Source organism: Pseudomonas sp. YY-1, from assembly GCF_002843095.1.
GTDB lineage: Bacteria > Pseudomonadota > Gammaproteobacteria > Pseudomonadales > Pseudomonadaceae > Aquipseudomonas > Aquipseudomonas sediminis_A.
Map to the genome: position 1 here is coordinate 1 of NZ_PJLX01000017.1, position 57,671 is coordinate 57,671.

The window sequence follows — 57,671 nt, forward strand, 5'->3', positions numbered from 1 at the left end:
AACGGTTCGATCCCGTTTAGCTCCACCAATCACACACAAGGCCAGCCTAGCGCTGGCCTTGTCGTTCGAAGGTTTCGTCCCCTTCGTCTAGTGGCCTAGGACACCGCCCTTTCACGGCGGTAACAGGGGTTCGAGTCCCCTAGGGGACGCCATTTTTCTTGCCGCATTTGCGGAACCCAGGGGCCACCTCTTCAGAGGTGGCCCCTTTTTGTTTTCGTCTCCTTAAATCCGGTGCTCGACCTGCGCTTCCGCAGGGCGGACCAATGGTCGTGCTGGTGGCTTGCAAATTAATATGATGATCGTAATATTGCATTCGTCATATAAAGGATAAGGCCATGATTGAGCGCAAGCGTGAAACCCGTCAACGCATCATCGCCGCAGCTGGCCGTGAACTCGCCGAGCGTGGGCCAGGCGACCCGGCTGTGGCCGAAGTGATGGCGGCAGCCGGGCTGACGGTGGGCGGTTTCTATGCGCATTTCGCCAGCAAGGACGCATTGATGCTCGAAGCCTTTCGCCAGCTGCTCGCTGTCAGGCGCGGGCGCGTTGTAGAGATCGATCAGCGCCTGAAGGGCCGGGAGCGTCGGGTGTTGCTGGCGGCGTTCTATCTGTCGCGCCGACATCGCGACGATGCTGACGAGCGCTGCCCGCTGCCAAGTTCGCTGGCGGAAATATCGCGTTTGCCAGAGGGCTTTCGTCAGGCCCTGGCCGAGCGCACCGAGTTGATGGTGGCGCATATGAGCGCCGCGCCGGAGGAGGCGGATGTAGCGCTGGCCGACCTGGCGCTGATGATCGGTGGTCTGGCACTGGCGCGGGCCTTGGGGCCAGGCGAGTTGTCCGACCGGGTGTTGCGTGCTGCCAAGGCAGCAGTTGTCTGAAATCGAGCGAAAAGGAGAGGGTGATGAACCAGATGACCTGGGTACGAGGTGTCAACGCAACGCTGGGCAGAGTCGCCCCGCAACTGATCGCCAGCCGTTTGCGTGAGCGCTTCATGACGCCACGCACGCAACCGCCGCGAGACTGGGAGTTGCCGCTGCTGGCCAGTGCCGAGCGCATCACCCTGCGCTTTGGCTTGTCGGCGCTGCGCTGGGGGAGTGGGCCGACCGTGCTGCTGATGCATGGCTGGGAAGGGCGGCCAACCCAGTTTGCGTTGTTGATCCGCGGTCTGGTCGACGCAGGCTATGGCGTCATCGCACTGGATGCGCCCGCCCATGGTCGATCGCCGGGGCGTGAGGCCAATGTGGTGTTGTTCGCACGTGCGTTGCTCGAGGCGGCCAGTGAGCTGCCGTCGCTACGCGCCGTGATCGGCCACTCGATGGGCGGCGCCAGCGCGCTGCTGGCCACGCAAATGGGCTTGCGCAGCGAGACCCTGGTGACCATCGCTGCGCCGAGTCGGATTCTCGGTCTGTTGCGTGGCTTTGCCCGGTTCATGGGGTTGCCTGCCGAAGCGCGTGCGCATTTCGTGCGGCAGGTGGAAAAGACTGCCGGTATCCCGGCTGCGCATCTCGATGTGCAGCGTTATCAGCTGGAACTGCCGGGCCTGATCGTGCATGCCGAGGACGATCCGGTGGTGCCGGTGGGCGAAGCCGATCTGATCCACAAGGCCTGGTTCGACAGTCAGCTGCTGCGTCTACCTGCGGGTGGGCATCAGCGCCTGTTGAGTGATCCGTTGCTTATGCAGGCCGTGCTCAAGCTGCTGGAGCAAGTGCCTCAGGCGTCGTTGAAGGCGTTGGCTTCGTAACTGACCACGCGGTTACGACCGCTTGCCTTGGCGCGATACAGGGCACGGTCTGCCAGTTCCAGCCATTGCTCACCGCAGCCGGGGTCACTCGGTACTCCGACGTGCAGGCCGATGCTCAGGCTCAGCGCTATCGACTGCTGTTGGTAGAGGCAGGGGTTCTGCGCGAGGTCTTCGCGCAATTGCTCGGCCAGGTCGAGTGCGCCGGTCAGATCCGTGTTGTCGAGCAGGGCGGCGAACTCTTCGCCGCCGAAGCGTGCCAGCAGATCGCTGCTGCGCAGGCGTTGCTGAATGCGCTGGGCCGCATGACGCAGGCAGGCATCGCCTGCCAGGTGGCCGTAGCGATCATTGACCTGCTTGAAGTGATCCAGATCCAGCATCAGGACTGCCAGTGACTGTCGGCTGCGCACGGCGCGGGCGCAGGCGCGCGCCAGTTCTTCGCTGAGAGTCTGGCGGTTGAACAGGCCGGTAAGCCCGTCGCGTCGGTTCAGTTCGGCCAGGCGCAGGTTGGCGTTGGACAACTGCTGCAGGGTGTCCTGCAAGGTCGCGGTGCGTTCCTGTACACGCTGCTCCAGGCTGTCGCTGATCTGCGTCTGTAGTTCCAGGTGTTTGGCCTGCTCGCTGCGCAGGCGGCGCTCCTGGTCGATCAACTTGGCTTGGGCCTGGCGTTCGGCTTGCTGCACCTGGCGGATGCGCGAGGCCAGGGCGATGGAGAACACCGTCATCTCGATCAGGCCGCCAATCTGCTGGGCATGTAGGGTCAGCAGCGAGTAGGGCAGCAGTCCGGTGCCGGTGAGGATGCTGGCAAGGCTGGCGGCGATCAGCACGAACCAGCCCAGGGCGAACAGGCGCGCGGCTGCGTAACCGCCGCGCCAGCGCAGCAGGGTAATGACGAAGGCGGCCAGTGCGCAGGCGGTCACCAGCACGAAGCTGCCGATCAGGGCGGGTGCATACGGGCCAAACAGCGCCATGCCCAGCACCAACCAGGCGCAGGCCTTGAGCGTATTGGCGACCCAGCGATAAGGTCTGGCGGCCTTGTCCAGATCCAGCACGCCGTAGGTGAATTGAATGCCGAACAATGTCGCCAGGGCGGAGCTGAGCGGGAAGCTCAGTTGATGCCAGGCCAGCGCGTTGGGCCACAACCATTGCAGGGCGAAGCCGAGCTGGATGAGCTGGTAGAGACTGAAGCTGGCGACGAACAGGCTGTACCAGAGGTAGTTGCGGTCGTGGGTGATGCAGAAAATGCTCAGGCTGTAGATCAGCATTGCCATCAGGGCGCCGAAGAACAGGCCCTGCAGCAACAGGCTACGCTGTTCCTGATGGTCGAAGGCATCGCGGGTCATCAGACTGGCGCTGAGGTTGGCCGAGCCGTCGGTTTGCATGCGCAGCCAAATGCGCTGGCGTTCGCCAGACGCTACGTGCAGAGGCAGTACCAGTTGGCGGTGCTCGACCCAGCGCCAGTCGAAGGGGCGCTGGTCGCCTGCGCGGTAGATGCGTTTGCCATCCAGGCCGTAGGCGTCCAGTTGATCCAGCAGTGGATTGCCGATCAGCAGCACCCAGCCCAGCGAGCGGCTGTGCGGGTTGTGTAAGTCCAGGCGTAGCCAGTAGGTGCTGCCGCTGTAGCCGAAGCTGGCATCGCGCCGCTCCACTGCTTGCCAGGCGGAGTCGGGCAGTGCACGCACATCGGTGATGTCGGCACGGCCATCCGGGTCTTCCCAGAGCGCCATGTAAGGCCCGGGCAATGTCTGCGTCTGACCAATCGGCAGCGGCAGGCTTTGCGCCCAGGTCAGTGCTGGCAGCAGCAGAAGCATCAATAGGCGCAGGGTGGCAGTCAATTGCTCGTTCTCGGGCTCTCGTGCGAGTGCGCTGCATTATGGCGCGCGATGATGGCACGATGAAAGCTCGGCGCTGCACGGAGAGGCCGTGCGGCGTATCATGCGGCACCTGATCGACTGGCCGCCGAGGAAGCAGGCAGCCGCATTCTGGAATCGGATCACCCGGCTTGCCGCATGCAGGCTGCATACCTGGAGGTAGAGTCATGAACTGGGAGTTGCCCGACCCCTTCGTCATCGATATCGAAGTGAGCGCAGACGACATCGACGGCCTCGGTCATGCCAACAACGCGGTGTACGTCAGTTGGCTGGAGCGTTGCGCCTGGCGGCACTCGCAGTTCCTTGGGCTGGACCTGGTTGAATACCGCCGCTTGGATCGCGCCATGGCTGTGGTGCGTCATGAGATTGACTACCTCGCCAGCGCCTACGAAGGGCAGCATCTGCAGATGGCGACCTGGATCGTCGAATCCGATCAGCGCCTGAAGATGGATCGACGTTTCCAGCTGGTGCGTCCAGAGGATGGCGTTACCTTGCTGCGCGCCAAGACCACCTTCGTCTGCATCGAACTGTCCAGTGGGCGCCCCAAGCGCATGCCGGCGGAGTTCGTCGAGGGCTATGGCAAGGCGCTGACGCCGCCTTATCCGCTTGAACTGTAAGACCGCTCAGTCGATCACTGGTGCGAGAAATACCTGTTCCGGTTCGACCATGACGGCGAACTGGCGGGTTTCACCGGGCAGCAGCAGTACCGATTGCGCGACATCCGGCCCGCGACCGGCGCAGTAGCCATCTGGCGACATGGCCACGGCGCCGCTCAGCTCGCCGCTGGGCAGGTCCAGGCTGGTGTGGTCGCCGGGGCCGAGTTTCGCCACCACCTGCTGATTGACGTAGAGCTCCACATCGCAGGCATTCGGCGCGTTGTTGTCACGGCTGAAGATCAGGCGCGTGGGCGCATCGGCAACCGGGTCTGCCGGCATGGGGACGATGCCGCTGGGCATCGCTTCATCAGCCTGTGCGGCCCAGCAGCAGATGCCCAGAGCGATCAGTGCGAGATAACGCATGGCGAGCCTCTCTGTTGGGTGGAATGTCAGTGTGGCCTATCTGATGCCGTAGATACGACACCTGTGGCCCTGCTGAGTGCGGTTTGAGCATCGTCTTTCGCCTTGTCTGAGCGTCGCTCGACGGCTTTTCATGCAGCCCCTAAACTGTGCGCCCCATTTTTCCGGACAACCACATGCAAATCGCCCTGGCGCCCATGGAGGGGCTGGTCGACGAGATTCTGCGCGACGTGCTGACCCGCATCGGCGGCATCGACTGGTGTGTCACCGAGTTCATTCGCGTCAGCGAACGGCTGTTGCCGGCTGCCACCTATCACAAGCTGGCGCCCGAGTTGTTCAATGGCTCGCGCACTCAGGCCGGCACACCTATGCGCGTGCAGTTTCTGGGGTCCGATCCGCAGTGCCTGGCGGACAACGCCGCCTTCGCCTGCACGCTCGGCGCGCCGGTGATCGACCTCAATTTCGGTTGCCCGGCCAAGACGGTGAACAAGTCGCGTGGCGGCGCGGTGCTGCTCAAGGAGCCGGAACTGTTGCATGCCATCGTCCGCGAAGTGCGGCGCACGGTGCCGGCCGAGATTCCGGTCACGGCGAAGATGCGCCTGGGCTTCGAAGGCAAGGAGGGCGCGTTGGACTGTGCGCGGGCGCTGGCCGAAGGCGGAGCGAGCCAGATCGTCGTGCATGCGCGCACCAAGGTCGAGGGCTACAAGCCGCCGGCGCACTGGGAGTGGGTGGCGCGTGTGCAGGAGGTGGTCGGCGTGCCGGTGTTCGCCAATGGCGAGGTGTGGACGCTGGACGACTGGCGCCGCTGCCGCGAAATCAGCGGCGTGGATGACATCATGCTGGGGCGAGGCCTGGTTTCTCGACCAGGGCTGGCGCGGCAGATCGCTGCCGTCAGGGCCGGCGAGGAGCCTGAAGAGATGAGCTGGGCCGAACTGCAGCCACTGCTGCTCGACTTCTGGCAACAGGCGCGCCGCAAGCTGGCGCCGCGTTATGCGCCAGGGCGCCTGAAGCAATGGCTGGCGATGCTCACGCGCACCTATCCAGAGGCTGTTGCGCTGTTCGCTGACGTTCGCCGCGAGCAGGATTGCGAGCGTATCGACCGGCTGCTTATGTCGACCGATTGAAGTCTATTAGTCTGGATGCAATTCACGGGAAGTGGGCGCCAGGCTGCGAATTTGAACTCTGGTTCGCTTGGCGTCCCCAGAGGTTGATTGAACAAACACCGTAGGAGCGAGCTCTGCTCGCGAACGCATTTTCGCGAGCAGAGCTCGCTCCTACAGCACTTCCCACGGTATGCCTTGAAATTCCTCTGACAGGCCTCAGATAAGTGACTGCGGGATGCCGAAGTCGGGTTCCGCGATATGACACTTGCTGAAATCTTCAGGAGATTACTCATGAGCAACGTACTGTCCCTGGCCCCTCTGTTCCGCCAGTCCGTCGGTTTCGACCGTTTCAATGATCTTTTCGAATCTGCCCTGCGCAGCAATGACGCTGGCAGCTCTTACCCGCCCTACAACGTCGAGAAGCATGGCGAGGACCACTACCGCATCGTGGTCGCGGCTGCCGGCTTCGAGGATGACGACCTGGAGTTGCAGGTCGAGCGGGGCGTGCTGACCGTGGTTGGCAACAAGCGTGATCGCAGCGCCGAGAGCGTCAGCTACCTGCATCAGGGTATCGCTCAGCGTGCCTTCAAACTGTCCTTCCGCCTGGCTGACCATATCGAGGTCAAGGGCGCCAACCTGGTCAATGGTCTGCTTCATGTTGAGCTGGAGCGTATCGTGCCGGAAGAAGCCAAGGCCAAGCGCATTCCTATCGGCCGCCAGCGTCCGGCGCTGGAAAACTGAGCTGCTAGCTGATCAAGAAGGCGCCCCATGGGGCGCCTTCTTCGTTTCAAGCGACAGGTAGGGTGTGCCGTGCGCCCCGAGGGCGCTACCAGGTTACGGCTGCTACCTTCCCAGCAGTTCGCAGAAGACTTCCTGCGGTAGCGGCTTGCTGAACAGATAACCCTGGTAGAGGTGGCAGCCTTGCGCTTGCAGGAAGTCGAGCTGGTCCTGCTGTTCGACGCCTTCGGCGATCAGTGCCAGGCCCAGGCTGCGGGCCATGGCGACGATGGCGCGGATGATCTCGGCATCGTTGGGATCGTGGGTGGCGTCACGCACGAAGGACTGATCGATCTTCAGCATGTCCACCGGCAGGCGCTTGAGATAGGTCAGCGAGCTGTAACCCGTGCCGAAGTCGTCCATGGCGAAGCTGACGCCGTGCTTTTTCAGGCGCAACATCTTGCCGACCGTGTCATCGATATTCTGAATGACGATGCCTTCGGTGATCTCCAGCTTGAGCATGGCGTTGGGCAGCTGGCTGTCGCGCAGGCAGTTGGCTACGCGCTCGACGAAGTCGTGCTGGCGGAACTGGCGGGGGCTGATGTTGACGCACAGGCTGAAACGCTCGCTGTCGACCAGGCCGTCAGCCAGCAGTTGGGCGCAGAAATGGCAGGCCTCGGCCAACACCCAGCCACCGACTTCGACGATCAATCCGCTTTCTTCCAGTACCTGGATGAAGTGTGCCGGCGATTGCGGCCCCAATTGCGGATGCTGCCAGCGCAGCAGGGCTTCGGCGCCGACTACCTTACCGTCACGGGCGTCGACCTGGGGTTGGAAGTGCAGTTCGAATTCGCCGCGAGCCAGCGCCAGGCGCAGATCATTCTCCAGGCGCAGGCGAGCACTGGCAGCATCCTCCATAGTGGTACGAAACAGCTGGATGGCGTTACGCCCGGAGTCCTTGGCGCGATAGAGGGCGATATCGGCGCGTTTTAGCAGATCCGCCGGGGTATTGCCGTGATCGGGAATCAGGGCGACGCCGATGCTCGGGGTCACCTGTAGGCGGTGGCCGTCCAGCAGCATCGGTTCGGCCAGTAGCTGGCGCAGCTTGTCGGCGACCTGGCGAACGTGGCGGGTGACCTCCGAGCGCTTGCCCTCCAGACCGGAGAGCAGCACCACGAATTCGTCGCCGCCGAGGCGGGCCACGGTGTCCTCCAGACGCACGCTGGCTTCCAGACGCGCGGTGATCAGACGCAGTACCGAGTCGCCGACGGGATGGCCGAGCGAGTCGTTGATGTGCTTGAAGTGGTCGAGGTCGAGAAACAGCAGGGCGCCGCGCAGTTCATGGCGCTTGAGCAGGGCGATCTGCTGAGTGAGGCGATCCATCAGCAGGGCGCGGTTGGGCAGATTGGTCAGCGCATCGTGATAGGCCAGGTGCTGGACCTGCGCCTGGGCCTGCTTCAGTTCACTGATGTCGCGCGCGGTGAGCAGCAGGCAGGGTACACCATTGAGCTCGATGGGTTGCACGGACACGTCGACCAGGCGTAATTCGCCGTCGCGGTGGCGGCCATGCATTTCCATATGCAGCACCTGGCCGTGCTGGGTCAGGTGCTCGATCATGCGCACGCGCTCTTCGGGGTAGGCCCAGATGTCCAGCTCGAAGGCCGTGCGACCGACTACTTCATCCGGCAGATAGCCGGTGATGCGGGTGAAGCCTTCGTTGACCTCGATATAGCGCCCGCTGTCACGTTCGGTGATGGTGATGGCGTCCGGGCTGGAGTGGAAGGCCTTGGCAAACTTCTCTTCCGAGGCTTGCAGGCGCTGCTCGCGCAGCAGCCGCTCGCTGATGTCGACCAAGGTACCGACCATGCGTTGTGGTTGACCGGCATCGTCGAGCTGCAGCTTGGCGGTGCTTTCGAGAAAACGCAGGCCGCCATTGTCCAGCTGTATGCGATAAGTGACCTGATAGTGACTGCGGCGCTCCTCGACCAGGCGCTGGTAACTCTGGCGCAGGCTGTGTCGATCTTCCATCGGCACCTGGCGGAAGAAGTCGAGGAAGGCGCCTTCGAACGGTCGTGACTCCAGGCCCTGCAGTTGCGATGCTCGGGCGCTGGCGAACAGTCGACTGCTGGGAATGTGCCAGTCCCAGGTGCCCAGGTCGGCCGAGTCCAGCGCCAGGCGCAAGCGTTGCTTGCTTTCGCTGAGCGCCTGCTCCTGCGCGCGTTGCTCGGTGATGTTGCGCACGGTGAGGACCAGGCAAGTGGTGCCGTTCAGCTCGATTTCGCCGCCGAACAGCAAGTTGCTGGTGACGCTACCGTCGCGGCTGAACAGCCGTACCTCCAGGTTGTTCAGGCGCCCGGCTTGTACCGCGTCGAGCATACGTTGACGGTCGCTGGGGTCCGCCCATATGCCTAGCTCCAGTGAGGTGTGGCCTACGGCTTCGGCGCTGCGCCAACCAAATTGCTGCTCGAAACTCGGGTTGACCTCGATGAAGCGGCCGCTGGCCCGGTCGGTGATGGCCACCGCATCGGGGGTGTGCATGAAGGCCTTGGCGAACTTTTCCTCGCTGGCGCGCAGTGCATTTTCTGCGCGCTTGCGTTCGCTGGTATCGAGGAAGGTGCAGAGCATCAGGCGTTCGCCCTGCAACTCGATGTACTGGCTCGATAGAACACCGTCGAGAATCGCACTGCTGCGTGTGCGCAGCTGGACTTCCTGGATCACCGGTTCCCGGCTTTGCGGGGCCTGCTGGCGCAGCTGATCGCGCTGGCTGGCGTGGACCCAGAGGTTCAGGTCGTGGGTGTGGCGGCCGAGAATTTCGCTGGCCGTCCAGCCGAAGGCTTGGGTGAAGTGCTGGTTGATCTCGATGATCGCGCTGTCGTCGTAGCGCACCAGCATCATGATGTCGGGACTCAGACGGAACAGGCTGGCGAAGCGCTCCTCGGACGCACGCAGGGCCTCGGCGCGCTCTTGCTGGGCGCTGATGTCGCGGATCACTCCGAACATGCGCGGGCGGCCGTCGGCCTCGTACTGCAGGCTGCCGGTAATCTCCAGCCAGTGCAGGCTGCCGTCCGGCCAGCGGATACGATGGCGCAAGGCATTGGCGATCTGCTCGCCTTTGAGGATGGCGTTGAATTTCGCCAAGACCTCGGCGCGCTCCTCTTCAGGGATCAGTTCGATGTAATGCAGCTCGCGCGTTACCGGGCGATTGGGGTCGAGGCCGAACAGGGCCTGGGCGCCGCGCGACCAGTTGACCTGGCCACTGCGAATGTCCCAATACCAGGTGCCGAGATGGGCGCCGTTCAGCGCGGCAAGCAAACGCGGCGCGTCTTGCCAGGTTTGCTCGAATTCGGCGGGATCCATCGCCGGTATATGTGGCAGGGGCGGGGTCTGGTCAGTCGATCTGGCCATGGCCGTACCTTCCTCTGGAGTGCGCGATGCGCGGGGCGGGCGTTAAAGGCATGTAGATATGTTTTTGTCGTTATGTCGCCACGTTAGTCTCAGTTCGGATGCCTATGCAAGATCATCGCGCTGGCTGTCGAGCAGATCCATGAATGCCCGTGCGGCATTCGACAGGGTGCGCTCGGTATGCAGGATGTAGCCTAACTGGCGGGTCAACTGGATGCCCGGTATCGGCAGGCGCGCGACCTGCTCGTCGAGCATGGTGCGCGGCAGCACGCTCCAGGCCAGGCCAATGGAGACCATCATCTTGATGGTCTCCAGGTAATTGGTGCTCATGGCGATATTGGGCGTCAGGCCCTGAGCCTCGAACAGGCGCTGCACGATGTGATGAGTGAAAGTGTTGCCGCCGGGGAAAACGGCAGGGTGCTGTGCAACGTCGGCCAGGTTGATCGCCTGGCTGCGCGCCAAGGGGTGTTCCGGCGCGGCGACGAAGTCCAGTGGGTCGTCCCACACCGGTACGGCGCGGATCGGCTCGCGGGTTTCCGGAGCGAGGGTGATCACTGCCAGTTCGGCGCGACCATGCAGCACTTCTTCATAGGCCACTTCCGAATCCAGGAACTGGATGTCCAGCGCCACCTGCGGGTGGGCGCGAGTGAAGGCGCGTAGCAGGGCGGGCAGGCGATGCAAGCCGATGTGGTGGCTGGTGGCCAGGGTAAGACGGCCGCTGACTTCACCGGACAGGTTGGTTAGCGCGCGACGGGTATCGTCCAGCACGTTGAGAATCTGGTAGGCGCGCGGCAGCAGAGCGCGGCCGGCCTGGGTCAGGCCAATCTCGCGGCCGAGGCGGTCGAACAGGCGTACGCCCAACTGTTGTTCCAGGCCGGCGATGCGTTTGCTCACGGCGGGTTGTGTCAGGTGCAGGCGCTCGCCTGCTTCGGAAAAACTGCCCGTCTCGGCGATGGCGATGAAGGCGTTGAGGTTGGCCAGATCCATGGAGCGCTCCGGGTAAATAATGATGCCCTGAGCATACATTCCTCTACGGAATCCTTTGAATAAAAAATATGAATTTGAGTTATTTCGTGCCTGGCCATAGCATTCTCCCCATAAGCCGAAGGGCCATTTTCGCCCAGGCATAGAAAGGTGCACTTCTGACGCCGGGCGGTGATAACGCAGGCAGTTTCCGGATGTGCTCAAAAGGCGCTGATGAGGTAAGGCTGATGACTGGCAAGACGCTCTACGACAAGCTTTGGGAAATGCACGAAGTGAAACGTCGCGATGACGGTTCCTCGTTGATCTACATCGATCGTCACATCCTCCATGAAGTGACCTCGCCGCAGGCCTTTGAAGGTCTGCGCCTGGCCGGGCGCAAGCCGTGGCGCATCGACGCCAACATCGCCACGCCGGATCACAACGTGCCGACCACCAAGGCCGAGCGTCAGGGTGGCCTCGAAGCCATCGCCGACGAGGTCTCGCGTATCCAGGTACAGACCCTGGACGAGAACTGCGATGACTTCGGCATCCTCGAATTCAAGATGAACGACGTGCGTCAGGGCATCGTCCACGTGGTCGGCCCGGAGCAGGGCGCTACCTTGCCGGGCATGACCGTGGTCTGCGGCGACTCGCACACCTCGACCCATGGCGCCTTCGGTGCACTGGCCCACGGCATCGGTACCTCGGAAGTCGAGCACGTGCTCGCGACCCAGTGCCTGGTGGCCAAGAAGATGAAGAATATGCAGGTGCGCGTTGAAGGCAAATTGCCGTTCGGCGTCACTGCCAAGGACATCGTGCTGGCCGTGATCGGCAAGATCGGCACCGCTGGCGGTAACGGCCATGCGCTGGAATTCGCCGGTAGCGCGATCCGTGATCTGTCGCTGGAAGGGCGCATGACCATCTGCAACATGTCCATCGAAGCCGGTGCTCGTGTCGGCCTGGTGGCGGTGGACGAGAAGACCATTGCCTACGTCAAGGATCGTCCGTTCGCGCCCAAGGGCAGCGACTGGGACAAGGCCGTGGCGCAGTGGCAGAACCTGGTGTCCGACGCCGATGCGGTGTTCGACACCGTGGTCGAGCTGAAAGCCGAAGACATCAAGCCGCAGGTCAGCTGGGGTACTTCGCCGGAAATGGTGCTGGCCGTCGACCAGAACGTGCCGGACCCGGCCGTCGAAGCCGACCCGGTGAAGAAGGATTCGATCACCCGTGCGCTGAAGTACATGGGCCTGGCTGCCAATCAGCCGATCACCGATATCCAGCTGGACCGCGTATTCATCGGCTCCTGCACCAACTCGCGCATCGAAGACCTGCGCGCCGCTGCAGAGGTAGCCAAGGGCCGCAAGGTCGCCGCCACCGTCAAACAGGCGCTGGTGGTGCCGGGCTCCGGTCTGGTCAAGGCGCAAGCCGAGGCGGAAGGCCTGGACAAGATCTTCATCGAAGCCGGTTTCGAATGGCGCGAGCCGGGCTGCTCCATGTGCCTGGCGATGAACCCGGACAAACTGGGCAGCGGCGAGCATTGTGCCTCCACCTCCAACCGTAACTTCGAAGGCCGTCAGGGCGCTGGTGGTCGTACCCACCTGGTCAGCCCGGCCATGGCTGCCGCTGCCGCAGTGACCGGCCGCTTTATCGACGTTCGTGAATTGATCCAGGCCTGAGGAGACCGCACATGAAAGCTTTCACCCAACACACCGGCCTGGTCTGCCCGCTCGATCGCGCCAACGTCGACACCGACCAGATCATTCCCAAGCAGTTCCTGAAGTCGATCAAGCGCACCGGCTTCGGCCCCAACCTGTTCGACGAGTGGCGTTACCTGGATGTCGGTCAGCCGAATCAGGACAACTCCAAGCGCCCGGTCAACAAGGATTTCGTGCTCAACTTCCCGCGTTACCAGGGCGCCAGTGTGCTGCTGGCTCGCGAGAACTTCGGCTGCGGCTCTTCGCGTGAGCACGCACCCTGGGCGCTGGACGAGTACGGTTTCCGCACCGTGATCGCGCCGAGCTTCGCTGACATCTTCTTCAACAACAGCTTCAAGAACGGTCTGCTGCCGATCATCCTCAAGGATGAAGAGGTCGATGCGCTGTTCGAGCAGGCCGAGGCCACCGAAGGGTATCAACTGACCGTCGACCTCGAAGCGCAGACCGTGACCCGTCCCGATGGCGTGCAGTACAGCTTCGAAGTCGACGCCTTCCGCAAGCACTGCCTGCTCAATGGCCTGGACGACATCGGTCTGACTCTGCAGGATCAGGAAGCGATCAAGGCGTTCGAGGTCGGTTATCAGCAGAGCAGCCCCTGGCTGTTCGGCGCGATCAAGTAAGGCGTTCGATAGGGTGCGCTGTGCGCGCCTGATTTAAGACTATTTAAGTGGTGCGCACGGCGCACCCGACGGTTCGAAGAGGATGCGATGAGCAAGCAGATTCTGGTTCTCCCAGGTGATGGTATTGGCCCGGAAATCATGGCCGAGGCGGTCAAGGTGCTGAACCTGGCCAACGACAAGTACGCCCTGGGTTTCGAGCTGAGTTTCGATGATCTGGGTGGCGCTGCTATCGACCGTTATGGCGTGCCGCTGGCCGACGAGACCCTGGCGCGCGCCAAGGCCGCCGATGCCGTGCTGCTCGGCGCCGTTGGCGGGCCGAAGTGGGACACCATCGACCCGGCCATCCGCCCGGAGCGCGGCCTGCTGAAGATCCGTTCGCAACTGGGCCTGTTCGGCAACCTGCGTCCGGCCATCCTTTATCCGCAACTGGCCGAGGCTTCCAGCCTCAAGCCGGAAGTGGTCGCTGGTCTGGATATCCTCATCGTGCGTGAGCTGACCGGCGGCATCTACTTCGGTCAGCCGCGCGAGAGCAAGGTGCTGGAAAACGGCGAGCGCATGGCCTACGACACGCTGCCGTACAGCGAGAGCGAAATCCGTCGTATCGCCAAGGTCGGTTTCGACATGGCGCGCGTACGCGGCAAGAAACTGTGCTCGGTGGACAAGGCCAACGTCCTGGCGTCCAGCCAGCTGTGGCGCGCCGTGGTCGAGGAAGTGGCCAAGGACTACCCGGACGTCGAACTGAGCCACATGTACGTCGACAACGCCGCGATGCAACTGGTGCGTGCGCCCAAGCAATTCGACGTGATGGTCACCGACAACATGTTTGGTGACATTTTGTCTGACGAAGCTTCGATGCTGACCGGTTCCATTGGCATGCTGCCGTCGGCATCCTTGGACGCCAACAACAAGGGCATGTACGAGCCGTGCCATGGCTCCGCGCCGGACATCGCCGGCAAGGGCATCGCCAACCCGCTGGCCACCATTCTCTCGGTGTCCATGATGCTGCGTTACAGCTTCGGCCAGGTCGCAGCTGCCGATGCCATCGAGAAAGCAGTGAGCCTGGTGCTGGATCAGGGCCTGCGCACCGGTGATATCTGGTCCGAGGGCAAGACCAAGGTCGGTACCGCTGCGATGGGTGATGCAGTAGTCGAAGCGCTGCGTAGTCTGTAATCTTCCCAGCCCCGCCGGGGTGGTTCCGGCGGGCTGTTTATATAGGTGTAGTCGTTATGAAACGTGTAGGTCTGATCGGTTGGCGTGGCATGGTCGGTTCCGTGCTCATGCAGCGCATGCTGGAAGAGCGGGACTTCGACCTGATCGAGCCGGTGTTCTTCACCACTTCCAATGTCGGTGGCCAAGGCCCTGCCATTGGCAAGGACATCGCCGCGCTGAAAGATGCCTACAGCATTGACGACCTCAAGGGCCTGGACGTGATCCTGACCTGCCAGGGCGGCGACTACACCAGTGAAGTCTTCCCCAAGCTGCGTGAAGCCGGCTGGCAGGGCTACTGGATCGATGCAGCCTCCAGTCTGCGCATGGATGATGAGTCGGTGATCGTGCTCGATCCGGTCAACCGCAAGGTGATCGACCAGGCGCTGGACGCCGGCACCAAGAACTACATCGGCGGCAACTGCACCGTCAGCCTGATGCTGATGGCGCTCGGCGGTCTGTACGAGGCTGGTCTGGTGGAGTGGATGAGTGCCATGACCTACCAGGCCGCCTCCGGTGCTGGCGCGCAGAACATGCGCGAGCTGATCAAGCAGATGGGCGCGATCAATGGCGCTGTCGCCGATGATCTGGCTGATCCGGCCAGCGCCATTCTCGACATCGACCGCAAGGTCGCCGAGGCCATGCGTGGCGAAGGCTTCCCGGTCGACAACTTCGGCGTGCCGCTGGCTGGCAGCCTGATCCCCTACATCGACAAGGAACTGCCGAACGGGCAGAGCCGTGAAGAGTGGAAGGCTCAGGCCGAGACCAACAAGATTCTCGGTCGCTTCAAGAACCCGATCCCGGTAGATGGCATTTGCGTGCGCATCGGCGCCATGCGCTGCCACAGCCAGGCGCTGACCATCAAGCTGAACAAGGATGTGCCGATGGCTGACATCGAAGGCCTGATCAGCCAGCACAATCCCTGGGTCAAGCTGGTGCCGAACCACCGCGAAGATTCCATCCGTGACCTCGGCCCGACTGCCGTGACCGGCACCCTCAGCGTTCCGGTCGGACGTCTGCGTAAACTCAACATGGGTTCGCAGTTCCTGGGCGCGTTCACTGTGGGTGACCAGTTGCTGTGGGGCGCTGCTGAGCCGCTGCGTCGCATGCTGCGGATCCTCCTGGAGCGCTAAGCGCCCGGCGGGAAATCCGGAGTCAAACAAAGCCCTTCTGTTTCGGCAGAGGGGCTTTGTCTTTTCAGGGCTGAGCAAGTCGATTGCCTGGGCGATGGGGCGCAGTTACAGTGCCGCTCCCTCTGCGTCTTAGGTCAGCTCATGAGTCAGTCCATCAATATCGCCGTGATCGGCGCCACCAGCAACGTCGGCGAAGCGCTGGTCGAATTGCTCGAAGAGCGTGAGTTCCCGGTGAAGGACCTGCATCTGCTGGCCAGCAGTGAATCGGCTGGGCAGAGTCTGTCTTTCCGTGGTCGGCAGGTGCGGGTCAGATCGCTCGATGCCTTCGATTTCACTCAGGTGCAACTGGCGTTCTTTGCCGCGGGGCCTGAAGTGACGCGCACCCATCGTGAGCGCGTGGTTGCCGCCGGTTGCTCGATCGTAGACCTGAGCGCCGCTTTGCCGCTTGCGCAAGCGCCATGCGTATTACCTGAACTTGGCGCCGCGGGCCTGCCAACATTGACCCGGCCTTGGTGCGTCAGTGCAGCGACGCCTTCTGCGGTTGCCTGCGCGCTGGTGCTGGCGGCGCTGAAGCCTGTACTGCAACCGCAGCAGCTGCAGGTGACTGCGATGCTGTCGATCTCCACCCTGGGGCGTAGCGGTGTGCAGGAGTTGGCGCGGCAGACCGCTGAGCTGCTCAACGCTCGCCCGCTGGAGCCCAAGACGGTGGATCGACAGATCGCGTTCAACCTGCTGGCCCAGGTTGGCGAAGTGGATGACCAGGGGCATGCTCAACTGGAGAAGCGTCTGGCCGCCGAGATTCAGCAATTGTTGAGTCTGCCTGGGCTTCCGGTGGCCGCGACCTGCGCCTTGGTGCCAGTGTTCTTTGGCGATAGTCTTGCGCTGGGCGTGTATGCTGATTCGGATATCGATATCAATGCCGTGCAGCAGTCGCTAGAGGTGGCGCAAGGCATCGAGTTGGTTGAAGCAGGCGACTACCCGACGGCAGTGGGCGATGCGGTGGGGCAGGATCAGGTCTATGTGGGGCGCGTCCGTCGTGGCGTGGACGATCCACGGCAACTCAATTTGTGGATTGCGTCTGATAATGTAAGAAAAGGCGCCGCCCTAAATGCTGTGCAGATAGCTGAGTTATTGATAAAACACTATCTGTAAAAGATACTTACCTAGAAATTTGAAGAATCTTTCTAGCTTGGCAATACTGGCTGAGTTGATTGCTGAATGGGGAGCCGCTCGTAGAGCGGAGGCAGGCAGCAGTTCTCAAGACCCTCTCGCATGCCGAGAAAAAAGATAAAACAAGGGATAACGCTATGGTTCGGGTTCGCAAACTGGTGCTGGCAATCGCAGCCGCTTCCGCGCTGTCTTCCGGTATGGCGCATGCGCTGGGGTTGGGTGAAGTTACCCTGCAATCCTCGCTGAATCAGCCGTTGGTAGCGGAAATCGAACTGTTGGAGGTGCGCGATCTTGCCTCCAATGAGGTGATTCCGAATCTCGCGTCCCCTGAAGAGTTCGTCAAGGCTGGTGTCGACCGCCAGTACTTCCTGACTGATCTCAAATTCACTCCCGTATTGAAGCCCAACGGCAAGAGCGTGATTCGCGTCACCTCGAGCAAGGTGGTGCGTGAGCCCTACCTCAACTTCCTGGTGGAAGTGCTTTGGCCGAATGGTCGGTTGCTGCGTGAGTACACGCTGCTGCTCGATCCGCCGCTTTACTCTCCGCAAACTACCGTAGCTGCTGCGCCGCAACTGCCCATCGCCGCGCCTGCACCGCGCCCGTCCGCGGCTCCTGCTCCTGCACCACGCAGCGCTGCACCCGCTCCGGCCCCGCGTCCCGCTGCGCCGGCGCCGGCGTCGCGCGCCATTGCCGGTAACGAATACAGAACCACTGCCAACGATACGCTCTGGGAAATCGCCCAGAGCGTCGGTGGTGGCTCTTCGGTCAACCAGACCATGCTGGCCATCCAGGATCTGAACCCTGATGCCTTCATCGGCGGCAACATCAACCGCATGAAGAGCGGCCAGGTGCTGCGCCTGCCGGACGAACAGCAGATTCGCAGTCGCAGCAATGCCGAAGCGGTCGCCCAGGTCGCCGAGCAGAATGCCGCCTGGCGTGAGGGTCGCGCTGTAGCCTCGCGTCAACTGGATGCCACTCGCCGTACCACTGCTGGCGCCGCACCTGCGACTGCAGAGGCGAGCGACAGCCTGAAGCTGGTTGCTGCGGAAGCAGGTCAGTCCACTCGCGGTAGCGATACGGGTTCGGCTGGTAGCAAGGCATTGGCCGACAAACTGGCAGTGACCCAGGAAAGTCTTGATTCGACCCGCCGTGAGAACGCCGAACTGCAGAGCCGTGTAGGTGATCTGCAAAGTCAGTTGGACAAGCTGCAGCGTTTGATGGAGTTGAAGGACAGTCAACTGGCCAAGTTGCAGGCTGAACTGTCGGCAGAGCCCGCAGCGCCTGCCCCTGATGCAGTGCAAGAGCCGCCTGCGGAAACTCCGGCAGCGGCGCCTGAAGCCGCGCCGCCTGCTGCGGAAGCGGCAACGCCGCCGACTACGCCGCCTGAGGAGGCGGCGCCTGACTACAACTATTCCGAGGAACCGGCTGCGCCTGTCGAGGACAGCGCAGCCGCAACCGAACAGCCGGCCACTGAGCCGGCTGCTGCCGTTGAGCCGGCCGCCCCGGCCAAACCTGTCGAAGCAGCCAAGCCTGAAGCGCCTGCACCGGCTCCAGCCCCAGCCCCAGCCCCGCAGAGCTTCATTGATGACCTGATGGCCAACCCGATGACGCTGGGCCTGGCGGGTGGTGGTGCGCTTCTGCTCCTGTTGGTTGGCCTCATGGCGCTGTCGCGCCGCAACGCTCAGAAAGAGTCCGAGCTGCAAGATGAACTGGCTGACGAACTGTCCCAGGATCAGGCGTTCGCCTCCGATCTGGACATGCCTGAAGACAGCTTCGCAGGTCTCGACGACGAGCCTGTCCAAGCAGCCCAAGCCGCTGGCGAGGAACGCGTGACGGCGCAGACCGGCGACGCACTGGGTGAAGCAGATATCTACATTGCATACGGGCGCTTCAACCAGGCGGCCGAGCTGCTGCAAAACGCGATCAACGACGAGCCGCATCGTGCTGATCTGCGTCTGAAACTGATGGAGGTCTACGCCGAGCTGGGTGACCGCGAAGGCTTTGCCCGTCAGGATAACGAGCTGCGCGAGATTGGCGGTGTTAATGCAGAAGCCGAGCAGCTGAAGTCCAAGTATCCGGCGATCGCTGCCTTTGCAGGAGCTGGTGCGGTGGCTGCGGCTGCCTCCGCCGATGACGACATGGGCGAATTCAGCCTGGATGACCTCAGCCTGGATGAGCCGGCTGCAGAGGCGCCTACCGCCACTGGTGGCGATCTGGATGATGCTTTCGACCTGAGCCTCGACGACCTGGAAGCTGATCTGGAGAGTGATGTTCAGTCCGCCCAGGCTGAGCAAGCGCCGTTGTCGCTGGACGATGATCTGGACTTCGGTCTGGTCGATGAGCCCGTCGCACCGGCTGCTTCTGCTGATGACGATCTGAGCTTCGATCTGGCCCTGGATGATGACAAGGTCGAACTGTCCCAGCCGGCCGACGATCTGTCCGCCTTCAGTCTGGACCTGGATGAGCCGGCTCCGGCTGCCAGCGACGAAGCTGACGATTTCCTGCTGAGCCTCGATGACGACGCGCCGCTGAGCCAGCCGGCCGATGACCTGTCCGATCTGAGTCTCGATCTGGCTGACGATAAGTCATCTGGTGAGCTTGATCTGCCGGCTGACTTCGATCTCTCGCTCGAAGACGAAACGCCGGCTCAGCCGACTGTTGCTCCCGATAGCTTCGCCGCGCAGCTGGACGAGGTAACCGCCGAGCTGGATCAGCTGTCGACTGATTTCGAGGAGCCACAAGCAGCTCCGCTGGCACCGGCCAGTAGCCTGTCCAGCGATCTGGATGGCGATGATGACTTCGACTTCCTGTCCGGGACCGATGAGACCGCGACCAAGCTGGATCTGGCTCGGGCTTACATCGATATGGGCGACACCGAAGGTGCGCGCGACATTCTTGATGAAGTAATTGCCGAAGGCAGTGATGCTCAGCAGCAAGAAGCTCGCGAGATGATTGCCAAGATGGTTTGATTGATACATGTCTGACGCAGTACCTGTAGCGGCCGCCGAAATGGCGGCCGCTGGCTTTTTCAGAATCGCCCTGGGCCTCGAATACAAGGGCGCGCGCTATCGTGGTTTTCAACGCCAGGGGCCCAAGGTTCCGACGATCCAGGAACACCTGGAAACGGCCTTGTCCAAGGTCGCTGGTGGTGCCCCAGTCAGCATTCTGTGCGCAGGGCGTACCGATGCCTCTGTGCATTCCAGTGGCCAGGTGGTGCACTTCGACACCACTGTCGAGCGCTCGCTGCATGCCTGGATCATGGGCGCCAACATGAACCTGCCCAATGACATCAGCGTGACCTGGGCGAAGGTGATGCCGGCACACTTTCATGCGCGCTTCTCGGCCATGGCGCGGCGCTACCGGTACGTGATCTACAACGATCCGATCCGCCCGGCGCACATGGCCGAGGAAGTTACCTGGAACCATCGGCCGCTGGATGTCGTACGCATGCGTGAGGCCGCTCGGGCGCTGGTCGGGACGCATGATTTCAGCGCCTTCCGGGCGATGCGTTGTCAGGCCAAATCACCAATCAAGACAGTGCATCACCTGCAACTGATCGAGCATGGCCGCTTCATCGTGCTGGATATCCGCGCCAATGCTTTTCTGCACCATATGGTGCGAAACATTGCTGGTGTGTTGATGACCATTGGTGCTGGCGAACGACCTCCAGAGTGGGCGCGCGAGGTACTCGAGCGCGGCGATCGACATAGCGGGGGAGTGACAGCGCATCCCTACGGCTTATATCTGATACAGGTCGATTACCCGGATGAGTTCGAATTGCCGCAACGCTATCTCGGGCCGCATTTTCTCTCCGGTCTGCCGGACGTGCGACAGCCATAACCCTTTGTTACCATCCGAGCCCGGATGGCGAGAGGTATGAACGTGACGGTCGTGCGCAGCAAGATTTGTGGTATCACCCGCATCGAGGATGCTCTGGCGGCGGTAGCGGCCGGAGCCGATGCCATCGGCCTGGTGTTCTACGGGAAAAGCCCGCGAGCAGTCGGTGTCGAGCAGGCCGCAGCTATCGTGCAGGCGTTACCGCCGTTCGTGACCACTGTCGGGCTGTTCGTCGACATGCCGCGCGACCAACTGCAGCAGTTGCTGCAGCGCCTGCCGCTGGATCTGCTGCAGTTTCATGGTGATGAATCGCCGGCTGACTGTGAGGGCCATGGTCGCCCCTACATCAAGGCGCTGCGGGTCCGCCCTGGTGAGGACGTGGCTGCAGCCATGGCGCCCTACAGTGGTGCGCGGGGTATTCTGTTGGATACCTTCGTCGAGGGCGTGCCAGGTGGTACGGGGGCTTCGTTCGATTGGTCGCTGGTGCCGGAAAATGCTGCCAAGCCAATCATCCTGGCCGGCGGCCTCGATGCGGGCAATGTTGCAGAGGCCATTCGCCAGGTTCGCCCCTACGCCGTGGATGTCAGTGGTGGGGTCGAGGCCAGTAAAGGCATAAAGGATGCAGGCAAGATTCACGCATTCGTACAGGCGGTGCGTGATGCTCGATGTGACGGCAATTGAGGCAGGGCCGTCAATTAGCCTGTCACGCCGCCATGGGCTCGTTTCGACGGGCGCTGGGTGCGGCAGAAAAGAATTGCTGGAGATGGGCGTTTCACGATGAGGCGTTCATCCGAACCAACGGTTATGGAGAAATGACAGCATGAGCAACTGGTTGGTAGACAAACTCATTCCCTCGATCATGCGTTCCGAGGTGAAGAAGAGCTCTGTGCCCGAGGGCCTGTGGCACAAATGTCCGTCCTGTGATGCCGTGCTCTACCGTCCCGAGCTGGAAAAGACACTCGATGTCTGCCCCAAGTGCAATCACCACATGCGTATCGGTGCTCGCGCACGCATCGACATTTTCCTCGATGCCGAAGGCCGCGAGGAGATCGGTGCTGATCTGGAACCGGTCGATCGCCTGAAATTCCGCGACAGCAAGAAGTACAAGGACCGTCTGGCCGGTGCGCAGAAGCAGACTGGCGAGAAGGATGCACTGATCTCCATGAGCGGCACCCTCGAAGGCATGCCGATCGCCGTTTGCGCGTTCGAGTTCTCCTTCATGGGCGGGTCGATGGGTGCCATCGTCGGCGAGCGTTTCGTTCAGGCGGCAAATGTCGCACTGGAAAAACGCTGCCCGCTGGTGTGCTTCTCTGCTTCCGGTGGTGCGCGCATGCAGGAAGCGCTGATCTCGCTGATGCAGATGGCCAAGACCTCGGCGGCTCTGGCGCGCTTGCGTGAAGAGGGCCTGCCGTTCATCTCCGTACTGACCGATCCGGTCTATGGCGGCGTCTCCGCCAGTTTGGCGATGCTTGGTGACGTCATCGTGGCCGAGCCGAAAGCGCTGATCGGTTTCGCCGGTCCACGCGTGATCGAGCAGACCGTACGCGAGAAATTGCCGGAAGGCTTCCAGCGTAGCGAGTTTCTCATCGAACATGGCGCCATCGACATGATCATTTCGCGCGACGAACTGCGTCCACGCCTGGCGCGTCTGCTTGCGCAAATGATGAATCGCCCATCTCCGGTTTCTCTGCCGGCCACTGCATGACCGAACGTAGCCTGGGCGAGTGGCTCGCCTACCTCGAGCAGTTGCATCCGTCGGCCATCGACATGGGTCTGGAGCGCTCGCGCGAGGTAGCGCAGCGGCTCGGTCTGGGCAAGCCAGCGCCATTGGTGGTTACCGTCACGGGCACCAATGGTAAGGGTTCTACCTGTGCCTTTCTCGCCAGTCTGCTCGCAGCTCAGGGGCAGCGCGTCGGTGTCTATAGTTCACCGCACCTGCTGCGTTACAACGAGCGTGTGCTTGTGCAGGGGCGAGAAGCCAGCGACGACGAGTTATGCCAGGCTTTTGCGGCGGTCGAAGCCGCGCGCGGCGAGATCTCCCTGACCTATTTCGAGATGGGCACGCTGGCCGCTTTCTGGTTGTTCGAGCGTGCTCAGCTGGATGCCGTGGTGCTTGAGGTCGGTCTCGGTGGGCGCCTGGATGCGGTGAATCTGGTCGATGCCGATCTGGCTCTGATCACCAGCATTGGTCTGGATCACGCTGACTGGCTGGGCGATACCCGCGAGTCGGTCGCCTTCGAAAAGGCCGGGATCATGCGCGCTGGTATGCCCGCGTTGTGCGGTGATCTCGACCCGCCGCAGCCCTTGCTGGAACAGGCGGTGACCCTGGACACGCCGTTGTTCCTGCGTGGTCGCGACTACGACCTCAGTGTGCAGGCGCAGGGCTGGTCCTGGTATGGCCTTGACGTCAAAGGCCAGGTACTGCGACTCGAACACCTGCCTCTTCTCGATCTGCCAATGGAAAACGCGGCGCTGGCGTTGCAGGCCTATGCGCTTCTGCCGCTGCCGTGGAATCACCAGCAGATCGTTCAGGCCCTGCTCGCCACGCGGGTAACCGGGCGTCTGGATCGTCGCGCGCTGGATTGGCGAGGCAAGTCACTCACACTGTTGCTCGATGTTGGGCATAATCCTCATGCGGCTGATTATCTGGCGCAGCGCCTGGAGAGTCGCCCGCTGAATGGAAAACGCTGGGCGGTGTTCGGTTTGTTGGCCGACAAGGACTTGCCTGGCGTGGTGGCGCCGCTTCTGAGTCTGGTTGCTGGCTGGGCCGTGGCGCCGCTGGATACGCCGCGTTCACGCTCTGCCGATGACCTGGCTGAGCACCTGCGGGGGCAGGGCATGCTGGTGGCGCAATACCCGGATGTGCGTGCCGCGCTCGATGCGCAGTGCGAGCAGGCGGCAGAGGGTGACGAGATACTGTTGTTCGGATCGTTTTTCTGCGTGGCCGAGGCCCTGGATTGGCTGGCCCGCCCGGCTTGATAAGGGGATTGGGGATGGCAATGCTGGACAGTGGGCTCAAGCAGCGCATGGTTGGTGCTCTGGTGCTGGTGGCACTGGCGGTGATTTTCCTGCCGATGCTGCTGTCGCGCGAAGATGAGATGCGTCGCGTGGTGGTGGATGCGCCGGCGATGCCGCAAGCGCCGGCTACGGCCGAGATCATCGTAGAGCCTGCCGAGGTCGTTGAGCCCGAAGAGTTGCCGCAGGAACCGGTTCCCGTCGAAGCGGTGGAGCCTCAGGTCGTCGAGGTGCCCGAGCAGCCCAAGCCGACTCCGCCCCCCGTTGCGCAGCAGAGTACACCTGATCCGGTCAAGACCGAGCAAGCGACAAGCACTGCTCCCGCCAAGCCGGAAGGGCGCCTGGACGCCAATAGCCTGCCGATCAGCTGGTCGGTGCAGTTGGCTAGTCTGTCCAGTCGCGCTGGGGCAGAAAATCTGCAGATAACCCTGCGCAGCCAGGGCTACAACGCCTATATCCGTGCCTTCGACGGCATGAACCGGGTGTTCGTCGGTCCGTTGATCGAGCGCGCCGAAGCCGAGCGCCTGCGTGACCAGCTCAATCGCCAGCACAAGCTCAGCGGTTTTGTCGTGCGCTTCCAGCCGGAAGCAGGCTAAGCAGGCTAAGCAAGCAAGGGACTTTGCAGTGCCTGGTTACTCGATGTGCCGGGCTCTGCTAAAATGCTCCGCCTTTTCCGCTGGTAGGCCGCACCGTGGTATTCACCTGGGTCGATTGGACGATCATCGCCGTCATCGCCATTTCTAGTTTGATCAGTCTCAAGCGCGGTTTCGTCAAGGAAGCCTTGTCGCTGCTGACCTGGATCATCGCAGGTGTAGTCGCCTGGATGTTCGGTGGCGCACTGGCCCAGCATCTCGTCGAATTTATCGAAACGCCTTCTGCGCGGGTCATCGCGGCCTGTGCCATTCTCTTCATCGCCACCTTGCTGGTGGGTGCTTTGGTCAATTTCCTCATTGGCGAGCTGATCCGCGTGACAGGCCTGTCCGGTACCGACCGTTTTCTCGGTATGGTTTTCGGCGCCGCGCGTGGTGGTTTGTTGGTGGTACTGCTGGTCGGGCTGATCAGCCTGGCGCCAGTGGAGCAGGATACGTGGTGGCAACAGTCGCAACTGGTGCCGCATTTTCTGATGGTCGCCGACTGGTCGAAGAACCTGATTCTGGGGTGGTCCGATCAGTGGTTTACCGGTAGATCGGCTCACCCAGCTGATCTGCTTTAAAAGAGTGGCCGCTGCGGAGTAACCGCTGCATCGGTCGCTGAATTAGCCTGAACTATCTAGCAGGGGTCGTGGCACATGTGTGGCATCGTCGGTATCGTCGGTAAATCGAACGTCAATCAGGCGCTGTATGACGGGCTCACCGTCCTCCAGCACCGCGGCCAGGATGCTGCCGGTATTGTCACCAGCCATGATGGCCGCCTGTTCCTGCGCAAGGACAATGGCCTGGTGCGTGACGTGTTCCAGCAGCGCCACATGCAGCGCCTGGTCGGCCATATGGGTATCGGCCATGTGCGCTACCCGACCGCTGGCAGCTCCAGCTCGGCCGAAGCTCAGCCGTTCTACGTCAACTCGCCGTACGGCATCACCCTGGCGCATAACGGTAACCTGACCAACGTCGAGCAGTTGGCCAAGGAAATCTACGAGTCCGATCTGCGCCACGTGAACACCAATTCCGACTCGGAAGTGCTGCTCAACGTATTCGCCCATGAACTGGCCCAGCGCGGCAAGCTGCAGCCCACCGAGGAAGACGTGTTCGCTGCCGTTACCCACGTGCACGAACGCTGCCTGGGCGGTTACGCTGTGGTGGCGATGATCACCGGCTATGGCATCGTCGGCTTCCGTGACCCCAACGGCATTCGCCCGATCGTATTTGGCCAGCGTCATACCGACGAAGGCGTCGAGTACATGATCGCCTCCGAGAGCGTGTCGCTGGACGTGCTGGGCTTCACCCTGATCCGCGACCTGGCGCCGGGCGAGGCGGTCTACATCACTGAAGAGGGTAAGCTGTTCACCCGTCAGTGCGCGGCAAACCCGCAGTACGCGCCCTGCATCTTCGAGCACGTTTATCTGGCGCGCCCGGACTCGATCATGGACGGTATCTCGGTGTACAAGGCGCGTCTGCGCATGGGCGAGAAGCTGGCCGACAAGATCCTGCGCGAGCGTCCAGAGCATGACATCGACGTGGTCATCCCGATTCCCGACACCAGCCGTACAGCGGCGCTGGAGCTGGCTAATCACCTGGGCGTGAAATTCCGCGAAGGTTTCGTCAAGAACCGCTACATCGGCCGTACCTTCATCATGCCGGGCCAGGCGGCACGCAAGAAATCCGTGCGGCAGAAACTCAACGCCATCGAGCTGGAGTTCCGCGGCAAGAACGTGATGCTGGTGGACGACTCCATCGTGCGTGGCACGACCTGCAAGCAGATCATTCAGATGGCCCGCGAGGCCGGAGCGAAGAATGTCTACTTCTGCTCTGCGGCCCCGGCAGTGCGCTACCCGAACGTCTACGGTATCGACATGCCCAGCGCCCATGAGCTGATTGCCCATGGTCGTACCACCGAGGAAGTCTGCGAGCTGATCGGTGCCGACTGGCTGATCTATCAGGATCTGCCGGATCTGATCGAAGCGGTCAGTGGCAGCAAGAAGATCAAGATCGACAACTTCGACTGCGCGGTATTTGACGGCAAGTACGTCACTGGCGATGTCGATGAGGCCTACCTGGATAAGATCGAGCAGGCGCGCAACGATGCCAGCAAGGTCAAGTCGCAGGCAGTCAGCGCGATCATCGATCTGTATAACAACTGATGCGAGAGGGCAGGGCAGCGGTCCTGCCCGGTCCGTAGCCCGGATGCAATCCGGGGGAATGTCACTCTGAATTTCCCGGATTGCATCCGGGCTACTTTTTGTGAGGTAGCGATATGACTCTGGAATGGGAAGCCGGCAGGCTGGACAGTGACCTGGATGGCGTGGGCTTCGACACCTTGGCCGTGCGTGCAGGTCAGCACCGTTCGCCTGAGGGCGAGCATGGCGAAGCGTTGTATCTGACCTCCAGTTACGTGTTTCGTACCGCTGCCGATGCCGCCGCGCGTTTTGCTGGCGAAGTGCCGGGCAACGTCTATTCGCGCTATACCAACCCTACCGTACGTACCTTCGAAGAGCGCATTGCCGCACTGGAAGGCGCCGAGCAGGCGGTGGCCACTGCCTCCGGCATGTCGGCGATCCTCGCCATCGTCATGAGCCTGTGCAGTGGCGGTGACCATGTGTTGGTGTCGCGCAGCGTATTCGGTTCGACCATCAGCCTGTTCGAGAAGTACCTCAAGCGCTTTGGCATCGAGGTGGATTACGTGCCGCTGGCGGATCTTGATGCCTGGCAGGGCGCTTTCAGGCCCAATACCAAGCTGCTGTTCGTCGAATCGCCTTCCAACCCGCTGGCCGAACTGGTGGATATCGCCGCACTGGCCGAGATCGCCCATGCTCGCGGCGCGCTGCTGGCAGTGGACAACTGTTTCTGCACGCCGGCCCTGCAGCAGCCGCTGAAACTTGGCGCAGATATCGTCATGCATTCGGCGACCAAGTACATCGACGGCCAGGGCCGTGGTCTGGGCGGTGTGGTTGCCGGTCGCAGTGAGCAGATGAAGGAAGTGGTGGGTTTCCTGCGTACCGCCGGGCCGACCCTCAGCCCGTTCAATGCCTGGATGTTTGTCAAGGGCCTGGAGACGCTGCGTATCCGTATGCGCGCGCAGAGCGAGAGTGCTCTGCAACTGGCTCTATGGCTGGAACAGCAGCCGCAGGTCGAGCGTGTGTACTACGCTGGCCTGCCCAGCCATCCGCAGCACGAGCTGGCGAAGAAGCAGCAGAGCGCCTTTGGCGCGGTGGTCAGTTTCGAGGTCAAGGGTGGCCGTGACGCCGCATGGAAGGTGATCGATGGCACTCGCGTCATTTCGATCACCACCAACCTTGGCGACACCAAGACCACCATCGCCCACCCGGCAACCACTTCGCACGGTCGGTTGACGCCGCAGGAGCGCGCCAATGCAGGCATCCGCGACAGCCTGATTCGCGTTGCAGTGGGCCTGGAAGAGCTGGAAGACCTTAAAGCAGATCTGGCGCGCGGCCTGGCCGCACTCTGAGCATGTTGGAGTGGGGCACGAATGACACGCCCAACAATGGGCGTGTCGCGTTGGTCACCGGAGCCGCGCGCGGTATTGGCTTAGGCATCAGCGCCTGGCTGATCACCGAGGGCTGGCAGGTGGTGCTGGCCGACGTGGACCGTGAGCGGGGCTCCAGGGTAGCGCGTGTGCTGGGTGACAACGCCTGGTTCGTCGCCATGGACGTAGCCAAGGAAGATCAGGTCAGTGTCGGTGTTGCCGAGATACTCGGCCAGTTCGGCCGCCTCGATGCGCTGGTGTGCAATGCAGCTATCTCCGATCCGCACACCCCGCCGTTGGAGTCGCTCGATCTCAAGCGTTGGAATCGTACGCTGGCGGTCAACCTGACCGGTGCCATGCTGCTGGCCAAGCACTGCGCGCCGTATCTGCGTGGTCATCGCGGCGCCATTGTCAATATCGCCTCGACCCGTGCCAGCCAGTCCGAAGCCGATTGTGAGGCCTATGCTGCGAGCAAGGGGGGGTTGGTTGCGCTCACTCATGCGCTGTCGATCAGCCTGGGGCCGGAGGTGCGCGTCAACTGCGTTAGCCCTGGCTGGATCGACGCTCGTGACCCGTCGCAGCAACGCCTGGAACCACTGTCAGTATTCGACCATGCGCAGCATCCGGTTGGCCGTGTCGGCACAGTAGAAGATGTCGCGGCGCAGGTCGCCTGGCTGCTGTCCGATGCGGCCGGTTTCGTCACCGGGCAGGAGTTCGTCATCGATGGCGGCATGAGCCGCAAGATGATCTACCAAGACTGATTGGTAGGAGCGAGCTCTGCTCGCGAAATGCAGTGTTGCAGGCGCTTCGCGAGCTGCGCTAGTCCCTACGGACTCGATAGAAGCGAAAAAGGCTCCCGAAGGAGCCTTTTGCATGTATGGTCGAATTACATGTTGGGGTAATTCGGGCCACCGGTACCTTCCGGCGCAACCCAGGTGATGTTCTGGGCCGGGTCCTTGATGTCGCAGGTCTTGCAGTGCACGCAGTTCTGCGCGTTGATCTGGAACTTCTTCTCGCCGTCTTCCTGCGTCACCACCTCGTACACACCGGCCGGGCAGTAGCGCTGCGCCGGTTCGTCGTACAGCGGCAGGTTCTTCGCCAGCGGAATGCTCGGGTCAGTGAGCTTCAGGTGGCAGGGCTGCTCTTCTTCGTGGTTGGTGTTGGAGAGGAACACCGAGCTCAGTTTGTCGAAGCTCAGTTTGCCGTCCGGTTTCGGGTAGGCGATCTTCGTGCTCTCTGCGGCCGGCTTCAGGCAGGCGTAATCCGGCTTGTTGTCGTGCAGGGTGAAGGGGATCTTGCCGCCGAAGATGTTCTGATCCAGCCAGTTGATGCCGCCGCCAACGATGGCGCCGTACTTGTGGATGGCTGCGCCGAAGTTACGGCTGCGGAACAGCTCGTCGTACAGCCAGCTGGCTTTGAAACCATCGACGTAGTTGTTCAGCTCGTCACCGCCCTCACGGCCAGCGGCCAGAGCTTCGGTGATGGCGTCGGCTGCGAGCATGCCGGATTTCATCGCGGTGTGGCTGCCCTTGATCTTGGCGAAGTTCAGCGTGCCGAGGTCGCAGCCGATCAGGGCGCCACCCGGGAAGACCATCTTCGGCAGCGAATTCAGGCCGCCCTTGGCGATGGCGCGTGCGCCATAGGCGACACGTTTGCCGCCTTCCAGGTACTGGGCAATCACCGGGTGGTGCTTGTAGCGCTGGAATTCGTCGAACGGCGACAGGTGCGGGTTGGCGTAGGACAGATCGATGATCAGACCGACCACGACCTGGTTGTTCTCCAGGTGGTAGAGGAAGGAACCACCGGTATTTTCGGTGCCCATGATGTCCATCGGCCAACCGGCGGTGTGCACCACCAGGCCTTGTTCATGCTTGGCCGGGTCGATGTCCCAGATTTCCTTGATGCCGATGCCGTAGTGCTGGGCGTCGGCTTCGCTGTCGAGCTTGTATTTCTTGATCAGTTGCTTGCCGATGTGGCCACGGCAGCCTTCGGCGAACAGGGTGTACTTGGCACGTAGTTCCATGCCGGGGGTGTAGTAGCCCTCCTTGGGGTTGCCTTCACGGTCGACACCCAAGTCACCGGTGACGATGCCGCGTACCACGCCATTCTCGTCGATCAGCGCTTCCTGAGCGGCGAAGCCCGGGTAGATCTCCACACCCAGATTTTCGGCCTGCTGAGCCAGCCAGCGGCACAGGTTGCCCAGGGAAATAATGTAATTGCCTTCGTTGTGCATGGTTTTCGGCACAAAGAAGTCTGGAATTCGGGTAGCCTTGTCGGCGTCGCGCAGCAGATAGATGTCATCGCGCTTGACCGGGGTGTTCAGCGGGGCGCCGAGCTCTTTCCAGTCGGGGAAGAGTTCATTGAGGGCGCGCGGCTCGAACACTGCACCGGAGAGGATATGAGCGCCAACTTCGGAGCCTTTCTCGACCACGCAGACGCTGATCTCCTGACCCGCTTCAGCGGCTTTCTGCTTCAGTCGGCAGGCGGCGGACAGTCCGGACGGGCCGGCGCCGACGATGACGACGTCGAACTCCATAAATTCGCGTTCCACAGGCTATCTCCTACTCAAGGCTCTTCGATGTTTTATATTGGAGGGCACGGCTCACCCCCTAACCGCGGCGTGGGCATTATATCTACACCCTCTCTGCGGGCCAATACAAACGTTTGTTTGAATTTTCTGTAGGCCTGTTAGAATCGTACTACATCGCGGATGACCGGCCAGTTCACTGTATTGACCAGGCCAGGCCGCGGGGTCAAGATACGGGCGGTTTTGCGCTCGCCGTCTGGGCTGAAAGGTTGGCTCCTGCCAATTTATATCGCTGACCAGGCTCGCCTTGGCGAGATTCTTATTCACCGGAGAGTAACGAGGAATCCATGAAGGTTCTTGTAGCTGTCAAACGAGTGGTTGACTACAACGTCAAGGTTCGCGTCAAGGCGGACAACAGCGGCGTCGACCTCGCCAACGTCAAGATGTCCATGAACCCCTTCTGCGAAATCGCCGTGGAAGAAGCCGTACGCCTGAAGGAGAAAGGCGTGGCGAGCGAAATCGTCGTCGTCTCCATCGGCCCGGCTACCGCTCAGGAACAGCTGCGCACCGCGCTGGCTCTGGGTGCCGACCGCGCTATCCTGGTCGAATCCAATGACGAGCTGAACTCCCTGGCCGTGGCCAAGCTGCTCAAGGCAGTGGTCGACAAGGAGCAGCCGCAGCTGGTGATCATGGGCAAGCAGGCCATCGACAGCGACAACAACCAGACCGGCCAGATGCTGGGCGCCCTGACTGGCTTCGGCCAAGGCACCTTCGCCTCCAAGGTCGAAGTTGCTGGCGACAAGGTCAACGTCACCCGTGAGATCGATGGCGGTCTGCAGACCGTTGCTCTGAACCTGCCGGCGATCGTCACCACCGACCTGCGTCTGAACGAGCCGCGCTACGCGTCGCTGCCGAACATCATGAAGGCCAAGAAGAAGCCGCTGGAAACCGTTACCCCGGACGCCCTGGGCGTTTCCACCGCCTCCACCGTCAAGACCCTGAAAGTCGAAGCGCCAGCTGCTCGCAGCGCAGGCATCAAGGTCAAGTCCGTGGCTGAACTGGTCGAGAAACTGAAGAACGAGGCGAAGGTAATCTAAATGACTATCCTGGTTATCGCTGAACACACCAATGCCGCTCTGGCTGCCGCTACCCTGAACACCGTTGCCGCTGCGCAGAAGATCGGTGGCGACATCCACGTGCTGGTAGCCGGTGCCAACGCTGGCGCTGCTGCCGAAGCCGCTGCCAAGATCGCTGGCGTGGCCAAAGTCCTGGTTGCCGACAACGCTGCCTATGCCAACCAGCTGCCGGAGAACGTTGCTCCGCTGGTAGCCGAGCTGGGCAAGAGCTACAGCCACATCCTGGCTGCCGCCACCAGCAACGGCAAGAACATCCTGCCGCGCGTCGCTGCTGCACTGGACGTCGATCAGATCTCCGAGATCATCGCCGTTGAAAGCGCCGACACCTTCAAGCGCCCGATCTATGCCGGTAACGCCATCGCGACCGTGCAGTCCTCGGCTGCCATCAAGGTGATCACCGTACGTAGCACCGGTTTCGATGCCGCTGCTGCCGAAGGTGGCTCCGCTGCTGTTGAAGCCGTTTCCGGTCCGGCTGATGCCGGCAAGTCCGCCTTCGTTGGCGAAGAGCTGGCCAAGTCCGACCGTCCGGAACTGACCGCTGCCAAGATCGTCGTATCCGGCGGCCGTGGTATGGGCAACGGCGACAACTTCAAGCACCTGTACTCCCTGGCTGACAAGCTGGGCGCTGCAGTCGGCGCTTCCCGCGCTGCGGTCGACGCCGGTTTCGTCCCGAACGATATGCAGGTCGGTCAGACCGGCAAGATCGTTGCGCCGCAGTTGTACATCGCCGTCGGTATCTCCGGCGCGATCCAGCACCTGGCCGGTATGAAGGACTCCAAGGTGATCGTCGCGATCAACAAGGACGAAGAGGCGCCGATCTTCCAGGTCGCCGATTACGGTCTGGTTGCCGACCTGTTCGAAGCTGTACCTGAGCTGGAGAAGTCGGTCTAAACCGCCTTTCCCGCAACAAAAAAACCCGCTCACCAGAGCGGGTTTTTTATTGCCTGCGCCTTGCTCGCGATCAGCGCCTGGCCATCACTTCAGGCCTTCGAGAAAGCCTCGGTAGAGTAGGGCGCTTTCTTCAGGGCGTTCGAGCATGGGCGCGTGGCCGACGTTGTCCATGATCACCACATTGGGTTTGTTCAGCAGCGGTTGCATCACCTCGATGCTGGAGACATCCAGCACGCGGTCCTGCCTGCCCCAAAGTAGCAGGGTCGGCGCCTGAATCTTGGACAGCTCGGGTGCCAGCGGCACTGGGCGCTCCAAGAGTTGCTTGAATACTTGGTCGTAATGCTTGGCCTTGGCCATGGCGCGTTCGCCCAGATAGCGTTTGAGCGATTCCGGCAGGTAGGGCGGTTCGACGAAGACGAAATGCAGCAGCTTGTCGAAATCCTGCGGCTGTTTGACCACCAGCGGGTTGGGCAAGCCACTGGTCAGCAGTTGATACAGTTCGCTCTTGTGTGGGCTGTCGATTCCGGCGTTGGCGAACAGTGCCAGCGAGCGGACGCGTTCCGGGTAGCGCGCGGCGAAGAGGGCGGCAATCTGTCCGCCCATCGAGTTGCCCAGCACGTGCGCCTGTTGGACGCCCAGTTCATCGAGGATATCCGCCAGGCGCTCGGCCTGGGTGCCGACATCGTAGCTGCCTGGCGGCAGATCGCTGTCGCCGAAGCCGGGCAGGTCCAGTGCGATGACGCGATAGTTCTGAGTCAGGTGGCGGGAAAAACGCAGCCAGTTATCCTTGTCTGCAGCGAACCCGTGGAGTAGTACCAGGGTTTCGCCGCTTGCCGGTCCTCCCCGGTAATAATGGATGTTAAGATTGTGGACAGATAGTTGCTCGTGACTGAGCCCGGCGCGGTACTGTTCTATGAGGCGCAGGCTGGCCAGTTGAGTCGCTGGAACGAAATACAGCGTGGCGGCGCTGCCTGATAGCAGAAGCAGCAATACGAACAGCAGTTTTTTCATGGCGCGTCCTTATCGCGAATTATTATGGCGGCGCCATTAAGCTAGCATGAACACCGAGGATGCCGGGGTGCCAAGACCATCCCACCGATCAACGCATAAACCGAGAGTAGCCAATGCCAGAGCGTTGTCTGTTTAAGTCGCTGTTGCTGTGGTGCGCCCTGGCTCTGATGCCAGCCGCTGCTCTGGCTGCCGGTAAGTGCGAGCGCCTGGTGGCGACCGGCAATCCGGAGTATCCCCCTTATCTCTGGCGTGACCCGCAGAATCCGCAGCAGCTGATCGGCGCCAATGCCGACCTGCTCAAGCATCTGGCCAAGGAACTGGGCGTGGTTGTCGATGTGATCTACACCGGGCCTTGGTCGCGCGCGCAGGACGAAGTGCGTACCGGCCGTGTCGACCTGCTGGCAGGGGCGTTTCTGACGCTACCGCGTCTGGAGAACATGGATTACGTGCACCCGGCATTCTTCTTCACGCCGAGTGTGGTCTGGGTGCGCAAGGGAGAGGCCTTTCCCTACGGCAGTTGGATCGACCTGCAAGGGCATACCGGCGACACCTTGGTGGGCAATAGCTTCGGCCAGCAGTTCGACGCCTTCGCCAAGCAGAACCTGAAGCTGGAGGGTGTCTCCAGCCTGACGCAGGCTTTCCAGAAGCTGTTGCTCGGTCGCACCGACTACGTGCTTTACGAGCGCTACCCCGGCCTTGCGCTCGCCGAGACGCTGGGGATGGACGATGATCTGGAGGTACTGGATCCGCCGATTTCCAGCGAAGGCCTCTACCTTACCTTGTCGCACAATTCGGCGTGCAACGAGCCCTGGCTGCGTGGCCAGCTGGCGCGGAAAATGACAGAAATGGTCGCCGCCGGCCTGCCTGAGCAGTTCCTGCAAAGCAATCTAGAGCTTTGGAAGGCGCAGCAGATGCAGCCCGACCCGGTTGGCGACGTCACTCAGTAGGAAAATCTCGTGATCAATCGAACCCTTCCCTTGCTGCTGGCGCTGGGCCTGACGGCCTGTGCGAGCGATCCGGCGCCCGTCGAGCAATTACGCCTGACCGAACAAGCGTTGGCGCAGACCAAGTCCCTGGGTGTGGTCAGCGAGCAATCGGAGTCGCTGCGCCAGGCTGAGGACAAGTTCGCGCAGGCCCAGGCCGCCATGCAGGACGATGAGAACAAGCAGGCGCGCCAGCTTGCCGAACAGGCTGAGCTTGATGCGCGCCTGGCCGAGGCTGAGCACCTCAACGGCAAAGGGCGGGAACAGCTGAATGAACTCAATCAGCGCATCGGCCGTCTGCGTCAGCAACTGGGGGCCATGTGATGAGGGCGTATGGTTATCTGGGCAGTCTGGCGCTGGTCGTTACTTTGCTCGGTGGTTGCGCGACCAACCAGATGGCGAGTGAGCAGGCGCTGGAAGAGGCGCGTCTGAGCTTCCAGTCGGTCAAGGAAGATCCCAGCGTGCTGCGCGCTGCACCCAAGGACGTGATTCGCGCCGGCGAATCGCTGGGCCGTGCCGAGCGCCTGTCCAGCTACTGGGGCAGTGGTGACGATGTGCGTCATTACGCTTACCTCAGTCAGCGCTATGCCGCGATCGCCCGCCAGCACAGTGAGATCAGCCTCAACCAGGAGCGGGCGGCCAAGCTCGAACTGGAGCGCCAGCGCCTGCAACTGACGTTGCGTGAGGCCAAGCTGATGAGCGTGCAGCAGCACAATGGTTGGTTGGAAGAGCAAATGGTCAGCCTCGCCACCAGCGAGACCGAGCGGGGCCTGGTGATGACCCTCGGTGACATGCTGTTCGACGCCGGCCGCGCCGATCTGCAGCCGGCGGCCAACCGCACGGTGCTCAAGCTCGTGCAATTCCTGCAGATCAACCCGCAGCGCCGCGTGCGTATCGAGGGCTATACCGATAACACCGGCGACGCTGCCGAGAATCTCGAGCTGTCCCGCGCGCGGGCGCAGGCCGTGGCCGATCTGCTGGTCGACCTGGGCGTGGATGCCAAGCGGATCCAGGTGGCTGGTTACGGGGTCGACTTCCCTCTTGCGGAAAATGCCTCTGCCCGTGGTCGGGCACAGAATCGGCGAGTGGAGATTGTCTTCTCCGACGAGCGAGGCCAACTCGGCGCCGAGCGCTGAGGGTCAGCAGCCAAAAAGCCCCGGCATCGTCCGGGGTTTTTTATGCCTTGAATCGGCTAGAGATGCGGTTTTTGCGCATACAGACAGTCGGCACAGAGCTGCTTATGAAAAGTGTTTTCATCTGTTCCGGTACAATTGTGTAGCAATAGGTTACTGTTATGCTCCAGTGATCTGAAGGATATCGCCATGACTAATCTGTTGCTCTACCAACGCATCGCTCAGCAGTTGGCCGAGGATATTCGTCGTGGCGTCTATCAGCCGGGGGAGCGCGTGCCCTCGGTGCGCAAGATGAGCGCCCAGCTCAATGTCAGCCACGCCACGGTGTTGCAGGCGTACGCCAATCTCGAGGATCAGGGCCTGATCCGAGCGCGGCCGCAGTCGGGCTTCTACGTACATCAGACACCGGCACTGACCGCGCCGACTCCGGATATCGCCAAGGTTGAGCGGCCGGGCCTGGTGACTCGCGCCAGCATCATCAACCAGGTGCTTACCGAGTCTCGTCGCGAGGGCGTATTCCCGCTGGGCGCCGCGGTGCCGCATGTCGACTACCTGCCGGTGCGTGCGCTGCACCAGCAACTGGCGAAGGTCACGCGCTTTCACAGTCCGCGTGCCTTCAGCTACATGTTCAGCCCCGGCTTCGAGCCGCTGCGTCGCCAGGTGGCGATCCGCATGCGCGATGCCGGCGTGGTGGTCGACCCGTCCGAGGTGGTGATCACCCATGGCTGCGTCGATGCGCTGCAGATGAGCCTGCGCGTGCTGACCAAGCCGGGCGATCTGATCGCGGTGGAGTCGCCGACCTACTACGGCTTGCTGCAACTGGCAGATCTGCTGGGGCTCAAGGTAATCGAGATCCCTTGCGACCCGACCACCGGCATCAGCCTCGAAGCGCTGCAGCTGGCGGCCAACCAGTGGCCGATCAAGGCGCTGGTGCTCACTGCACGCCTATCCAATCCACTGGGTGGCACCATCCCCGAGGAGCGTCAGCGTCAGTTGTTGCGCCTGGCAGGTGATTACGATTTCCAGATCGTCGAGGACGATATCTACGGCGAGCTGATGTTCGAACAGGGGCCGACCAAGGCGTTGAAATCCCATGATCGCGACAGCCGGGTGATCTATTGCTCGAGCTTCTCCAAGACGCTGTCGCCCGGGGTGCGCATCGGCTGGATCGTCGCCGGCAAGTATCAGGACGAGATCCAGCGGCTGCAGACCTTCTCCACCCATTCGGCGTGCAGCGTTACCCAGATGGCGGTGGCGGCCTACCTGGAGAACGGCGGTTACGACCGTCATTTGCGGCATATCCGTCAGGAGTGCCGCAAGAACCTCAGCGCCTTCCAACTGGCGGTGCAGCAGTATTTCCCGGTTGGTACGCAGATGACCCGGCCCAAGGGCGGCTTCATTCTCTGGGTCAGCCTGCCGGCGCGGGTCAACACCAAGGATCTGCATGTGCGCGCGCTGCAGCAGGGCATCTCCATCGCACCGGGACTGATCTTCAGCAACACCGAGCAGTTCAACCATTGCGTACGCCTTAACTGCGGCATTCCATGGAATCGCGAGGCGGAGAGGGCGTTGATGACCTTGGGCATGCTGGCCACGCAGCTGTGCCAGGAAGCGGGCGGCTCCTGGGAGGATTAAAAAGTCCGTCTCGTTTTAACCCGATTCATCGAAGGGCTGCGTCTACCTGAGCGAAGGTCTCGTGCCATTGCTCAGGAGGTGCACCATGTCCGTTTATTCCTCGTTGCTCGTTCGTCCATTCGCCGTCGGTTTTTCCGCGGGGACCTTGCTGCTGCTTGCCGCCTGCAGCGCCTCTGGCCCGGAGCCGGAAGCCCAGACCAACTCGGAGCCGGCGGCGACACTCGTTCGTGAACGTCTGGCTGCGCCTGTAGCAGCCGAGATGCCTGCTGCCGCCAGCCAGAAACGCATGTCGACCCTGGCTTACGCGCCGTCGCCCATCGCCGATGTCGTGCCGCCGGGCTACCGTGACGAGTCGCGCGAGCAGTACCAGGCCTATGCCGATAATCCAGTGTTTGCGGTTGCCGAGACCCCAGTGTCCACCTTCAGCATCGACGTCGATACCGGTAGTTACGCCAACGTGCGGCGCTTCCTCAATGGCGGACAATTGCCACCGAAGGACGCCGTGCGATTGGAAGAACTGGTCAACTACTTCCCCTACACCTATCCACTACCACAGGGCGATGTGCCTTTCGGCGTCAGCACCGAGCTGGCGGTGACGCCGTGGAACCCACAGACGCGCCTGCTGCGCATTGCCATCAAGGCATCGGACCGCAGTGTGGACGAGCTGCCGCCAGCCAATCTGGTGTTCCTGGTCGACGTGTCAGGCTCGATGCATCGCCGCGAAGGGCTGCCGATGGTGCAGGGCACGCTGAAATTGCTGGTCGATCAGTTGCGCCCGCAGGATCGCGTCTCGCTGGTCACCTATGCCGGTGACAGCAAGGTGGTGCTGGACTCCGCGCCCGGCAGCGATAAGGCGAAGATTCGGGCGGCGATCGATCAACTCAACGCTGGCGGTTCGACGGCAGGGGAGTCGGGCATTCAGTTGGCTTACCAACAGGCGAGCAAACATATGATCGATGGCGGCATCAATCGCATCCTGCTGGCCACCGATGGTGACTTCAACGTCGGCATCAGCGATTTCGACAGCCTCAAGCAACTGGCTGCCGATAAGCGCAAGAGCGGCGTCTCGCTGACCACCCTGGGTTTTGGCGTGGACAACTACAACGAGCGTCTGATGGAACAGCTGGCCGATGCTGGTAACGGTAATTACGCCTACATCGATAATTTGCGCGAGGCGCGCAAGGTGCTGGTCGATCAGCTCGCTTCCACCCTCACCACCGTGGCCAGTGACGTGAAGCTGCAACTGGAATTCAACCCGAGCGAGGTTAGCGAGTATCGCTTGCTGGGTTACGAGAACCGGGCGCTCAAGCGCGAGGATTTCAGCAACGACAAGGTCGATGCCGGTGATATCGGCGCTGGGCATACCGTCACCGCGCTGTACGAGATCGTCCCGGCGGGCAGCAAAGGCTGGCTGGAGCCGCTGCGTTATCAGGCCAGTGCCCAGCCCGCGAGCAAGAGCGGCGAACTGGCCTGGCTACGGATTCGCTACAAGGCGCCCGGGGAAGCATCCAGCCGGCTATTGGAGCGGCCTATCGCACGCGGCGAGGCCAAGTCGGTTGCGGCTGCCAGCGAGGACCTGCGCTTCGCCGCAGCGGTAGCCGCCTTCGCCCAGCAGCTCAAGGACGGGCACTACACGAGCGACTTCGATCTGGCGCAGAGCATCGCGCTGGCGCGCTCGGCGAAAGGTGAGGACCGCTTCGGTCTACGTGGCGAGTTCATCCAACTGGCCGAAATTGCCCAGAGCCTGCACACTTCCGGTTCCACCCCAGCACGAGTTCAGCAGTGAACGCACCCCTCATGGATGACGACGCCGCTTTGCTGCGGCGTTATCGCCGCGGCGATGCCGCGGCCTTCAACGAACTGTACCAGCGCCATCGGCTGGGCCTGTTCCGCTTTCTGCTCGGTCTGTGTGGCGATCACGCACTGGCCGAGGAGGTTTTTCAGGAAACCTGGATGAGCCTGGTGCGTAGCCAGAGTGAGCAGCGCGAGTCGGTGCTGTTCAAGACCTGGTTGTATCAGATCGCCCGCAACCGCTTGATCGATCACTGGCGCAAGACGGGCCGACATCAGGCCGGGCATGACGAATACGATGAAGGCCAGCATGCCCAGGCCGATCCGCAGCCAAGCCCTGAGCAGCAGTGGAGCCTCAGTCGCGACAGTGAGCGGCTGCAGGCGGCACTGGCCGACCTGCCGGAAGACCAGCGCGAAGTGTTCCTGCTGCGCGCCCATGGCGACCTGGATCTGAACGAAATTGCCGAGTTGACCGGCACGCCGGCCGAGACGGTCAAGAGCCGTCTGCGCTATGCCTTGCAGAAACTGCGCCGGCTGTTGGCCACCGAGGAGTTGTCCGTATGAACCATGAACGAGAACCTCTGGACCACGAACAGGCGTTGCTGGCGCATTTTCGTGCCCATGGCAGCGGCGAACCTTCGGCCGAGCTGGATGCGCGCATTCTGGCGGCGGCCAGTGCGGCTGCCCGTGAAGCGCGTCAGGCCGACAAGCCTGAATCTGGCTGGGCGCAGCGCCTGCATCAATGGTTGTTTGGCAGTGGCCGCCAGCGCTGGTCGGTGGCCCTGGCCGGGTTGGCCTGTGTCGGGATTGGCGTCAGCCTGACTTGGCGGACCCTGGAGCAGACGCCAGATGCCTTTGATGCCGTGCCGCCCAGCGTGGCCATGAGCCCCGCTGCACCAGCCCCGGCACCGATGGCGGCCAAGCGTGCTGCCGAGAACGAGTCGAAGGCGCGTATGGCTGTCCCTCAGGAGCGCATGAGTAGCCAGGCGCCTTCTGCCGATATAGCGGAGGCACCGATGGCCAGCACGGCGGCAATTGCTCCGATGGCAGAATTGGTGATCCAGAGCGAACCACGCGAGGCGTTGCTGCGTCTGCTGGAGCTGCGCAAGGCCAATAAGCAAGAGGAGGCGCAGCGTTTGCTGGAGCAGCTCAAGGCCGATTATCCGCAACTGGATATTGAGGCCGAGCTCGAGCATCTGGCTAGCGAGCCGTCAGCCGAATGAGCTTCCGGGTAAAAGTCGTGTAAGGCGACTTGTCAGGCGCGCCCAGGCGGAGGAGCATGGGCGCGTTACTGATCGAGTTACCCTTGTCCCATGATGCGTAAGTCTATTCTTTTATTCCTGTGCCTGGGTTGGCTGAGCGCGTGTGAGCGCGAGCCGGAGCCCGTTGCGCAGCAGCCTGAGCCAAAGCCGGCAGTGGTTGCAGCACCTGCGCCCGTTGTCGAGGTTGCCAAGCCCGAGCCTGTCGAACCTGCGCCGCCTGCCAAGGTGGTCGAAAACAAACCCGTGCCTCCCGCCAAACCGCCTGTTGCTGCCAAGCCCAAGCCTGCTGCGGTACCACAGCCTAAGCCTGCCGAGCCCGAATCGAAGCTGGCGCTGGACCTGAGCGTGCCGCAGGAGCTGTTCGAGCAGGCACTGGAAAGCGAAACCCGCGAGGATCTCGCGCCGGTGCTACCGCCACTGTTTGGCGAGAAACCCGAAGTCCAGAGCCCGTTCCAGATCAGCGGTCGGCTGATCAGCAACGAGCGAGTGGACGACTACTGGGATTCCATCGAAGGCGCCGAGGTGCAGTTCGAGTTCAAGCAGTAGCTCAAAAGCGATAACGCTGCTGCTTGATGGCCGCATGGGTTTCATGACTCAGCGGCTGGAAGCTGTCTGCGCCGGGCAGGCGTACGTAGAGCGGGTCATCGACCTGGTTTGGGTCATAGCCGGCCTGCTTCAGATCGGTCTTCTTGTACTTGAATGTGCCGGTGGTCTCGACCTCGCCGAGCAGGCGCACGAACAGCGGCGCGGCGTAGGCCGGCAGCTCCGCGTCGATATGAGCTGCTAGCGCTGCGCCATCCAGCATGTAACCTGGCACGAGGCGTAGCGCGGCCATACCGCAACGGCCATTGGTGCCGGGAATCTCCACGCCGTAGACCACCGCATCCTCCACGCCGGGGAGGGAGCCCAGCACGTTTTCCACCTCGGTGGTTGAAACGTTCTCGCCTTTCCAGCGGAAGGTGTCGCCAAGGCGGTCGACGAACTGCGCATGCTTGCAGCCGATGTCGCGCATCAGGTCGCCGGTGTTGAACCAGGCGTCACCCTTCTTGAACACGTCACACAGAATTGCCGCCTCGCTCTTGGCTGGATCGGTGTAGCCGTCGAACGGCCACTTGGCGCTGATCTCGCTGATCAGTAGACCGGCCTCGCCCTTGTCGGCTTTCTGCAGGAAGCCGTTGCCGGCGCGTATTGGGCAGTCATTCTCCAGGTCGTAGCGAACGATGGCGTAGGTGGCCGGTGTGTAGCCGACGGTATTGTCGAAGTTGAAAACGTTGGTGAAGCCGATGTTGCCTTCGCTGGAGGCATAGAACTCGGTGATCTGCTCGATGCCGAAGCGCTGCTTGAACTCGGCCCAGATCGAGGGGCGCAGGCCATTGCCGATCATGCAGCGCAGGCTGTTGCCTTGTCCTGCCGGATGCACGGGCTGGTTCAGCAGATAGCGGCACAGTTCGCCGATGTAGCCGAAGCAGGTGGCATGGTAGCGAACCACGTCGCTCCAGAAGGCACTGGCGGAGAACCTGCGGCGCAGGGCGATGGCCGCGCCGCCGGCCAGGGCCGCGCTCCAGCATACGGTGACGGCGTTATTGTGGTAGCAGGGCAGGGTGAGGTAGAGCACGTCGCGTTCGTTCAGGGTCAGGCCGGAATGACCGAAGCCGCCATAGGCCTTGATCCACTTGCCGTGGCTCATGATCGAAGCCTTGGGCAGGCCGGTGGTGCCGGAGGTGTAGATCATAAAGCAGGCGTCCTTCATGCGCACATGCTGGCTATCCGGCGGATTGTCCTCGGCCTGGCCGCTGGCGATCTGCATGAGATTGAGCCAGCCATCTGGCGCCTGGCCGGGATCACGCAGGCAATCCTGGTCGGCGATCCAGTGGCGTTTGGTTTGCTGGTTCTGCAGTTTTGCGGCGATTTCGTCGAAGGCGCCGCACAGTTCGTCACCGATGACCAGGAAGCCGGGCTTTACCAGGTTGAAGCTATGCGCCAGCACCTTGCCGCGCTGGGTGGTGTTGATCAGGGCGCCGACCGCACCGAGCTTGCTCAGGGCGGCGAGGATCGCCAGCAGTTCCAGGCGGTTCTCCAGCATCACCGCGACCACGTCGCCATGGCCGACACCTTCGGCCTTGAACGTCCAGGCCAGGCGGTTGGCCCAGGCATTGAACGTGCGATAGCTGAGCTGGCGGTGTTCATCCATCAGCGCCGGGCGCTCGGGGTGGCGCTCGGCGGCGCGCTGCAGCGCCCAGGCCAGTGACAGATTCTTCTCGCGGTTGCGGATGCCGGCGTAGTAAAGGCCACGCAGCATGCGTGGCACACGCGGCAGGTGTTGCGGCAGGTGGGCCAGGAAGCGGAAGGGCGAAATCAGATCGGCTTGGCTCATGGGGCTCGCACTTGGCTGTTATGAATTGGAGGCGAGGTCTGACTCTAGTCAGCCAGGCGCGCACCAGCCATGGCTCTGGTGCGCCGAGCGGCGGGCAGATCGGCAAATAGTCTTGCCGTTCGTAGGGGCGCCGTGCGCACCGAATTCGAGATGCTTCAGCAGGGCTGAGTGCAGGCGGTGCGCACGGCGCACCCTACCGGGCGATCTTGGTTGCGTAGCCCGGATCAAATCCGGGTATGGGCTGGCGCTGTGCTTATGGCTCGCGTGCCTGCCGTTACCGAGACAAACGAAAACCCCGGCACCAAGGCCGGGGTTTCGTTCAGCGCCTGGTGTTGGCCGTCAGAGGAAGGCGAACTTGGCGATGAAGATGATGCACAGGGCGTACAGGCTCAGCGATACCTTGTCGCTCTGACCGGTCAGCAGCTTCAGCGTGGCATAGGTCAGAAAGCCCAGGGCGATGCCGTTGGCGATGGAGAAGGTCAACGGCATCATCACCACGGTGACGATGGCCGGGATGGTGTCGGTATGGTCCTTCCAGTCGATGTGCGCCATGCCGCTCATCATCAGCATCGCTACGTAGATCAGCGCGCCAGCGGTGGCGTAGGCGGGAATCATGCCGGCCAGTGGGGCGAAGAACATCGCGGCGAGGAACAGGAAACCGACGGTGATGGCCGTCAGGCCGGTGCGGCCACCGGCGGCAACGCCTGCAGCGCTTTCCACATAGCTGGTCACCGGCGGGCAACCAACCACGGCACCGACGACGCTGGAGGTGGAGTCGGCTTTCAGCGCCTTGGACAGGTTCTGGATTTTGCCGTCCTCGTCCACCAGGTTGGCGCGGTGTGCCACACCCATCAGGGTGCCGGCGGTATCGAACATGTTCACGAAAAGGAAGGCCAGGATCACACTGATCATCGCCACGTTGAACGCGCCGGCAATGTCCATGGCCAGGAAGGTCGGCGCCAGGCTCGGCGGCATCGACACCAGGCCGCCGTACTCCACCAGGCCCATGGCCCAGCCGATGGCGGTGACGCCGAGCATGCTGAAGAGAATGGCGCCGAACACATTGCGGTGGCTGAGCACGGCGATCAGCAGGAAGCATACGGCGGCGAGCAGCGCCGACGGGTTGCCGAACGAGCCCATGGTCAGCAGGGTGGCTGGGCTGTCGACGACGATCCCGGCAGTCTTCAGACCGATCAGGCCGAGGAACAGGCCGACCCCGGCACCCATGGCGAAGCGCAGACTCATCGGAATGCTGTTGAGCAGCCACTCGCGGATCTTCGACAGGCTCATGATCATGAACAGCACGCCGGAGATGAATACGGCGCCCAGTGCGATCTCCCAGCTGTAACCCATCTCGCCGACGACGGTGTAGGTGAAGAAGGCATTCAGGCCCATACCCGGCGCCAGGCCGACCGGCCAGTTGGCGTACAGGCCCATGAGGAAGCAGCCCAGCGCCGCACCGATGCAGGTGGCGACGAAGGCCGCGCCATGATCGATGCCGGCGGTAGCCATGATGTTGGGGTTGACGAAGATGATGTAGGCCATGGTGACGAAGGTCGTCAGGCCGGCCAGCAGCTCGGTCTTGATGGTGGTGCGGTGCTCGGTCAGTTTGAAGAAGCGGTCGAGCAGACCACCGCTTGCCAGTTGATTCGCGTGTTGTTCTTGTTTGACGCTTTCCACAGCGGGTACTCCTCATCTCTCTTGTTGTGTACCGCCCAGAGCGTTGCGCATGAACAATGCTCTCTGAGGCAGGCGGTGTTTTCGACGGTGCTTCCTGGCTAAGTTGTTGACCGAGCGGTCAAGAAGTCACTCAGGCGCGATTATGCTGTTGTATACAAAAAATGCAATTAATGTTTTTAGTGTTGCATTAATCGCACCAGTCGATCGCGCGGATCGAGAAACGAACGGATTTGGCGACAATCCTTTCGGATAATTAAATAAAATTCATATAAAACAATAAGATATGTTTATTGGGTGATCGGTGGCTGTAACCGATCAAGCGTCGGTGCGTCGACCTGAGCGGGTCCTTAGCCACTAATGAACTGAGAGGGCAGCTGTATATAAGGAAAGAATTTGTTGTTCTGGGTTGAGCCATGGCTGAGGTTCGGACGATGCTCAGCTACGACGTCGTACAACGAGTGGTGTGATGGCTGATTGACTTGTGTACAATTGCCCCAATTTTTTTCTGATGTTTTTTCGCTCGGAGCTTGTCAGCTACCGGGTAGAACACAGTAGAGTCGCAGTGTCGCCGACTCTCATTGACGCGAGCCAGAATGAACGATCAATTGCAGCCTCTCAAGAAGCAGCCGCGCGTGGGCAAAAGCAGCCGCAGCGGGACTCAGGACGATGTCGTATATGCCCACATCTTCGATGCCATTCTCGAACAGCGTCTGGCGCCTGGCACCAAGCTGAGCGAAGAGGCGTTGGGTGAGATCTTCGGCGTCAGTCGCACCATTATTCGTCGCGCCCTGTCACGTTTGGCCCACGAGGGTGTGGTACTGCTGCGCCCGAACCGCGGTGCGGTAGTGGCCAGCCCGAGCGTCGAAGAGGCGCGGCAGATCTTCTATGCGCGCCGTCTGGTCGAGCGTGCCATCACCGAGCTGGCCGTCGAGCACGCCACCGCTGAGCAGCTCGCTGAGCTACGGCAGATGGTCAAGGACGAGCAGGACAGCTTCTCGCGCGGTGACCGGGGCGCAGGTATTCGTCTGTCCGGCGAATTCCACCTGAAGCTGGCCGAGGCCGCGCGTAATGCGCCGCTGGTGAGTTTCCAGCGCAGCCTGGTTTCGCAGACCTCGCTGATCATCGCCCAGTACGAAAGCGGGAGCCGTTCGCATTGCTCCTACGACGAACACAATCAGCTGATCGACGCTATCGAAGCGCGCGATGCCGAGCGTGCGGTGCACCTGATGATGCATCACATGGATCACATCGACAGCAAGCTGAACCTGGACGAGGAAAGTGCCTCGGACGACCTGCACGCGGTGTTCTCGCACTTGCTGCAGACCAAGAAGAAGTCCGGCCGCAGCGCTGCCAATCGCTGATCGACTGCGTGTGACAAGAAAGTCCCGGTGCTCGCGCATCGGGGCTTTTTTGTATCCAGCGGGGTGGGGTGCACTCGACCTGGGAACAGTTGATGTTTCAAGGGCGGGTTAGCCGCTTATCACCGCTACTGACCACAGCACCGTGCTAGATGCGGCGTAACCCACCATCGGCGCAACGCGTTCCATCGCCTGGTGGATTACGCGGCGCACCGCTCTCATCTGCGCTTTTACGATTAGCGTTCAGCGCCGCTAATCCACCCTACGCGGAGTAGCATCCGGCTTCACTTTAGGCGGCTCCAGGCACCCTATGCTCAGCGCTGGTGCACCGATACACCGGCGGCGAAGGTCTCTTTCACTGTGCGGTCATCACCAAGCATGGTCAGGGCGAACAGGCGTTCTTCCAGGCTCTTGGCCTGCTGCATGCGGTAGCTGATCAGTGGCGTGGCGTTGTAGTCCAGCACCAGGAAGTCGGCGTCCTTGCCGGGCATGAAGTTGCCCAGCTTGTCGTCCAGATATAGCGCGTTGGCGCCGCCCAAGGTGGCCAGGTACAGCGACTTGAACGGATCGAGCTTCTTGCCCTGCAACTGCATGATCTTGTACGCCTCGTTCAGCGATTGCAGCTGGCTGAAGCTGGTACCGCCGCCGACGTCGGTGCCGAGACCGACGCGCACGCCATGTTCTTCCAGCTTGTTCAGGTCGAACAGGCCGCTGCCCAGGAACAGGTTGGAGGTCGGGCAGAAGGCGACAGCCGAGCCGGTCTCGGCCAGGCGCTTGCACTCGTCGTCGCACAGGTGCACGCCATGGGCGAACACCGCGCGCGGGCCGATCAGCTTGTGGTGGTCGTAGACGTCCAGATAGCCCTTGCGCGCCGGGAACAGCTCCTTGACCCAGGCCACCTCAGCCTTGTTTTCGGAAATGTGGGTGTGCATGTACAGGTCCGGGTATTCGCCGAACAGCTTACCGGCCAGATCCAGCTGCTCCGGTGTACTGGTGGGGGCGAAGCGCGGGGTGACGGCGTAGTGCAGGCGGCCTTTGCCGTGCCAGCGCTCGATCAGCGCCTTGCTCTCGGCGTAGCCGCTTTCGGGAGTGTCGGTCAGGTAGTCCGGGGCGTTGCGATCCATCAGCACCTTGCCGGCGATCATGCGCAGGTTGAGCTTGTCGGCCTGCTCGAAGAAGGCATCCACCGATTGCGGGTGCACGCTGCCGAATACCAGGGCGGTGGTGGTGCCGTTGCGCAACAGTTCCTTGAGGAAGATCGCCGCCACGTCGCTGGCATGCGCCTTGTCTTCGAACTGTTTCTCGGTGGGGAAGGTGTAGGTGTTGAGCCAGTCCAGCAACTGCTCGCCGTAGGAGGCGATCATGCCGGTCTGCGGGTAGTGGATATGGGTGTCGATGAAACCGGGTGTGATCAGCGCGTCGCGGTAGTGCTGGACCTCGACGCCGCCCAGCTTGGGCAGCAGCTCGGCAGCTGCACCAACCTGGGCGACTTTGCCGTTCTCGATCAGCAGAATGCCGTCCTCGAAGTGCTGGTAGGACTGCTCGACACCGACGACAGCCGGGTCGGCGAGGCTGTGCAGGATGGCGGCGCGGTAGGCTTTGCGGGTGTTACTCATTATTCGAAATCTCATGCGTAGGGTGCGCCATGCGCACCGGAAAAATAGGGGCGGTGCGCGCAGCCTAGGCGGCCCCGCGACACCCTACGGGCCATGGCGGCCCGGATCAGGACCGGCGTGAGGCCGGAAGCAGCTTGGCGACGCTGGATTCGCCTTTCTTCACGTCCTGGCCGAAGCTTGCGTTGTAGGTGGCGATCACCTCGCCGGCGATGGATACGGCGATTTCCACCGGCAGTTTGCCTTTCACTTCGGCCAGGCCCATGGGACAGCGCATGCGTGCCATCAACGTTTCCTCGAAGCCGCGTTCGCGCAGGCGATGCTCGAACTTGACACGCTTGGTTTTCGAGCCGATCAGGCCGTAGTAGGCGAAGTCGCCGCGTTTGAGGATCGCCGCGGTCAGCTCCAGATCGAGCTGATGGTTGTGGGTCATGACGATGTAGTAGCTACCAGGCGGCATGTTCTCCACCTCGTCGACCACCTCGTCGTTGACGATCTTCTGCGCACCAGCGGGGATGTGTTCGGGGAATTCGTTCTCCCGTGAGTCGATCCAGCGCACCTTGCACGGCAGGCTGGCCAGCAGCGGTACCAGCGCGCGGCCGACGTGACCGGCGCCGAACACGACGATCTGCGCCTGTGGTTGGCCCATGGGTTCGAACAGCAGCACGGTGGCGCCACCGCAGCATTGGCCAAGGCTGGCGCCAAGAGAGAAGCGCTCCAGGCGGGTGTCCTGGCTGCGGCTGGCGAGCATCTCGCGCGCCATCTCCATGGCCTTGTATTCCAGATGACCGCCGCCGATGGTCTCGAAGATGCGTTCGGCGGTGACCACCATCTTCGAGCCGGCATTACGTGGCGTCGAGCCACGTTCCTCGATGATGGTCACCAGCACGCAGGCTTCACCTTGTTGTTGCAGGTCGGCGAGAGCGCTGATCCAGCTCATTTGCTTAGCCTCCAGGAAGGCGTGGTTTGTCCCGGGCGCGGCAGGCGCCAGTTGCTCGGCGAAGGGGCCAGAATCGGCTCTGGTGCCGGGCGAGCGGGTGGTGTATTCGGTTCGGTGTGTTTTGTCATTGTTGTACACCCATTCATCATTCGTTCGCAGTCGCAGGTCTGTGGGAGGCGCTTTCGGCTCGGGCATCCTGCTTCGCTCTACCTCCTGCATCCCTGCAGTCGCAGCGGCGACAGTCGCGGCTAAAGCCCCTCCCACGGCAGCCTGAAGCTGTATCGGCGTCAGGCAGGTTCGACCTCGGCAGTGCTGGCTGCCTTGCTCTGTGCCTTCAGCTTGCGCATCTGCTCCACACCCCAGAGCACGCGCTCAGGCGTGGCCGGGGCGTCGATCTGCGGCTGCACCTTGTAGTCGGCCAGGCTGGCCACTGCGTCCTTCAGCGCGCACCAGGCGGCGATGCCGAGCATGAACGGCGGCTCGCCGACTGCCTTGGAGTGGAACACGGTGTCTTCCGGGTTCTTGCGGTTCTCCACCAGCTTTACGCGCAGGTCGATGGGCATGTCGGCGATGGCCGGGATCTTGTAGCTGGCCGGGCCGTTGGTCATCAGTTTGCCCTTGGCGTTCCACACCAGCTCTTCCATGGTCAGCCAGCCCATGCCCTGGACGAACGCGCCCTCGACCTGGCCGATGTCGATGGCCGGGTTCAGCGAGTCGCCGACGTCATGCAGGATGTCGCCACGCAGCATGCGGTATTCGCCGGTCAGGGTGTCGACCAGCACCTCCACGCAAGCCACGCCGTAGGCGTAGTAGTAGAAGGGACGGCCAGCCGCCTCGTCGCGGTCGTAGTAGATCTTCGGGGTGCGGTAGAAGCCGGTCGAGGACAGCGAGACCTGGCCGAAGTAGGCCTTCTGGATCACCTCCTCGAAGGACAGGAAGTGATCGCGCACGCGCACCTGGCCGTTGCGGAATTCGATGTCTTCCGGGGTGACCTTGTACTCGCGCACCAGGAAGTCCACCAGGCGCTGCTTGATGGTCTCGGCCGCGTTCTTCGCCGCCATGCCGTTGAGGTCGGTGCCGCTGGAGGCTGCAGTGGGCGAAGTGTTGGGCACCTTGTCGGTGTTGGTGGCGGTGATCTGGATGCGTTCGATATCGACCTGGAACACTTCGGCGACGACCTGCGCGACCTTGGTGTTGAGGCCCTGGCCCATCTCGGTGCCGCCGTGGTTCAGGTGGATCGAGCCGTCTGTGTAGATGTGGATCAGCGCGCCAGCCTGGTTGAGGAAGGTGGCGGTGAAGCTGATGCCGAATTTCACCGGGGTCATGGCCAGGCCTTTCTTCAGTACCGGGCTTTTCTGGTTGAACTCGATGATCTCGCGACGGCGCTTGGCGTACTCGGCGCTTTCCTCGAGCTCGGCGGTCATCTCGTGGATGACGTTGTGCTCCACCGTCTGGTGGTAGTGGGTGACGTTGCGCTCGGTCTTGCCGTAGTAGTTGGTCTTGCGCACTTCCAGTGGGTCCTTGCCCAGGCTGCGCGCGACGGCGTCCATCACTTCCTCGATGGCGACCATGCCCTGTGGGCCGCCGAAGCCGCGGTAGGCGGTGTTCGAAGCGGTGTTGGTCTTGCAGCGATGACCGTTGATGGTGGCGTTGCCGAGGAAGTAGGCGTTGTCCGAGTGGAACATGGCTCGGTCGACGATGGAGCCGGACAGGTCCGGCGAATAGCCGCAGTTGCCGGCCAGGTCCATCTCGATGCCGTGCAGCAAACCGTCGTCATCGAAGCCGACGTCGTACTCCACGTAGAAGGGGTGACGCTTGCCGGTCATGCTCATGTCTTCCATGCGCGGCAGACGCATCTTGGTCGGCCGGCCGGTGAGGTGCGCGATCACTGCGCACAGGCACGCCGGGCCGGCTGCCTGGGTTTCCTTGCCGCCGAAGCCGCCGCCCATGCGGCGCATGTCGATGACGATCTTGTTCATCGGCACGCCGAGCACTTCGGCGACCAGCTTCTGCACCTCGGTGGGGTTCTGTGTCGAGGTGTAGACCAGCATGCCGCCGTCTTCGGTGGGCATCACCGAGGAAATCTGGGTTTCCAGGTAGAAGTGTTCCTGGCCACCGATATGCAGGGTGCCCTGCAGGCGGCGTGGGGCGCTGGCCAGCTTGCTGGCCGAATCGCCGATGCGGTGGGTGTGGCTGGCGAGCACGAAATGCTTCTTGCGGTAGGCGTCGACCACATCGAGCACCGGCTCCAGGTCCTCGTACTCGACGATGGCAGCCATGGCCGCCTTGCGTGCGGTTTCCAGGCTGTCGGCGGCTACAGCCAGCACCACCTGGCCAACGTACTCGACCTTGCCGTCGGCCAACAGCGGGTCACCGGCGACCACCGGGCCGATATCCAACTGGCCCGGTACGTCATCCTTGGTGATGGCGATGGCCACCCCCGGAATCTCGTAGCAGGGGCTGGTGTCGATGCGCACGATGCGCGCATGGGCGCGATCGGACTGGCGTGCGTAGACGTGCAATTGATTGGGGAATTCCAGGCGGTCGTCGACATAGACCGCTTCGCCGGACACGTGCTTGTCCGCGCTCTCGTGCTTGACGCTGCGGCCGACGCCGCTGGTCATGCCGGCGCGGAACAGGGCGGCCAGCTCTTCCTGGGATTTGTGTTCGATATGACTGGACATCTTCGCCTCCAAAACTTCGCATGCCGCCGGGTGCGCCGGCGGCGGATCAATTCACTGCACGCTTACGCGTAGGCGGTAACCCGGGTTTCGATCTCGGGCGACTGCTGCTCCAGGAAGAACTTGCGCAGCAGGTTCTGGGCAGTGAGCAGGCGGTATTCCTTGCTGGCGCGGAAATCCGACAGCGGGGTGAAGTCCTCAGCCAGTGCGTTGCAGGCGCGTTCGATCACGCCCGGATACCAGGCCGAACCGACCAGGGCCGCTTCGCAGGCGCTGGCGCGTTTGGGAATGGCGGCCATGCCGCCGAAGGCGATACAGGCTTCGGTGACCACACCCTCTTCGATGGTGAGGTTGAAGGCCGCGCAGACGGCGGAGATGTCGTCGTCCAGGCGCTTGGATACCTTGTAGGCGCGGAACGCCTGGTTGGCCTGGGCGCGCGGCACGATGATCTTCTCGATGAATTCGGCTTCCTGACGAGCAGTCACCTTGTAATCGAGGAAGTAGTCTTGCAGCGGCAGGATACGGCGGGTGTTGCCCTGGCGCAGGGCAATCTGCGCGCCGAGGGCGATCAGCAGTGGCGGAGCATCGCCGATGGGCGAAGCGTTGCCGATGTTGCCGCCCAGGGTGCCCTGGTTGCGGATCTGCAGGGAGGCGAAACGGTGCAGTAGCTCGCCGAAGTCCGGGTATTCGCGCGACAGCGCTTCGTAGCAGTCGGACAGCGCCGCGGCAGCGCCGATTTCGATGGCGCTGTCGGTCACTTCGATGCGCTTCATGTCTTCGATATGGCCGACGTAGATCATCACCGGCAGTTCGCGGTGGAACTGAGTGACTTCCAGGGCCAGGTCGGTGCCACCGGCAAGCAGGCGTGCCTCAGGGTTGGCGGCGTAGAGATCGGCCAGGTCGGCCACGGTCAGCGGTACCAGGCAGCGTTTGTCGCCGCTATTGAGCTCGGCCGTCTCGCGCGGAGCGATGCTCTTGAGTCGGGCCACGGTATCGCTTTCGAAGGCATCGAACTGATCCGGCTGCTTCTGGCAGCAGGCTTGTTCGGCGGCGTCGATGATCGGGCGGTAGCCGGTGCAGCGGCACAGGTTGCCGGCCAGGGCCTCCATGGTTTGGCCCTTGTCGTACCCGGTGGAGTTCTTCTGCAGGGCGAACAGCGACATGATGAAGCCGGGGGTGCAGAAGCCACACTGCGAGCCATGGCAGTCGACCATCGCCTGCTGCACGCTGTGCAGCTTGCCCTTGTGTTTGAGGTCTTCGACGGTGATCAGTTGCTTTCCATGCAGGCTGGAAACGAAGGTCAGGCAGGAATTGAGGGTGCGGTAGCGTACGCGGTCGCCCTCAAGCTCGCCCACCACCACGGTGCAGGCACCGCAGTCGCCGGAGGCGCAGCCTTCCTTGGTTCCGGTTTTGCCGACATGCTCACGCAGGTAATTGAGCACGGTGACGTTGGGGTCCAGGGCATGCTCTGTGCGCAGCTCCCGGTTGAGTAAAAACTGGATCAAGGACGACCTCCAGGCACTTTATTGTTATGAATCGGTGGCTCGCCGGGTATGTGCGCGCATTGCAAGGCCCCGGGCGTGATTGGCCATGGAGGCAATCTAGAGTTTTCTGACTTTTGGGTCAACAAATATTTGACCTAGTGGTCAGCTGCTTGTCATGCGTTTCGGTTATGAGCGCGGCGGGCTGGATTCATGCCCTGAGCGTAGCGGGTTTCGTGCCAGCGAGCGCTCTGCTACGGGTCTTTCGCAGGGTGTCGCGGCGCCGCCTAGGCTTTACGCAGTGAGGCTTTTCGCGGAGCAGCAGGTGCGTACGACCGCAGCCTCCCTGCAATATGAAGCTCGCAAGCTAGCGTTACAGGAGTCATCGGGTGTGCTCGAACGAGGGGCTCCAGCCAACTGCGATTCACTCAGTTGGTGCTCTCCACCGGCTTAGTCGGGCGCGTGGAGCGCGCGCGTTATGGACCGCTGTAGGCGTGACGCAGCACCTGATTGCGGAGCTTGGCCCGGTAACGCCCTGTGGTACACTTGCCGCCAGATTTTCTTGCTCCCGCCCAGCCGTGGCGGGGCTCCCAGACTCGACCGCCTGCCCCTGGATCGACGTAAATAAGGAATGTCATGACGTTCAAGGCCCCGGACAGCCTCGCCGAGCAAATCGCGCATTACCTGGCCGAACGCATCATTCGCGGTGAGCTCAAGGAACGTGAGCGCATTCAGGAGCAGAAAGTCACCCAGGCCCTTAACGTCAGTCGTGGTTCGGTACGCGAAGCGCTGCTGATTCTCGAGCGCCGTCATCTGATCGTGATCCTGCCCCGCCGCGGTGCCCAGGTCAGCGAACTGACCCCGCACCACGTCACCAGCCTCTATGCGCTGAGCATCGAGCTCTACATCATGCTGGCGCGCGCGGTGATCGAGCGCTGGAAGGTGGAAACCGACCTGGCGCCTTTCATCGATATCCAGCAGCGCCTGCTGGCCAGCCTGGAGCGCGGTGATATCGGCGCCTTTGTCGAGAACAGCTTCGACGTGATGCGCGCTGCCTTTCCCTTCGCCGACAACCCTTATCTGCAGGAAACCCTGGAGAATCTGCTGCCGGCCATCAGTCGCACCTACCACCTGGCGCTGGAGCGACGCAAAGGCGAGATGGGCCAGTTCATGAATACCTTCGCCAGCCTGCTGCAGGCGATCATCGCCCGCGACCCCGTGAGTGCCCGCGAGGTGCTGCAGGCTTATGGCGAGCACAACTGCCAGCTGGTGCTGGCGACTTTGGCCGAGCGCTAAGCCCAGATGCGCCTGAAGAGCATCAAGCTGGCGGGCTTCAAGTCCTTCGTCGATCCGACGACGGTAAGCTTTCCCAGCAACATGGCGGCGGTGGTCGGGCCCAACGGTTGCGGCAAGTCGAACATCATCGACGCCGTACGCTGGGTAATGGGTGAAAGCTCGGCGAAGAACCTGCGTGGCGAGTCGATGACCGACGTCATCTTCAACGGCTCCAACACCCGTAAACCGGTGACCCAGGCTTCGATCGAGCTGATCTTCGACAACAGCGACAACTCGCTGGTGGGTGAATACGCCGCCTTCGCCGAGATTTCCATTCGCCGCCGGGTGACACGCGACGGGCAGAACACCTATTTCCTCAACGGCACCAAGTGCCGCCGCCGCGATATCACTGACATCTTCCTCGGCACCGGCTTGGGTCCACGCAGTTACTCGATCATCGAACAGGGCATGATCAGCAAGCTGATCGAGGCCAAGCCCGAGGAGCTGCGCAACTTCATCGAGGAAGCCGCCGGCATCTCCAAGTACAAGGAGCGCCGCCGCGAGACCGAGAACCGCATCCGCCGCACGCAGGAAAACCTGGCACGTCTGACCGACCTGCGCGAAGAGCTGGAGCGCCAGCTCGAACGCCTGCACCGTCAGGCCCAGGCGGCGGAGAAGTATCAGGAGTACAAGGCCGAGGAGCGTCAGCTCAAGGCGCAACTGCTGGCCCTGCGCTGGCAGACGCTGAACCAGCAGGTCGGCAGCCGCGAGCAGGTGATCGGTGATCAGGAAGTGGCCTTCGAGGCCCTGGTGGCCGAGCAGCGCAGCGCCGATGCCGCCATCGAGCGCCTGCGCGACGGTCATCACGAATTGAGCGAGCGTTTCAATCTGGTGCAGGGCCGCTTCTATTCCGTGGGCGGCGATATCGCCCGCGTCGAGCAGAGCATCCAGCACGGCCAGCAGCGCCTGCGCCAGTTGCAGGACGATTTGCGCGAGGCGGAAAAGGCGCGTCTGGAAACCGAATCGCACCTGGGTCACGACCGAACCTTGCTGGCCACACTGGGCGAAGAGCTGGAGATGCTCCTGCCCGAGCAAGAGATGACCGCCGCTGCTGCCGAGGAATCCGCCGCCAGTCTGGAAGAGGCCGAAGCCGCCATGCACGGCTGGCAGGAACAGTGGGACGGTTTCAACCAGCGCAGCGCCGAACCGCGCCGCCAGGCCGAAGTGCAGCAATCGCGCATCGCCCAGCTGGAGCAGAGCCTGGAGCGTCTGGCCGAACGCCAGCGCCGCCTCAACGAAGAATTGCAGCAACTGGCGGCCGACCCGGAAGACGCCGCCATTCTCGAATTGAATGAACAGCTTGCCGCTGGCGAGCTGGAGCACGAAGCGCTGCAACTGGCCGAGGAGCAGCAGGCCGAGCGTCTGCAGCAACTGCGTGAAGAGTTGCAACAAGCCAGTCAGGCCCAGCAGCAGGCGCAAGGTGAGTTGCAACGTCTCAGTGGCCGCCTGGCGTCGCTGGAGGCACTGCAGCAGGCGGCGCTCGATCCGGGGCAGGGCGCCGGCGAGTGGTTGCGTGAGCAGAACCTGCTGCAGCGTCCGCGTCTAGCCGAAGGGCTGCGCGTGGAATCCGGCTGGGAGCTGGCGGTGGAAACTGTGCTCGGTGCCGACCTGCAGGCTGTGCTGCTGGATGATTTCGCCGGCCTGGATTTCTCTGCGCTGGAGCAGGGCGAGCTGCGCTTGGCCAGCCCGGCTTCGGGTGGTGTGCGGCGTGCCGGCAGCTTGCTGGACAAGATCGAGTCGAGCCACGACCTGTCGCCCTGGCTAGCCGGCGTGCGCCCGGTGGAATCCCTGGAGCAGGCGCTGGCGGCCCGCGCGCAACTGGCTGACGGCGAAAGCCTGATCAGCCGCGACGGCTACTGGGTCGGTCGGCATTTTCTGCGCGTACGTCGTGCTGCCGAAGCCGACAGCGGCGTGCTGGCGCGTGGCCAGGAGCTGGAGTGTCTGCAACTGGAACGTGAGGAGCGCGAAGCGGCGCTGGTGCAACTGGATGAGCGTCTGCTGGGGCTGCGCGATGATCAACGTCGTCAGGAAGAACAACGCGAGCAGCAGCGCCGTCAAGGCCAGGAACTGGCGCGCCAGCTGGCCGAGCTGAAGGCAAAGCTGTCCGCTAGCCAGGCCAAGGCCGAGCAGTTGGGCCTGCGCCGTCGTCGCTTGCAGGACGAACTGCAGGAGGCCGCAGAGCAGCGCGAGATCGAGCAGGAACAACTGGGCGAGTCGCGCCTGCAATTGCAAGACGCACTGGATGCCATGGCGCTGGATAACGAGCAACGCGAAAGCCTGCTGGCCAGCCGTGACAGCCTGCGCGAGCGCCTTGATCGCGTACGTCAGGAAGCCCGCCAGCACAAGGATCATGCGCACCAGTTGGCGGTGCGCGTCGGTTCGCTCAAGGCGCAGCACGACTCCACCCGTCAGGCGCTGGAGCGCCTGGAGATGCAGGCCGAGCGTCTGCACGAGCGACGCGAGCAGTTGTCGCTGAATCTGGAAGAGGGCGAGGCGCCGCTGGAAGAGCTGCGCATGAAGCTCGAAGAGTTGCTCGAGCGACGCATGGCGGTGGACGACGAGCTGCGTCAGGCGCGCTTGGCGCTGGAAGATGCCGACCGTGAGCTGCGTGATGCCGAGAAACGCCGCACCCAGGCCGAGCAGCAGGCGCAAATGCTGCGCAGCCAGCTGGAGCAACAGCGCATGGACTGGCAGTCGCTCAACGTACGGCGCAAGGCGTTGGCCGACCAGCTCGCCGAGGACAATTACGATCTACACGGGGTGATCGCCACGCTGCCGGCCGAGGCCACGGAAAGCGCCTGGGAAGAAGAGCTGGAGCGCATGGCCGCGCGTATTGCCCGTCTCGGGCCGATCAACCTGGCGGCTATCGACGAGTATCAGCAGCAGTCCGAGCGCAAGCGCTACCTGGATGCTCAGGACGCCGACCTGGTCGAGGCGTTGGAAACCCTGGAGAACGTCATCCGCAAGATCGACAAGGAAACGCGCAATCGTTTCAAGGACACCTTCGATCAGATCAATGGCGGTTTGCAGGCACTCTTTCCAAAAGTTTTCGGTGGCGGCAACGCTTATTTGGAACTCACCGGCGAAGATTTACTCGATACCGGTGTAACCATCATGGCGCGGCCCCCGGGCAAGAAGAACAGCACCATTCATTTGCTCTCCGGTGGAGAGAAAGCGTTGACCGCTTTGGCATTGGTGTTTTCCATCTTCCAGCTCAATCCGGCGCCGTTCTGCATGTTGGACGAAGTGGATGCACCGCTGGACGACGCCAACGTCGGGCGCTATGCGCGGCTGGTCAAGGAGATGTCGGCGACGGTGCAGTTCATCTACATCACCCACAACAAGATCGCCATGGAAATGGCCGATCAACTGATGGGGGTTACCATGCACGAGCCGGGTTGTTCGCGCCTGGTGGCGGTGGATGTCGAGGAGGCGCTGGCGATGGTGGAGGCGTGATGGCAGAGCGCCGCGAGATTAACTGAATATAGGCAAAACCTTATGTGGCTCCCTGTGTAAAGTTGCCTTTCGTCGTGCTAGCTTATTGCCCACTTTTGTTACACGCGGAAAACGTCAGATAGAACATCAAGTTGACGTCGCGTTTTATAGTTGAGTTGTGATCCGGTTGATTGGATCTTTTTTTCACCAGAATTATTAAGGGTCAGGTATTTCATGGAATTCGGTCTGCGCGAGTGGCTGATCGTTATTGGCATCATCGTTATCGCTGGCATTCTTTTCGACGGCTGGCGCCGTATGCGCGGTGGCAAGGGCAGGCTAAAGTTCAAGCTCGACCGCAGCTTCGCCAACATGCCGGATGACGACAGCGACCCGGATTTGCTCAGCCCGCCACGTGTGGTCAATCGCGATCACGAGCCGCAACTGGACGAAGACGAACTGCCGTCGATGACTGCCAAGGACCTGCCGCGTCGTCCACGCAACGAACCGCAGCAGGGTGATCTCAATCTGGCCGTCGATGAGCCGGTGCCGACTCTGCTCAATCCGGTCGATGACGAACCCGTCGAGCCGAAAAAAGCCGCCAAGCCAGCCGCTGATGCCGCGCCGGTGGAAGAGGTGCTGGTGATCAACGTGGTCGCCCGCGATGATTTCGGTTTCAAGGGCCCGGCTCTGCTGCAGAACATCCTCGAAAGTGGCCTGCGCTTCGGCGAGATGGATATCTTCCACCGCCACGAAAGCATGGCT

46 protein-coding genes and 1 tRNA gene (1 of these 47 running past the window's edge) are annotated in these 57,671 nt (G+C 62.2%); 35 read left to right on the forward strand and 12 right to left on the reverse strand.

The genetic code is table 11. The features are described from left to right. Window positions 1–76: 76 nt before the first annotated feature. From CXP40_RS20300 to CXP40_RS20310, 3 genes are all read left to right on the forward strand, one after another. A tRNA-Glu gene (locus CXP40_RS20300) sits at window positions 77–152 on the forward strand. 183 nt (window positions 153–335) lie between these two features. Continuing rightward, window positions 336–875 (forward strand): TetR/AcrR family transcriptional regulator, encoded by a 540-nt coding sequence (locus tag CXP40_RS20305; protein ID WP_106735203.1) that lies wholly within the window; start codon window positions 336–338, stop codon window positions 873–875. 23 nt (window positions 876–898) lie between these two features. Further along, window positions 899–1,738, forward strand: coding sequence for an alpha/beta fold hydrolase (locus CXP40_RS20310; protein WP_106735204.1), 840 nt, complete (start codon window positions 899–901; stop codon window positions 1,736–1,738). On the opposite strand, the gene CXP40_RS20315 is transcribed toward CXP40_RS20310, so the two are convergent. Beyond that, window positions 1,708–3,570 (reverse strand): diguanylate cyclase, encoded by a 1,863-nt coding sequence (locus CXP40_RS20315; protein ID WP_256579517.1) that lies wholly within the window; start codon window positions 3,568–3,570, stop codon window positions 1,708–1,710. The genes CXP40_RS20310 and CXP40_RS20315 overlap by 31 nt on opposite strands. Window positions 3,571–3,773: 203 nt before the next feature. Here CXP40_RS20315 and CXP40_RS20320 point away from each other — a divergent pair, with 203 nt between their 5' ends. Beyond that, window positions 3,774–4,223, forward strand: a complete 450-nt coding sequence (locus CXP40_RS20320; protein WP_099525411.1) for a thioesterase family protein — start codon at window positions 3,774–3,776, stop codon at window positions 4,221–4,223. 6 nt (window positions 4,224–4,229) lie between these two features. Here the strand turns inward: CXP40_RS20320 and CXP40_RS20325 are convergent, their stop codons facing one another. Then, window positions 4,230–4,625 (reverse strand): hypothetical protein, encoded by a 396-nt coding sequence (locus tag CXP40_RS20325; protein ID WP_106735206.1) that lies wholly within the window; start codon window positions 4,623–4,625, stop codon window positions 4,230–4,232. 173 nt (window positions 4,626–4,798) lie between these two features. Here CXP40_RS20325 and CXP40_RS20330 point away from each other — a divergent pair, with 173 nt between their 5' ends. Continuing rightward, window positions 4,799–5,746, forward strand: a complete 948-nt coding sequence (locus tag CXP40_RS20330) for a tRNA-dihydrouridine synthase (RefSeq protein ID WP_106735207.1) — start codon at window positions 4,799–4,801, stop codon at window positions 5,744–5,746. Window positions 5,747–6,016: 270 nt separating this feature from the next. Beyond that, window positions 6,017–6,466, forward strand: a complete 450-nt coding sequence (locus tag CXP40_RS20335; protein WP_106735208.1) for an Hsp20 family protein — start codon at window positions 6,017–6,019, stop codon at window positions 6,464–6,466. A 102-nt stretch (window positions 6,467–6,568) separates the two neighbouring features. Here the strand turns inward: CXP40_RS20335 and CXP40_RS20340 are convergent, their stop codons facing one another. Next, window positions 6,569–9,847, reverse strand: a complete 3,279-nt coding sequence (locus CXP40_RS20340; protein ID WP_106735209.1) for a PAS domain S-box protein — start codon at window positions 9,845–9,847, stop codon at window positions 6,569–6,571. 102 nt (window positions 9,848–9,949) lie between these two features. Continuing rightward, window positions 9,950–10,831 (reverse strand): LysR family transcriptional regulator, encoded by an 882-nt coding sequence (locus CXP40_RS20345; protein ID WP_106735281.1) that lies wholly within the window; start codon window positions 10,829–10,831, stop codon window positions 9,950–9,952. A gap of 224 nt (window positions 10,832–11,055) precedes the next feature. On the opposite strand from CXP40_RS20345, the gene leuC reads away from it, so the two are divergent. From leuC to CXP40_RS20420, 15 genes are all read left to right on the forward strand, one after another. Next, window positions 11,056–12,483 (forward strand): 3-isopropylmalate dehydratase large subunit, encoded by a 1,428-nt coding sequence (gene leuC / locus CXP40_RS20350; protein WP_106735210.1) that lies wholly within the window; start codon window positions 11,056–11,058, stop codon window positions 12,481–12,483. Window positions 12,484–12,494: 11 nt separating this feature from the next. After that, window positions 12,495–13,142, forward strand: coding sequence for a 3-isopropylmalate dehydratase small subunit (leuD, locus tag CXP40_RS20355; RefSeq protein ID WP_099525416.1), 648 nt, complete (start codon window positions 12,495–12,497; stop codon window positions 13,140–13,142). A gap of 87 nt (window positions 13,143–13,229) precedes the next feature. Further along, on the forward strand, window positions 13,230–14,312 hold the full coding sequence (gene leuB / locus CXP40_RS20360) for a 3-isopropylmalate dehydrogenase (RefSeq protein ID WP_106735211.1): 1,083 nt from the start codon (window positions 13,230–13,232) through the stop codon (window positions 14,310–14,312). Between the two features lie 56 nt (window positions 14,313–14,368). Further along, window positions 14,369–15,481, forward strand: coding sequence for an aspartate-semialdehyde dehydrogenase (gene asd, locus CXP40_RS20365; RefSeq protein ID WP_106735212.1), 1,113 nt, complete (start codon window positions 14,369–14,371; stop codon window positions 15,479–15,481). Between the two features lie 141 nt (window positions 15,482–15,622). Beyond that, the gene (locus CXP40_RS20370) at window positions 15,623–16,633 is read left to right on the forward strand and encodes an aspartate-semialdehyde dehydrogenase (protein WP_106735213.1); all 1,011 of its coding nucleotides are present in this window, start codon (window positions 15,623–15,625) and stop codon (window positions 16,631–16,633) included. Between the two features lie 155 nt (window positions 16,634–16,788). After that, entirely contained in the window at window positions 16,789–19,620 is a 2,832-nt protein-coding gene (locus CXP40_RS20375; protein ID WP_106735214.1) for a FimV/HubP family polar landmark protein, read from the forward strand. Window positions 19,621–19,627: 7 nt separating this feature from the next. Further along, the gene (gene truA / locus CXP40_RS20380; RefSeq protein WP_106735215.1) at window positions 19,628–20,491 is read left to right on the forward strand and encodes a tRNA pseudouridine(38-40) synthase TruA; all 864 of its coding nucleotides are present in this window, start codon (window positions 19,628–19,630) and stop codon (window positions 20,489–20,491) included. 24 nt (window positions 20,492–20,515) lie between these two features. Further along, entirely contained in the window at window positions 20,516–21,169 is a 654-nt protein-coding gene (locus tag CXP40_RS20385) for a phosphoribosylanthranilate isomerase (protein WP_106735216.1), read from the forward strand. 139 nt (window positions 21,170–21,308) lie between these two features. Then, window positions 21,309–22,193, forward strand: coding sequence for an acetyl-CoA carboxylase, carboxyltransferase subunit beta (accD, locus tag CXP40_RS20390; protein WP_099525423.1), 885 nt, complete (start codon window positions 21,309–21,311; stop codon window positions 22,191–22,193). After that, a complete protein-coding gene (folC, locus tag CXP40_RS20395) occupies window positions 22,190–23,467 on the forward strand; it encodes a bifunctional tetrahydrofolate synthase/dihydrofolate synthase (RefSeq protein ID WP_106735217.1) in 1,278 nt (425 codons plus the stop codon). Before accD ends, folC begins: the two co-directional genes overlap by 4 nt. Before the next feature lie 14 nt (window positions 23,468–23,481). After that, on the forward strand, window positions 23,482–24,099 hold the full coding sequence (locus CXP40_RS20400) for an SPOR domain-containing protein (RefSeq protein ID WP_106735218.1): 618 nt from the start codon (window positions 23,482–23,484) through the stop codon (window positions 24,097–24,099). 95 nt (window positions 24,100–24,194) lie between these two features. After that, window positions 24,195–24,716, forward strand: a complete 522-nt coding sequence (locus CXP40_RS20405; protein ID WP_106735219.1) for a CvpA family protein — start codon at window positions 24,195–24,197, stop codon at window positions 24,714–24,716. A 75-nt stretch (window positions 24,717–24,791) separates the two neighbouring features. Continuing rightward, window positions 24,792–26,300, forward strand: coding sequence for an amidophosphoribosyltransferase (gene purF / locus CXP40_RS20410; protein WP_099525427.1), 1,509 nt, complete (start codon window positions 24,792–24,794; stop codon window positions 26,298–26,300). A gap of 113 nt (window positions 26,301–26,413) precedes the next feature. Then, a complete protein-coding gene (locus CXP40_RS20415) occupies window positions 26,414–27,625 on the forward strand; it encodes an O-succinylhomoserine sulfhydrylase (RefSeq protein WP_106735220.1) in 1,212 nt (403 codons plus the stop codon). A 2-nt stretch (window positions 27,626–27,627) separates the two neighbouring features. Beyond that, window positions 27,628–28,404: an SDR family oxidoreductase gene (locus CXP40_RS20420; RefSeq protein ID WP_106735221.1), complete on the forward strand. Its 777-nt coding sequence runs from the start codon at window positions 27,628–27,630 to the stop codon at window positions 28,402–28,404. A 125-nt stretch (window positions 28,405–28,529) separates the two neighbouring features. On the opposite strand, the gene CXP40_RS20425 is transcribed toward CXP40_RS20420, so the two are convergent. Further along, window positions 28,530–30,194 (reverse strand): electron transfer flavoprotein-ubiquinone oxidoreductase, encoded by a 1,665-nt coding sequence (locus CXP40_RS20425; protein WP_106735222.1) that lies wholly within the window; start codon window positions 30,192–30,194, stop codon window positions 28,530–28,532. Window positions 30,195–30,517: 323 nt separating this feature from the next. Between CXP40_RS20425 and CXP40_RS20430 the strand changes: the two genes are divergently transcribed. After that, the gene (locus tag CXP40_RS20430; protein WP_012018936.1) at window positions 30,518–31,267 is read left to right on the forward strand and encodes an electron transfer flavoprotein subunit beta/FixA family protein; all 750 of its coding nucleotides are present in this window, start codon (window positions 30,518–30,520) and stop codon (window positions 31,265–31,267) included. Further along, window positions 31,268–32,197, forward strand: a complete 930-nt coding sequence (locus tag CXP40_RS20435) for an electron transfer flavoprotein subunit alpha/FixB family protein (protein WP_099525431.1) — start codon at window positions 31,268–31,270, stop codon at window positions 32,195–32,197. An 84-nt stretch (window positions 32,198–32,281) separates the two neighbouring features. Here the strand turns inward: CXP40_RS20435 and CXP40_RS20440 are convergent, their stop codons facing one another. Continuing rightward, on the reverse strand, window positions 32,282–33,208 hold the full coding sequence (locus CXP40_RS20440; RefSeq protein WP_106735223.1) for an alpha/beta fold hydrolase: 927 nt from the start codon (window positions 33,206–33,208) through the stop codon (window positions 32,282–32,284). A gap of 113 nt (window positions 33,209–33,321) precedes the next feature. On the opposite strand from CXP40_RS20440, the gene CXP40_RS20445 reads away from it, so the two are divergent. The 8 genes from CXP40_RS20445 (at window position 33,322) to CXP40_RS20480 (ending at window position 40,558) form a co-directional block, all read left to right on the forward strand. Beyond that, on the forward strand, window positions 33,322–34,155 hold the full coding sequence (locus CXP40_RS20445) for an ABC transporter substrate-binding protein (protein ID WP_099525433.1): 834 nt from the start codon (window positions 33,322–33,324) through the stop codon (window positions 34,153–34,155). Between the two features lie 9 nt (window positions 34,156–34,164). After that, complete coding sequence (locus CXP40_RS20450) at window positions 34,165–34,515, forward strand: DUF4398 domain-containing protein (RefSeq protein ID WP_106735224.1); 351 nt, start codon at window positions 34,165–34,167, stop codon at window positions 34,513–34,515. Continuing rightward, window positions 34,515–35,327: an OmpA family protein gene (locus CXP40_RS20455; RefSeq protein WP_106735225.1), complete on the forward strand. Its 813-nt coding sequence runs from the start codon at window positions 34,515–34,517 to the stop codon at window positions 35,325–35,327. Before CXP40_RS20450 ends, CXP40_RS20455 begins: the two co-directional genes overlap by 1 nt. 186 nt (window positions 35,328–35,513) lie before the next feature. Beyond that, on the forward strand, window positions 35,514–36,959 hold the full coding sequence (locus CXP40_RS20460; RefSeq protein ID WP_106735226.1) for a PLP-dependent aminotransferase family protein: 1,446 nt from the start codon (window positions 35,514–35,516) through the stop codon (window positions 36,957–36,959). Window positions 36,960–37,044: 85 nt separating this feature from the next. Continuing rightward, window positions 37,045–38,745, forward strand: coding sequence for a VWA domain-containing protein (locus CXP40_RS20465; protein ID WP_106735227.1), 1,701 nt, complete (start codon window positions 37,045–37,047; stop codon window positions 38,743–38,745). Further along, on the forward strand, window positions 38,742–39,314 hold the full coding sequence (locus tag CXP40_RS20470) for an RNA polymerase sigma factor (RefSeq protein ID WP_106735228.1): 573 nt from the start codon (window positions 38,742–38,744) through the stop codon (window positions 39,312–39,314). Before CXP40_RS20465 ends, CXP40_RS20470 begins: the two co-directional genes overlap by 4 nt. Beyond that, a complete protein-coding gene (locus CXP40_RS20475; protein ID WP_106735229.1) occupies window positions 39,311–39,973 on the forward strand; it encodes a hypothetical protein in 663 nt (220 codons plus the stop codon). The genes CXP40_RS20470 and CXP40_RS20475 overlap by 4 nt, the downstream gene beginning before the upstream one ends. A 90-nt stretch (window positions 39,974–40,063) precedes the next feature. Continuing rightward, window positions 40,064–40,558, forward strand: a complete 495-nt coding sequence (locus CXP40_RS20480) for a hypothetical protein (protein ID WP_106735230.1) — start codon at window positions 40,064–40,066, stop codon at window positions 40,556–40,558. Between the two features lies 1 nt (window position 40,559). Here the strand turns inward: CXP40_RS20480 and CXP40_RS20485 are convergent, their stop codons facing one another. After that, a complete protein-coding gene (locus CXP40_RS20485) occupies window positions 40,560–42,386 on the reverse strand; it encodes a long-chain-acyl-CoA synthetase (protein WP_106735231.1) in 1,827 nt (608 codons plus the stop codon). Window positions 42,387–42,725: 339 nt separating this feature from the next. After that, window positions 42,726–44,066: an NCS2 family permease gene (locus CXP40_RS20490; RefSeq protein WP_099525441.1), complete on the reverse strand. Its 1,341-nt coding sequence runs from the start codon at window positions 44,064–44,066 to the stop codon at window positions 42,726–42,728. A 593-nt stretch (window positions 44,067–44,659) separates the two neighbouring features. On the opposite strand from CXP40_RS20490, the gene CXP40_RS20495 reads away from it, so the two are divergent. Further along, window positions 44,660–45,427: a GntR family transcriptional regulator gene (locus CXP40_RS20495; RefSeq protein ID WP_106735232.1), complete on the forward strand. Its 768-nt coding sequence runs from the start codon at window positions 44,660–44,662 to the stop codon at window positions 45,425–45,427. Between the two features lie 311 nt (window positions 45,428–45,738). Here the strand turns inward: CXP40_RS20495 and guaD are convergent, their stop codons facing one another. The 4 genes from guaD to xdhA form a co-directional block, all read right to left on the reverse strand. Next, entirely contained in the window at window positions 45,739–47,040 is a 1,302-nt protein-coding gene (guaD, locus tag CXP40_RS20500) for a guanine deaminase (RefSeq protein ID WP_106735233.1), read from the reverse strand. 106 nt (window positions 47,041–47,146) lie between these two features. Then, window positions 47,147–47,977, reverse strand: coding sequence for a xanthine dehydrogenase accessory protein XdhC (gene xdhC, locus CXP40_RS20505; RefSeq protein ID WP_106735234.1), 831 nt, complete (start codon window positions 47,975–47,977; stop codon window positions 47,147–47,149). A 287-nt stretch (window positions 47,978–48,264) separates the two neighbouring features. Further along, window positions 48,265–50,661 (reverse strand): xanthine dehydrogenase molybdopterin binding subunit, encoded by a 2,397-nt coding sequence (gene xdhB / locus CXP40_RS20510; protein ID WP_106735235.1) that lies wholly within the window; start codon window positions 50,659–50,661, stop codon window positions 48,265–48,267. A gap of 62 nt (window positions 50,662–50,723) precedes the next feature. Beyond that, a complete protein-coding gene (gene xdhA, locus CXP40_RS20515; RefSeq protein WP_106735236.1) occupies window positions 50,724–52,163 on the reverse strand; it encodes a xanthine dehydrogenase small subunit in 1,440 nt (479 codons plus the stop codon). 612 nt (window positions 52,164–52,775) lie between these two features. On the opposite strand from xdhA, the gene CXP40_RS20520 reads away from it, so the two are divergent. The 3 genes from CXP40_RS20520 to zipA form a co-directional block, all read left to right on the forward strand. Further along, window positions 52,776–53,435 (forward strand): GntR family transcriptional regulator, encoded by a 660-nt coding sequence (locus CXP40_RS20520; RefSeq protein ID WP_106735237.1) that lies wholly within the window; start codon window positions 52,776–52,778, stop codon window positions 53,433–53,435. Window positions 53,436–53,441: 6 nt separating this feature from the next. Next, window positions 53,442–56,930: a chromosome segregation protein SMC gene (smc, locus tag CXP40_RS20525; RefSeq protein ID WP_106735238.1), complete on the forward strand. Its 3,489-nt coding sequence runs from the start codon at window positions 53,442–53,444 to the stop codon at window positions 56,928–56,930. Window positions 56,931–57,143: 213 nt separating this feature from the next. Beyond that, on the forward strand, window positions 57,144–57,671 hold the 5' portion of the coding sequence (gene zipA / locus CXP40_RS20530) for a cell division protein ZipA (RefSeq protein ID WP_099525448.1). Its footprint extends 294 nt past the window's final position; only the first 528 of its 822 coding nucleotides appear in the window; the start codon lies at window positions 57,144–57,146; the stop codon falls past the right edge of the window.

What these genes read in the sequence shown, in the direction of transcription:
- CXP40_RS20400 (WP_106735218.1), top strand. Translation starts at nt 23,482, where the DNA reads ATGGCAATGCTGGACAGTGGGCTCAAGCAGCGCATGGTTGGTGCTCTG.
- xdhB (WP_106735235.1), bottom strand. Translation starts at nt 50,661, where the DNA reads ATGTCCAGTCATATCGAACACAAATCCCAGGAAGAGCTGGCCGCCCTG.
- CXP40_RS20415 (WP_106735220.1), top strand. Translation starts at nt 26,414, where the DNA reads ATGACTCTGGAATGGGAAGCCGGCAGGCTGGACAGTGACCTGGATGGC.
- CXP40_RS20310 (WP_106735204.1), top strand. Translation starts at nt 899, where the DNA reads ATGAACCAGATGACCTGGGTACGAGGTGTCAACGCAACGCTGGGCAGA.
- CXP40_RS20340 (WP_106735209.1), bottom strand. Translation starts at nt 9,847, where the DNA reads ATGGCCAGATCGACTGACCAGACCCCGCCCCTGCCACATATACCGGCG.
- CXP40_RS20520 (WP_106735237.1), top strand. Translation starts at nt 52,776, where the DNA reads ATGACGTTCAAGGCCCCGGACAGCCTCGCCGAGCAAATCGCGCATTAC.
- CXP40_RS20330 (WP_106735207.1), top strand. Translation starts at nt 4,799, where the DNA reads ATGCAAATCGCCCTGGCGCCCATGGAGGGGCTGGTCGACGAGATTCTG.
- purF (WP_099525427.1), top strand. Translation starts at nt 24,792, where the DNA reads ATGTGTGGCATCGTCGGTATCGTCGGTAAATCGAACGTCAATCAGGCG.
- CXP40_RS20485 (WP_106735231.1), bottom strand. Translation starts at nt 42,386, where the DNA reads ATGAGCCAAGCCGATCTGATTTCGCCCTTCCGCTTCCTGGCCCACCTG.
- CXP40_RS20320 (WP_099525411.1), top strand. Translation starts at nt 3,774, where the DNA reads ATGAACTGGGAGTTGCCCGACCCCTTCGTCATCGATATCGAAGTGAGC.
- leuD (WP_099525416.1), top strand. Translation starts at nt 12,495, where the DNA reads ATGAAAGCTTTCACCCAACACACCGGCCTGGTCTGCCCGCTCGATCGC.
- CXP40_RS20325 (WP_106735206.1), bottom strand. Translation starts at nt 4,625, where the DNA reads ATGCGTTATCTCGCACTGATCGCTCTGGGCATCTGCTGCTGGGCCGCA.
- truA (WP_106735215.1), top strand. Translation starts at nt 19,628, where the DNA reads ATGTCTGACGCAGTACCTGTAGCGGCCGCCGAAATGGCGGCCGCTGGC.
- CXP40_RS20420 (WP_106735221.1), top strand. Translation starts at nt 27,628, where the DNA reads ATGTTGGAGTGGGGCACGAATGACACGCCCAACAATGGGCGTGTCGCG.
- CXP40_RS20475 (WP_106735229.1), top strand. Translation starts at nt 39,311, where the DNA reads ATGAACCATGAACGAGAACCTCTGGACCACGAACAGGCGTTGCTGGCG.
- CXP40_RS20480 (WP_106735230.1), top strand. Translation starts at nt 40,064, where the DNA reads ATGATGCGTAAGTCTATTCTTTTATTCCTGTGCCTGGGTTGGCTGAGC.
- leuC (WP_106735210.1), top strand. Translation starts at nt 11,056, where the DNA reads ATGACTGGCAAGACGCTCTACGACAAGCTTTGGGAAATGCACGAAGTG.
- CXP40_RS20465 (WP_106735227.1), top strand. Translation starts at nt 37,045, where the DNA reads ATGTCCGTTTATTCCTCGTTGCTCGTTCGTCCATTCGCCGTCGGTTTT.
- CXP40_RS20495 (WP_106735232.1), top strand. Translation starts at nt 44,660, where the DNA reads ATGAACGATCAATTGCAGCCTCTCAAGAAGCAGCCGCGCGTGGGCAAA.
- CXP40_RS20375 (WP_106735214.1), top strand. Translation starts at nt 16,789, where the DNA reads ATGGTTCGGGTTCGCAAACTGGTGCTGGCAATCGCAGCCGCTTCCGCG.
- CXP40_RS20335 (WP_106735208.1), top strand. Translation starts at nt 6,017, where the DNA reads ATGAGCAACGTACTGTCCCTGGCCCCTCTGTTCCGCCAGTCCGTCGGT.
- leuB (WP_106735211.1), top strand. Translation starts at nt 13,230, where the DNA reads ATGAGCAAGCAGATTCTGGTTCTCCCAGGTGATGGTATTGGCCCGGAA.
- CXP40_RS20370 (WP_106735213.1), top strand. Translation starts at nt 15,623, where the DNA reads ATGAGTCAGTCCATCAATATCGCCGTGATCGGCGCCACCAGCAACGTC.
- CXP40_RS20385 (WP_106735216.1), top strand. Translation starts at nt 20,516, where the DNA reads ATGGCGAGAGGTATGAACGTGACGGTCGTGCGCAGCAAGATTTGTGGT.
- CXP40_RS20430 (WP_012018936.1), top strand. Translation starts at nt 30,518, where the DNA reads ATGAAGGTTCTTGTAGCTGTCAAACGAGTGGTTGACTACAACGTCAAG.
- smc (WP_106735238.1), top strand. Translation starts at nt 53,442, where the DNA reads ATGCGCCTGAAGAGCATCAAGCTGGCGGGCTTCAAGTCCTTCGTCGAT.
- CXP40_RS20305 (WP_106735203.1), top strand. Translation starts at nt 336, where the DNA reads ATGATTGAGCGCAAGCGTGAAACCCGTCAACGCATCATCGCCGCAGCT.
- accD (WP_099525423.1), top strand. Translation starts at nt 21,309, where the DNA reads ATGAGCAACTGGTTGGTAGACAAACTCATTCCCTCGATCATGCGTTCC.
- CXP40_RS20435 (WP_099525431.1), top strand. Translation starts at nt 31,268, where the DNA reads ATGACTATCCTGGTTATCGCTGAACACACCAATGCCGCTCTGGCTGCC.
- CXP40_RS20445 (WP_099525433.1), top strand. Translation starts at nt 33,322, where the DNA reads ATGCCAGAGCGTTGTCTGTTTAAGTCGCTGTTGCTGTGGTGCGCCCTG.
- CXP40_RS20460 (WP_106735226.1), top strand. Translation starts at nt 35,514, where the DNA reads ATGACTAATCTGTTGCTCTACCAACGCATCGCTCAGCAGTTGGCCGAG.
- folC (WP_106735217.1), top strand. Translation starts at nt 22,190, where the DNA reads ATGACCGAACGTAGCCTGGGCGAGTGGCTCGCCTACCTCGAGCAGTTG.
- guaD (WP_106735233.1), bottom strand. Translation starts at nt 47,040, where the DNA reads ATGAGTAACACCCGCAAAGCCTACCGCGCCGCCATCCTGCACAGCCTC.
- CXP40_RS20455 (WP_106735225.1), top strand. Translation starts at nt 34,515, where the DNA reads ATGAGGGCGTATGGTTATCTGGGCAGTCTGGCGCTGGTCGTTACTTTG.
- CXP40_RS20440 (WP_106735223.1), bottom strand. Translation starts at nt 33,208, where the DNA reads ATGAAAAAACTGCTGTTCGTATTGCTGCTTCTGCTATCAGGCAGCGCC.
- asd (WP_106735212.1), top strand. Translation starts at nt 14,369, where the DNA reads ATGAAACGTGTAGGTCTGATCGGTTGGCGTGGCATGGTCGGTTCCGTG.
- xdhC (WP_106735234.1), bottom strand. Translation starts at nt 47,977, where the DNA reads ATGAGCTGGATCAGCGCTCTCGCCGACCTGCAACAACAAGGTGAAGCC.
- CXP40_RS20345 (WP_106735281.1), bottom strand. Translation starts at nt 10,831, where the DNA reads ATGGATCTGGCCAACCTCAACGCCTTCATCGCCATCGCCGAGACGGGC.